Here is a 53,416-nt window from a genome sequence, read left to right on the forward strand (position 1 = left end):
CGTGGACGTCGGCCGTCGGCAGCGGCGCGAGGAACTCGGCGACCGACCCCGGCGGTACGACGACGAGGCCGTCGGGCTTGTCGGCGTCGCTGGCGACCTTCGCGGCCGACATGTTCGGCGCGACGCCGACGCTCGCCGGCACGCCCGCCTCGCGCTCGATCCGGTCTTTCACGTGGCGGGCGTACCCCTCGGCGAGCGTCCGCGCCTCGCTCGGCCCCGCGGCGCCGCTCGGCGGCGGGTCGTCCGGGTCGTCGCCCGCGACCGCCCACGAGGTCCGGTCGGTGACGTCGAGGTACGCCTCGTCGATGCTCACCTCGCGGCGGGTGTCGGCGCAGTCGCGGAGCACCGCCTTCACCTCGCTCGCGACCTCCTCGTAGAAGTCGAGGTCGACGGGGAGGTACCGGCCGGTCTCGGCCGGGTCCGGCGCGTCCGGGTCGTCGGGGTCGGCGTCGGCGCGACGGGGAAGCAGCTCCAGGGCCTCCGAGATCGGCATCGCGCTGTCGACGCCGAACGCGCGGGCCTCGTAGCTCGCGGTCGCGACCGCGCCGATCGACTCGCCCGGCTCGTACCCCATCCCGACCACGACGGGCTCGCCCGCGAGGTCGGGGTGCCGCAGCCGCTCGCAGGAGGCGTAAAAGCAGTCCATGTCGACGTGACAGACGACGCGGTCCGCGCCGTCGTCCCCGTCGTCGCCGGCGCCCGGGAGCGTCTCCCCGGCGACGGGCGTCCCGCCGGTCATCGCGTTCGGCTCCGCGCTCCGCGGACTTAAGAATCAGCCACGCGCGCCGGAAGTGGACGCCGCCCCCGCCTGAGCGGGCCCGGATCCAGATCCGATAGCCGGGGCGGTAGTCGTTTATTACGCACGTCCCTAACGTCGCGTATGCCCGGAGCGATCGACGTGCTACACGTCGACGACGACCCCTCGGTCCTCGACCTCACGGAGGCGTACTTCGAGCGCGAGCTCGACGCGGTCTCGGTGACGAGCGTGACCGACCCGGAGGAGGCGTTAGACCGACTCGGCGAGGGCGCCTTCGACTGCGTCGTCAGCGACTACGACATGCCCGCGATGGACGGGCTGGAGTTCTTCGACGCCCTCCGCGATCGCCACCAGAAGGTCCCCTTCGTGTTGTACACCGGCAAGGGGAGCGAAGAGATCGCGAGCCAGGCGCTCAACGCCGGCGTCACCGGCTACTTCCAGAAGGGCGGTCCCGAGCAGCTCCGCCGGCTCGCGAACCGCGTCGACCAGGCGGTCGAGGAGCACCGGACGAAGGAGATCGCCGACCGCTACTCGACGGTCATCGAGGCGCTCGGCTACCCGGTCTACGTCGTCGACGAGACCGGCGAGTTCCGGTTCGTCAACGAGCCGTTCGCCGAGCTCACCGGGTACGACCGCGAGGAGATCATCGGCGAGACGCCCGGGTTCATCAAGGACGACGCCGCGGTTCAGGAGGCGGAAGACCGGCTCGGAACGATCCTCTCGTCCGACGGGCCCGACGTCCAGCACTTCGGCGTCGACATCGTCCCCAAGGAGGGCGAGCCGATCCCCTGCCGGGACCACATGGCGGCGCTCCCGTACGCGGGCGAGTCGTTCGACGGCAGCGTCGGCATCCTCCGCGACGTGTCCGACGAGCGCGAGCGCCGCGAGGAGCTGGAGACGAAGACCCGCGCGCTCGACGAGGCGCCCGTCGGGATCACCATCACGGACCCCGAACAGGAGGACAACCCGATGGTGTACGTCAACGACCGCTTCGTCGAGATGACGGGGTACGACCGCGAGGAGTCGATCGGGGTCAACTGCCGGTTCCTCCAGGGGCCGGACACCGAGGAAGCGTCGGTTCAGGAGCTCCGCGAGGCGATCGACGCCGAGGAGTCGACGAGCGTCGAGCTGTTGAACTACCGGAAGGACGGGACGGAGTTCTGGAACCGCGTGAGCATCGCCCCGATCAGCGACGCGGACGGTACCGTGACTCACTGGGTCGGCTTCCAGGAGGACATCACGGAGTTCAAGGAGCGCGAGGCGGCGCTCGAACGGCAGAACGACCGGCTCGACTCCTTCGCGAGCATCGTCTCGCACGACCTTCGGAACCCCCTCAACGTCGCGCAGGGGCGCGTCGAGCTGGCCCGCGAGGTGTCGGACGACGCCGCGAACCTCGACGCCGCGCTCGACGCGCTCGAACGGATGGAGTCGATCGTCGAGCGCACGCTCACCCTCGCGCGGGATGGGGAGACGGTCGGCGACCCGGAACACGTCGACCTCGCGGACGTCGTCGCCGACAGCTGGTCGACCGTCGACACCGCCGACGCGACGCTCTCCGTCGAGACGGAGCGCGAGGTGCTCGCCGACCCCGACCGGCTCCGGAACCTCTTCGAGAACCTGATTCGCAACGCGGTCGACCACGTCGGCGGGGACGTCTCGATCCGCGTCGGCGACCTCTCCGACGGCTTCTACGTCGAGGACGACGGGCCGGGGATCGACTCCGCCGTCGCCGACTCCCTCTTCGAGCCCGGCGAGAGCGACTCCGGGGGAAACACCGGGTTCGGACTCGCGATCGTCCAGGAGATCGCCACCGCGCACGGCTGGACCGTCGACGCGACGACCGGCGCGGACGGCGGCGCGCGGTTCGAGGTCCGCGGGGTCGACAAGCGGACGCCCGCGACGGCCTGAGCGCTGTCCGGCCCTCTGCCCCGCCACTCCGCCCCGGGCGGCCGCCGACCCGCCCGAAAGCGGATCGACTCCCCCCGTTCACAAGCGCCTTTATCCTCCGTTCCGAACTCGGAGTGAATGGGGTCGCTCACCGACATCGCCGAGACCGACCGGCGCGTGATCGTGCTGGCGCTCGCGCGGATGGTCGGCGCGGCCGGGAACTCCTTCCTCATCGTCGTCCTCCCGCTGTACATCACGAGCGACGTGGTCGACATCGAGGGGCTCCTCGGCGCGGAGATCGGGGTCGGCGCCGCCGCGGTCACGCTGACCGAGCCGCTGCTCATCGGCATCGTCCTCTCGCTTTTCGGCTTCCTCAACAGCCTCTCGCAGCCGTTCACCGGGCGGCTGTCGGACCGGGTCGGCAGGAGACGCCCCTTCGTCCTCGCCGGTATCCTCCTCCTCGGGACCGCGAGCGGGCTGTACACGGTCGCGACGAGCTATCCCGTGCTGGTCGCGCTGCGCGCGGTCCAGGGGCTCGGCGCGGCGCTCATCATCCCCGCGACGGTCGCCCTCGTGAACGAGTACGCCGCGAGCGACACCGACCGCGGCGGGAACTTCGGCGTGTACAACACCTTCCGCCTCATCGGCTTCGGCTTCGGGCCCGTCCTCGCGGGCGCCGTCGTCGAGGCCGGGCCGTACGACCTCTCGGCGGTCGGGCTCCCGGTCCTCGACGGCTTCGACGCGGCGTTCGTCGCGGCCTGCGCCGGGGCGTACCTCAGCTTCACGCTCGTGTTCTTCCTCGTCCGCGACGCCGACGTCGAGGCCGAGGCGGGCGACGACGTGTCGATCCGGGTCCGCGGCGAGGACCGCCTGCTCGACCCCGTGTTCACGCTGGGGCTCGCGACCGTCGCCATGGGCGCGTGTATCGCGCTGTTCGCGACGCTCCAGAACCAGGTGAACGTCCGCTTGGACCAGGCGCCGATCTGGTTCGGCGCCCAGTTCGCGGCCGTGACGATCGCCAACGTGATCTTCCAGGTCCCGGTGGGACGCGCCAGCGACCGGATCGGCCGCCGGCCGTTCCTGCTCGCCGGGTTCGTCCTCCTCGTCCCGACCACCCTCCTCCAGGGGATCGTGACGGAGCCGGCGCTGATGATGCTCGTCCGCCTCGGGCAGGGGATCGCGGTCGCGTGCGTGTTCGCGCCGTCGCTCGCGCTCGCCGGTGACCTCGCCCGCGAGGGCGAGTCGGGGACGACCCTCTCCGTGCTCACCATGGGCTTCGGCTTCGGCGTCGCCCTGGGGCCCCTCGCCTCCGGCTGGCTCTACGGCTTCGGCTTCGTCGTCCCGTTCGCGGTCGGGGCCGCGGCCGCCGCGCTCGGCCTCGTCGCGGTGTTCACGCAGGTCGAGGAGACGCTCGACGTCGGCGACGAGCCGAGCGCCGCGCCGGGCGCGGACTGAGCGGGGAGAGGGTGGACTGAGCGAGCGCCGGGGCGACCCCCAGCGGTTTTAGTCGGTCCCGGCCGAACCGCCCCGCGTGTCGAGCGATCGCCTCCGCTGCGTCGACTGCCGCGAGCCGATCCCGGCCGACGCGCGGATCTGCCCCCACTGCCGGACCATCCAGCCCTCCCCGCTGCTCGACGTCGGCGTCGTCGTCGCCGGCGTGTTCGCGCTGCTGTTCGGCGTCGTCCTGACGGTGATGACCGTCGGGACGAGCCGCCTCCTCGGGTTCGTCCTGCTCGTCGTCGGCTTCGGCCTGGCGGTCGGCGGCTACACGCGCTACCTCGATCGACAGACCGCGAGCCGCTCGCGGTGACGGCGGGTCGCGGCTCGGGTCGCGCGCTTCCCGTCGCCGCGGCTACGACAATTTAAGTACCAGCGCGCGCCACTTCACGGACATGCTCACCCCACTCACCGGCGGTCTGGTCCTCGCGGGGCTGGCGCTCGCGTTCGTCGGCGCGGCGGTCTCCGTCTACGCGGTGACGCTGACGGGGCTGCTCGTCGGCGCCGGCGCCGGCTACCTGTTCGCGCCGAACGTGGTCGGGCTCGTCGCGGTCGACGGCGCGGTCCTGACCGCCGGCGCGGTCGGGATCGGCGGCCTCCTCGGCGGCTTCCTCGCGTACGCCGGGCTCTCGTTCGCGGTGCTGGGAATCGGCGCCGTGGTCGGCGGGTTCGCCGGGCGGTTCGCGGTGGGTCCGTTCTACGCGGCCGACGCCGCGGGGCTCGAGGGGACGGTGCTGCTCGGCGGCGCGACGCTGGCCGGCGTCGCGGTCGGCGCGCTGTTCGGGTTCGTCCTCACGCGGACGACGCTCGTGGTCTCGACGGCGCTCATCGGCGCGGCGTTCGCCTCGCGGTCGCTGACGCCGGCGAGCTTCGAGACCGCCGCCGCGGAGACGACCGTCGAGCCCCTCCTCTTCGACCTCTCCGCGCCCGCGTTCCTCGCGGTGTTCGCCCTCGGGACGCTCTCGCAGCTCGGACTCTTCCGGTTCGGCTACGTGACGAAGCTCGTCGGGCTGCTGCCCGGCGCGCGCCGGTGGACGGCCGACGACGACCGCGACGGCGGCGCGAAGGGCGCGTAGCGCCCTCCGGGAACCGATATCCGACTACTCGTACTCGTAGAAGCCGCGGCCGGTCTTCTTGCCGAGGTCGCCCGCCTCGACCTTGCGCTTGAGGAGATACGCCGGCTTGTAGCGGTCGCCGAGCTCGTCGTGGAGCGTCTCGCTGGCGTCGAGCGCCACGTCGAGGCCGATGTGGTCGGCGAGTTCGAGCGGGCCCATCGGGACGTTCGTGCCGAGCTTCATCCCGCGGTCGATGTCGGCCTTGTCGGCGACCCCCTCGTCGTACGCGCGGATCCCCTCGTTGATCCACGGCATCAGGATCCGGTTGGTGACGAAGCCGGGCTTGTCGTCGGCCTCCCACGTCTCCTTGCCGAGGTCCTCGGCGAAGGCGTGCGCGAAGTCGACGACCGCGGGGTCGGTGTGTTCGCCGACGACGACCTCGACGCCGTCCATGATCGGGACGGGGTTCATGAAGTGGAGGCCGACCACGTCGCTCGCGCGGTCGGTCGCGCTCGCGATGGTGGTGATAGACAGCGTGGAGGTGTTCGTCGCGAGGACGACGCCGTCGTCGGTGACGCGGTCGAGGTCGCCGAACACGTCGCGTTTCACGTCGAGGTCCTCGATCACGGCCTCGATAACGAGGTCGGCGGCCGCGAGGTCGTCGAGGTCGGTCGTGCCGGTGATTCGGTCGCGGATCGCGTCCGGCTCCTCGTCGAGCGCGTCCTTCGCGGCCAGCCGGTCGAGGCTGTCCTCCACGCTGTCGAGGCCGCGCTCGACGTACTCCGCCTCCACGTCGCGCATCACCACGTCGTAGCCCGCGGTCGCCGCGACCTGCGCGATCCCGTTGCCCATCGTCCCGGCCCCCACGACACCGATCGCTTCGACCTCAGAGAGTGACGGCATGCCATGTCCAACCCCCGCGCGGATCGTAAGTATTGCGGAGGCGACGCGGCTCCGCGTCCCGGCCGCGGCGACACGTCACGGACGCGTTACGGTCCCGCTAATTATCATTCAGCGTCGTCGTCGGGGGAAGATTCTTAAGAACGTCCGCTAAGTTTAAATCGAGATGGACGACGAGGCCGCGGACCGCGGGCGCGAAGAACTCGTCGACCTCAAGTGGATCGGGCCGGCGACAGAGAGGGTTCTCTCGGATGCCGACCTGACCGCCGCCACACTCCGAGAGAAAGGCGTCTCGTACCGCGGCCTCGTCGACGCCGGCGTGAACCCCGGCGTCGCGGCGAAGATCCGTCGCGAGCACTCCCTGTCGTGGTCGTTCGAGGCCGGCGACGGACTCGACCGCCGCTCATCGCAGGTCCGCGGACTCGGCAGCGAGGAAGCGGCTTGGGTGGCCGCCAGCGCCGGCGACTGGGCGTCCGACGGCTCCGAACCGGTCGACCCCGAACCGGACGACGCGGGCGACGGTGCGGACTCGACTACGGGCGACTGGGAGGCAACCGGCGACTGGCCGTCGGTCGGTGGCGCTGCCGACGCTCCCCCGAACGACGACGACGCGCTCGACGACGCCGCGGCGGCCGACGGAAGCGGTGACCCCGCCGCGGCCGAGGCGGCGTGGCGCAAGCGGTCAGCGCCGACGCCGCTGTCGACGCTCTCGGCGGTCGCCGCCGACGGGAACGCGGTCGACTTACTGGCGGACGCCGGGATCAACTCCGTCCGGAGCCTCGCAGCGGCGGATCCCGACCGCGTCGCCGACGTGTTAGCGCTCGACCCTGACCGTGTCAACCGCTGGCACGCAGCGGCGCGCGACGCCCAACACTGACTCACCCCGCCCGCGATCCGCTGCGAAGAGTTTCAGACACCGTTCATGACGGCCAGAAATTTACTATTCCCGTAGTGTTATTGTTATCTAATATCCACGCGAAGGGGCAGTAGCGGCCTCATTTTAGCCACTCTCTCGACGGAACGGTCGCCGTTCACCACCGTCCTTTTTATATATGTGTGCGTATGATTAGCCCGATGCTTCCTCACGCCGCCGACGACATCTCGCGCGACGGCAAGTCGCTCATCCTCGCGTACGACCACGGGCTCGAACACGGGCCGGTCGACTTCGAGCCGAACCCGGACACGGCGGACCCGGAGCGGGTCTTCGAGCTCGCCACCCACGAGGCGGTCACCTCGCTGGCCGTCCAGAAGGGGCTCGCGGAGGCGTACTACCCCCACTACGAGGACGAGGTGAACCTCCTGTTGAAGCTCAACGGGACCTCGAACCTCTGGATGGGCGAGCCGGACAGCGCGGTCAACTGTACGGCGGAGTACGCGGCCGAGCTGGGCGCCGACGCGGTCGGGTTCACCGTCTACGGCGGGTCGAACCACGAGGTCGAGATGGCCGAGGAGTTCCGCGAGGCCCAGGAGGGCGCCCGCGCACACGACATGGCCGTCGTCATGTGGTCGTACCCGCGCGGACAGGGGCTCCGCAACGACGGGAGCCCGGACGTCATCTCGTACGGCGCGCGGCTCGGCCTGGAGCTCGGCGCCGACGTGGTGAAGGTGAAGTACCCCGGCTCCGCCGAGGCGATGGGCGACGCCGTCGAGATGGCCGGGCCGGCCGACGTGGTGATGTCCGGCGGGACGATGCGCGACGACGAGGCGTTCCTCCGGAACGTCTCGAACGCCATCGACGCGGGCGCCACCGGCATCGCCGTCGGCCGCAACGTCTTCCAGCGCGACGAGCCCGAGCGCATCCTCGACGCGCTGGAGGCCGTGATCTTCGACGAGGTCGACCCGGCCGAGGCGCTGGCGATCGCCGAGAGCGACGACTGATGGCCTCCTCCGACCCGACCGTCGCGGCCGTCTTCGACGCGGTCGCGGCGACCGCGCCCGAGATCCGCGCCGCGCTCCCCGGCCGGCGCGTCGAGAGCGGGATGGAGAACGCCTCCGGCGAGTCGGTGCTGGCGGGCGACCTGTACGCCGACGAGCTGCTCGGCGACGCGTTCACCGCGATAGACGGCGTCGGCTCGTTCGTCAGCGAGGAGCGCGAGGAGGCGGTCGACGCGGGCGGCCCGGTCGGGGGCGGGCCGGACGACGCCTACGCCGTGGCGATCGACCCCCTCGACGGCTCGTCGAACCTGCGGTCGAACAACGCGATGGGGACCGTCGTCGGGGTGTACGACGCCCCGCTGCCCGCGCGCGGCCGAGACCTCGTCGCGGCCGGCTACGTCCTCTACGGGCCGATCACGACGATGGTCGTCGCCGACGAGGCGGGCGTCCGCGAGGAGGTCGTCGAGCGCGCGCCCGACGGCGACGGGGTCGAGCGCTCGGTCGTCGAGGGCGACCTGACGCTCCCGGCGACGCCGACCGTCTACGGGTTCGGCGGGCGCGTCCCCGACTGGCCCGCCGACTTCCGCGCGTACGCCCGGGCGGTCGAGGACGACCTGAAGCTCCGCTACGGCGGCGCGATGGTCGGCGACGTGAACCAGGTGCTCACCTACGGCGGGGTGTTCGCGTACCCCGCGCTCCGGAGCGCGCCGGAGGGGAAGCTCCGCCTCCAGTTCGAGGCGAACCCCATCGCCTACGTCATCGAGCGCGCCGGGGGGGCCTCCTCGGACGGGACCGGTTCGATCCTCGACGTCGAGCCCGAGGCGGTCCACCAGCGCACGCCGCTGTACGTCGGCAACGAGGCGCTGATCGACCGGCTAGAGGCGGCGGTCGGCGACTAGGACGGCGACCGAGGCGGCGGCTCCGCGCGGGCGGTCCCGGCGGTCCGGGCCGAATCTCGCATGGAAAACTGTTTAGGATCTACCGCAAATCTTGCGTCCATGAAAGTCCACGTCGGCGCGGCGGCGACCCCCGAGGAGGCCGAAGCGATAGCGAAGTCGCTCGCCGAACACCTCGGCGTCGACGTCGACGTCCACGTCGGTGACGGGGAGACGCCGGTCGCGAGCGCCGAGCCGTCCGAACCGAGCTACCCGCTCGACGACGACCTCGGGCCGACCGACCGCGAGCGCGACCTCCGCGCCGAGATAGCCGACATCCGCGAGGGCGGCCCGGAGAAGTACCGCGACCGGCTCTCGGAGCAGGGGAAGCTGTTCGTCCGCGACCGCCTCGACCTCTGGTTCGGCGGCGAGGGCGGGACCCGCGGCGCCGGCGACGCGGACGCGGCCGACGGCGACCCGACGGGCGTGACGTTCGAGGACGGGAAGTTCGCCGCCTTCGACGACTGGCACCCGGACGCGCCCGCGGGCGACGACGGGGAGCGGAACGAGGCGGGCGGCGACCGCCTCCCCGGCGACGGCCTGCTGACGGGCGCCGCGGAGTTCGAGGGCCGCGACGTGCACTTCATGGCCAACGACTTCACCGTGAAGGCGGGGTCGATGGCGTCGAAGGGCGTCGAGAAGTTCCTCCGGATGCAACAGCGCGCGCTGAAGACGGGGAACCCGGTCCTCTACCTGATGGACTCCTCCGGCGGCCGGATCGACCAGCAGACCGGCTTCTTCGCCAACCGCGAGGGGATCGGGAAGTACTACTACAACCACTCGATGTTGTCCGGCGCGGTGCCGCAGATCTGCGTCCTCTACGGCCCGTGTATCGCCGGTGCCGCCTACACCCCCGTCTTCGCCGACTTCACCGTGATGGTCGAGGGGATGTCCGCGATGGCGATCGCCTCCCCGCGGATGGTCGAGATGGTCACCGGCGAGGAGATCGACTTAGACGACCTCGGCGGCCCGCGCGTCCACGCCGAGGAGTCCGGCTCCGCGGACCTCATCGCGCGCGACGAGGAGCACGCCCGCGAGCTGGTCGCCGAGCTGATCGGGTACCTCCCGGACCGGGCCGGCGAGAAGCCCCCGACGCGCGAGACGAAGCCGCCGAAGTACTCGCCCGACGGGATCGACGAGCTGATCCCCGAGGCGCCGAACCGGCCGTACGACGCCCACGACCTCCTCGACCGGATCGCCGACGCCGAGTCGGTGTTCGAGCTGAAGGAGGGGTACGGCCCGGAGATCGTCACGGCGTTCTGCCGGATCGACGGGCGGCCGGTCGGCGTCGTCGCCAACCAGCCGACGGAGCGGTCGGGCGCCATCTTCCCGGACGCGGCCGAGAAGGCGGCCGAGTTCATCTGGACCTGCGACGCCTACGAGATCCCCATACTGTACCTCTGTGATACGCCCGGCTTCATGGCCGGCTCGCAGGTCGAGAAGGACGCGATCTTAGAGAAGGGCAAGAAGATGATCTACGCCACCTCCTCGGCGACGGTGCCGAAGCAGACCGTCGTGGTCCGGAAGGCGTACGGCGCGGGGATCTACGCGATGGGCGGGCCCGCTTACGACCCGGAGAGCGTCATCGGTCTCCCGTCCGGCGAGATCGGGATCATGGGTCCCGAGGCCGCGATCAACGCCGTCTACGCTCGGAAGCTCGCCGAGATAGACGATCCGGAGGAGCGCGCGGCCGAGGAACGGCGCCTGCGCGAGGAGTACCGCGAGGGGATCGACGTCCACCGGATGGCCAGCGAGGTCGTGATCGACGAGATCGTTCCCCCGTCCGACCTCCGCGCCGAGTTGGCCGCGCGGTTCGACTTCTACGAGGACGTTCGGAAGGACCTGCCCGACAAGAAACACGGGACGGTGCTGTGACGTGATCGACGAGGGGACCACCGCGCCCGACTTCGCCGCGCCGGCGGTCGCGGTCGGACCGGCCGGGCGGGACGCGGTCGGCGACGGCTCCGCGGACCGCGCCGCCGCCGAACTCGCGCTGTTCCGGCTCGTCGAGGCGCACGACGCGGTCGCGCTCCTGTTCGCGCCCGCGACGTTCGTCCCGACGTGTACGGCCGAGCTCGCCGCCGTCCGCGACGCGGGCTGGGACGACCGCGACGACCTCGCCGTCGTCGCGCTCACCGGCGACTCGCTGTACGCCGCGTTCGCGTACGCCGACCGGTTCGACCTCTCATTCCCGGTCGTCGCCGACTTCCACGGCGGCGCGGCCGAGTCGTACGACCTGCTCGCCGACTCGTGGGAGGGCCACTCGGACGTCCCGCGCCGCGCGGCGGTCGTGGTCAACGGCGACTGGATGGTCCGGTTCGCGGCGGCGGCCGACGACGCGCTCGACCGCGTCGACCCCCCGCCCGTCGAGCGCGCGACCGGGGCGCTCCGCGACCTCGGGGTCGACGCCGCGCGGCCGCGGGTGGACTACGACGGGGAGTGGTGAGCGGCGCGGGCCCGGACGCCCGCCGGCGGACGGCGTCGCCGTGGTTATTTGACGCCCCCGCGCCGAGGGGTCGGCATGGAAGCCGCCTTCGCGGAGTACCTCGACGAGTTCACGCGCCGGGACTGGGAGACGCTCGACCCGGCCGCCGTCACCGACCCGGTCCGCGTCGCGGTCGTCGGGCTCGGCTGGTTCGCCCGGGAGTGGGCGCTGCCGGGGATCGCGCGGTCGGCGTACACCGAGGCGACCGTCGTCACCGACGTCGACGCCGCCGCCGTCGAGGCGGTCGCCGCCGAGCGCGAGGCGACCGGCGTGACGCCCGACGAGTTCCGCGCCGGCGCGGTCGCGGACGCATACGACGCGGTGTACGTCGCGACGCCGAACGCGACCCACCTGGAGTACGTCGAGGCCGCCGCCGACCAGGGGAAGGCGGTCCTCTGCGAGAAGCCGCTGGAGGCGACGCCGGAGCGAGCGCGCCGGCTCGTGGCGGCGTGCCACGACGCCGACGTGCCGCTGATGGTCGGCTACCGGATGCAGACGGATCCGGCCGTCCGGCGGCTCCGAGACCTCATCGACGCGGGCGTCGCGGGCGACGTGGTCGGCGTCCACGCGACGATGACGCAGACGATGCTCGGCGAGCTCGGCGGCGACCACGACCAGTGGCGGCTCGACCCGGACCGCTCCGGCGGCTGCGCGGTCATGGACCTGGGGGTGTACCCGATCAACACGACGCGGTTCGCGCTCCGCGAGGACCCGGTTCGCGTGTCGGGCCGCACGCGCTCGGAGCACGCGGCGTTCGCCGACGTCGACGAGCACGCGACCTTCAGGCTGGAGTTCCCCGGCGGCGTCGACGCGCAGTGCTCGGTGAGTCAGAACGCCCAGCACGCGAGCCGGCTGGAGGTCACCGGCACGGACGCCAGACTGATCTTGGACCCGGCGTTCTACGAGCGCGAGGACCGCGGCTTCGCCGTCGTCCGGGACGGCACCCGGGTCGACGTGGAGTTCGACCAGGTCCACCAGATCGAAGCGGAGTTCGCGTACTTCGGCCACCAGCTGCTCGCGGGCGAGCCGTTCCACGCCGACGGCGAGCACGCGCTCACCGACAGCCGCGCGCTCGCCGCCGTCTACGAGTCGGCCGAGACGGGCGAGCCGGTCGCGCTCGGCGACGCGGCGTAACCTCGGGCCCGCTACTGCTCGATCCCGTACACGTCGCTCGTCCAGTCACGGGCCGGGGTGTCGTACACCGGCCGATCCCGGTCGCGCCCGTCGAGCCGCCGCCGATCGGCGTCGTCCAGCTCCCAGTCCATCTCGGCGTTGGCCCGGACGTGTTCGGGAGTCGACGAGCGCGGGAGCGGGACGACGCCGCGGTCGATCGCCCACCGCACGACGACCTGCGCGGGATGCCTGTCGTACTTCTCGGCCAGTTCCGCGACGACCTCGTCGCCGAACACGTCCGTCCGCGCGAGCGGCGCCGCCGCCTCGACCACGGTGTCGGTCTCGCGGCAGTACTCGACTAGGTCCGGGCGCTGGAACCACGGGTGGAACTCGATCTGGTTCACCGCGATGGGGGCGTCCGAGATGTGGTGCGCGCAGCTGAGCTGGTACGCGCTGAAGTTCGAGACGCCGATGTCGCGGACGAGCCCGCGGTCGCGAAGCTCGGCCATCGCGCGGAGCGTCTCGCGCAGCGAGATGGCGGGGTTCGGCCAGTGGATCAGGTACAGGTCGAGGTACTCGACCCCGAGGCGGTCGAGCGACGCCTCGCACGAGGCGATCACCGACTCGTAGTTGAGGTTCTTCGCGAGCACCTTCGAGGTGAGGAACACGTCGTCGCGGTCGACGCCGCTCGCCGCGAGGGCGTCGCCGATGGCCTCCTCGTTTTTGTACCCCTCGGCCGTGTCGATGTGGCCGTAGCCTGCGTCGAGCGCCGCGCGGACGCTGTCGACGGTCTCGCCGTCGTCGAGGTCGTACGTGCCGAGTCCGAGCGCCGGTAGCTCCGCGCCGCTCGGGAGCGTCATCGTTGGAACGGTCACGCGACAGGGGTTCGCCGGATCGCCGATTGAAACTACCGGTCGGGGAACGCTCCCCGATCAAAAGATGCCGTGGCGCGCGCCCGTGAGCGCCCGCCGGGCGCGAGCGGCGCGTGCGAGGGAGTCGGCCGACCGGAGGGAGGCCGACGAGGCTGGGGAGGCGCGAGGTGCGGCTGCCGTGCGAGGCGGGGCGGACTCAAAGGGGCAGCCGCGAGGCGGGCTGAGGCGACGTAAGCACCACAGCGAGTGAACGGAGTGAACGAGCGAGGAGCGCAGCGAGAGTCAGCCCGCCTCGCGGCTGGGGCTTTGGAAGTGTTCGCCACCGCTCAGTCGTCCGGTTACTGGCTACTGATAGCGTTCAAATCTCTCTCGGTGATTTTGCTCACTTCGTTCGCAAAATGCACCGGCCGAGACTCCCGCGAGCGCAGCGAGCGGGAGTCAGGCCGGGGCACGACTGAAAGGAGTGCACCGGCCGAGATTTGAACTCGGGTTGCAACCATGGCAAGGTTGCGTGATACCACTACACTACCGGTGCGTGCTTCGCATCCGATCGTAGCCCGGGTCGGAGATATAAGGGTTCCGAACGAGCGCCGGCGGAAGGGTCATCGGCGTCGCGCCCCCACGTCGATCCGAACTCGAACGATGCCCGACTCTTCCGACCGCATCGACAGACGCACCGCCCTCCGCGCGGCCGGCGGGCTCACCGGCGCCGCCGCCCTCCCGACGCTCTCGGGCTGTCTCGGCGACGGAACCGGAAGCGACCCCAACGACGACGGGAGCGACGCCCCCGACGAGGACCCTCCGCCGGACGACGGCGGCGACGTGGACTACGACGTCGAACATGTCGCCGAGGGGTTCGAGAACCCGTGGGGGATCGCGTTCCTGCCCGGCGACGGTCGCCTGCTCGTCACCGAGCGCCCGGGGCGGCTCTCGCTCGTCGACCCCGCTGACGGGACGATGGAGTCGATCGCGGGCGCGCCCGAGGTGTTCGCGGCGGGACAGGGCGGCCTGCTCGACGTCGCGGTCCACCCCGACTACCCCGCCGACCCGCGCGTGTACCTGACGTACTCGGCGCGCGCCGCGGACAGCCCGGCCGGCGACGGCGCGGAGGGCGCGACCACTCACCTCGGCGCCGGCCGGCTCTCGCTCGACGGCGACGCGCCCGCGCTCGACGGGTTCGAGGCGCTGTTCGTCGCCGAGCCGTTCCGCGGCACGGATCTCCACTTCGGGTCGCGGGTGACGTTCGGCCCCGACGGCGCGCTGTTCGTCACCGTCGGCGACCGCCGCGACACCGACTTCGGACCGGACCACGTCTCGCAGGACCGCTCGAACGACCTGGGCGCGACGCTGCGGCTGACGCCCGACGGCGACCCCCACCCCGAGAACCCCTTCGCCGGCGACGCGGACGCCGCGGACGCGCTGTACAGCTACGGGCACCGGAACCCGCAGGCGATGGCGGTGCGGCCCGAGACGGGCGCGGTCTGGCAGTGCGAGCACGGCGAGCGCGACGGCGACGAGATCAACGTGATCGAGGCCGGCGGCAACTACGGCTGGCCGGTCACCAGCGAGGCGTGCCGGTACGGGACCGACGATCCGGTCGCGCCGGGGCACGGCGAGCGCGACGGCGTGACCGCGCCGGTCCACTACTGGCCGTGCGGTTCCGGGGGCTTCCCGCCGAGCGGCGCGGTCTTCTACGACGGCGACGCGTTCCCAGAGTGGCGCGGGGACCTGTTCGCGGGCACGCTCGCGGCGCAGTACCTCGGGCGGTTCACCGTCGACGGCGACGGACAGGACGCGGTCGTGACCGAGCGCGAACCGCTGCTCGACGACCGGGAGTGGCGCATGCGCGCGGTCGCGGTCGAGCCCGAGACCGGGCACCTCTACGTCGCGGTCGACGCCGGCGACGCGCCGGTCGCCCGGATCGTCCCGGCGTGACCTCGACCGCTCGGGTCGTTCGGGATCGGCCCCGGTCACCGCGGTGACGGTTGGCACGATTCGGAGGCCAGATCCCGCGCCAAACCCCGTGTGAACGCGGCACAGCCCGAAATCGGGACCGCTATCCTTTTACGGTGCCGTCTGAAATCGAGGTGTACAGTCTCGCCACGATGCGTACCGAAGACGGGCTCACGATATGTGTTCCGTCTTCGCTCGTCCGGGAGGCCGAGGACGACCGCGAGGCGACTCGCAAACTCGGCTACGTCGCCCGTGCGGCGGCGGTGTTCCGGGCGGATCGGCTCGCCGTCTTCCCCGACAGGGAAGGCGAGGGTCGACGGGGCGGGGAGTACGTCCGCACCGTACTGGGGTACGCCGCGACGCCGCCGGAGCTCCGAAAGGACCTCTGGGGGCAACGCGACGAGCTCCGGTACGTCGGCGTGCTTCCCCCGCTCCGCGTGCCGTGGCGGACCGGCTCGACCCCTAGCGGGGGAGAGTCGAAAACACAGGGACTCGTGACCGAGGTCGGACCTGAAGGCCGCGTCCGGGTCAATTCCCCGCTGCGGGAACACCCGATCTCCCTGCTCGTCCCCTCCGGAATGGAGGTCGAGCGCGGGGAGCGCGTCACCATCAGGGTCTCTTCGAGAGAACCGGTCCGCGCCCGCATCACCGGGAAGCCGGAGGTCGGCTTCCAGGTCGTGGCCGCGGACCTGTCGGAAGCGCTCGCCGGCGACGGACTGGCCGTCGCGACGTCGCGACACGGGGCGGAACTCTCCGTCTCGCGGCTCGGCGACCTCGTCTCGGACGCGCGGGAGGCCGGCGGCTACACCGTCGCCTTCGGCGCGCCCGAGCGGGGACTTCCGGAGATGCTCGGGCTCTCGCCCGACCGCATTCGGGCGGCCGTCGCCGACGGCCGCTCGGTCGAACCCGATCCGGGGTTCGACCTCTGGCTGAACACGATCCCGGCACAAGCGAGCGAGGTCGTCCGGACGGAGGAGGCTCTGTTCGCGACCCTCGGCTCGCTCACACTCACGGAGTAAACACATGCCACAACCAAGCCGACCACGAAAAGGCTCGCTGGGCTACGGCCCGCGCACCCGCGCAGACAGCGAGGTGCCGCGCATCCGTTCGTGGCCAGACGACGACGGGGCCCCTGCGCTGCAGGGATTCGCCGGCTACAAGGCCGGGATGACCCACGTCATGATGGTCAACGACGAGGCGAACTCGCCGCGTGAAGGGATGGAGGAGGCCGTCCCCGTCACCGTCGTCGAGACGCCGCCGATGTACGCCGTCGCAGTCCGAGCCTACGAGGACACGCCGTACGGACAGAAGCCGGTCGAAGAGGTCTGGGCGACCGAGTTCCACGAGGAGCTCGACCGCGCGCTCGACCTGCCGGCGGAAGACACCTTCGAGGAGGACGCCGACGAGCTGCGCGCGCTGCTCGACGACGGCGTCGTCGACGACGTGCGCGTCATCACGCACACGGCGCCCTCGGAGCTCTCGAACGTCCCCAAGAAGAAGCCCGACGTCATGGAGACGCGCGTCGGCGGCGGCTCCCTCGAGGAGCGCGCCGACTTCGCGCTGGACCTGGTCGCCGAGGGCGGCGCCCACGAGTTCGGCGACGTCTTCCGCGCCGGGCAGTACACCGATGTCTCCGGCATCACGAAGGGGAAGGGGACGCAGGGTCCCGTCAAGCGCTGGGGCGTTCAGAAGCGGAAGGGCAAACACGCCCGCCAGGGATGGCGGCGCCGGATCGGCAACCTCGGTCCGTGGAACCCCTCCCGCGTCCGCTCCACCGTGCCCCAGCAGGGCCAGACCGGCTACCACCAGCGCACCGAGCTCAACAAGCGCCTCATCGACTTCGGCGAGGGGTCGGACGCCTCCGTCGACGGCGGCTTCGTCAACTACGGCGAGGTCGACGGCGAGTACGCGCTCATCAAGGGCTCGCTGCCCGGACCGGACCAGCGTCTGCTGCGGTTCCGCCCGGCCATCCGGCCGAACGACCAGCCGCGCCTCGACCCCGAGGTCCGGTACGTTTCCACCGAATCCAACCAGGGATAACCAATGAACGCAACAGTACACGACCTGGACGGCGACGAGGCGGGCAGCATCGAGCTGCCGGCCGTCTTCGAGACCGCGTTCCGACCGGACCTCATCGGTCGCGCGGTCGGCGCCGCCCAGGCAAACCGGAAGCAGGCCTACGGGGCAGACGAGTTCGCCGGGCTGCGGACGCCCGCCGAGTCGTTCGGCTCCGGGCGCGGGCTCGCGCACGTGCCGCGACAGGAGAACGTCGCCCGCCGCGTCCCGCACGCCGTGTCGGGCCGCGCCGCGCACCCGCCGAAGGCCGAGAAGGACCAGTCGAAGCAACTGAACGACAAGGAGCGACAGCTCGCCATCCGGTCGGCCATCGCGGCCACGACCGACGCCGAGCTCGTCGCCGAGCGCGGTCACGCGTTCGACGAGGACCTCGACCTCCCGCTCGTCGTGAGCGACGAGTTCGAGGACCTGAAGAAGACCCAGGAGGCCCTGGGCGTCCTCGAGGCCGTCGGCGTCGACGCCGACATCGAGCGCGCCGAGGAGGGCCGCTCCGTCCGCGCCGGACAGGGGAAGGCCCGCGGCCGCAAGTACCGCCAGCCGAAGTCCGTCCTCGTCGTCACCAGCGAGGAGCCGTCCCGCGCCGCCCGCAACCTCGCGGGCGTCGACGTCGCGACCGCTCGCGAGGTCAACGCCGAGGACCTCGCGCCGGGCGCGCATCCGGGCCGACTCACGCTGTGGACCGAAAGCGCCGTCGCGGAGGTGGCCGACCGATGAACTCGATCATCGAGCATCCGATCGTCACCGAGCAGGCGATGAACGAGATGGACTTCAACAACAAGCTGCTGTTCCTCGTCGACGTCGACGCGACCAAGCCGGAGATCACCTCCGAGGTCGCCGAGCGCTACGACGTGGGCGTCGCGAACGTCAACACGCAGGTGACGCCGCAGGGCGAGAAGAAGGCGATCGTCACCCTGTCGGAGGACGACGACGCGACCGAAATCGCCTCGCGCATCGGGGTGTTCTGAGATGGGACGACGAATCCAAGGACAACGGCGCGGACGCGGCGGCCCGACGTTCCGGGCCCCCTCGCACCGTTACAAGGCGGAACTGTCGCACAAGAAGCTCGAAGACGTGGACACGATCACCGGCGAGATCGTCGGGATCGAACACGACCCGGCCCGCTCGGCCCCCCTCGCGGAGGTCGAGTTCGAGGACGACGACCGTCGCCTCGTGCTCGCCCCGGAAGGCGTGCGCGTCGGCGAGACGATCCAGGTCGGCGTCTCGGCGGAGATCAAGCCGGGCAACACGCTCCCGCTGGCGGAGATCCCCGAGGGTGTACCCGTGTGTAACGTCGAGAGCAACCGCGGGGACGGCGGGAAGTTCGCGCGCGCCTCCGGCGTGTCCGCGACGCTTCTCACCCACGACCGCGACGTCGCGGTCGTCCAGCTCCCCAGCGGCGAAGTGAAGCGACTCGACCCCCAGTGCCGCGCCACGATCGGCGTGGTCGCGGGCGGCGGCCGGACGGAGAAGCCCTTCGTCAAGGCCGGCAACAAGCACCACAAGATGAAAGCGCGCGGCACCAAGTATCCGCGCGTGCGCGGCGTCGCGATGAACGCCGTCGACCACCCCTTCGGTGGCGGTGGTCGCCAACACCCCGGCCAGCCGAAGTCCGTCTCGCGGGACGCCCCGCCGGGACGCAAGGTCGGTGACATCGCATCCAAGCGCACCGGACGAGGTGGCAACAAATGAGTTCAGACTACCGAACCGGCCGCGAGGGCAAGGAGTTCGCCTACCGCGGTCACTCGCTCGACGAGCTGCAGGAGATGGACGTAGAGGAGGTCGCGGAACTGCTCCCCGCACGCCAGCGGCGAAGCATCGTTCGCGGTCTCAGCACCGAACAGCAGAAGCTGCTGGAGACGGTCCGGAGCCGCGACAAGGAGACGACGGCGGACGACCCGATCCGGACGCACCTGCGCGACATGCCGGTCCTGCCGGAGTTCGTCGGCGTCACCTTCGCCGTGTACAACGGACACAGCTTCGAGCGCGTTCAGGTCGAACCCGAGATGATCGGGCACTACCTCGGTGAGTTCCACCTCACCCGAAGCACCGTCGAACACGGTCAGGCCGGCATCGGCGCGACCCGGTCCTCGAAGTTCGTGCCCCTCAAGTAACCCATGGGAATCAACTACAGCGTCGAGGCCGACCCGGAGACCACCGCCAAGGGGATGCTCCGCGACCGGCCCATCAGCGTGAAGGACAGCAAGGAGATCTCCCGAGAGATCAAAGGCGAGACGGTCGCCGACGCGGAGGAGTTCCTCCAGGAGGTCATCGACGAGGAGTCGTCCGTCCCGATGCGCCAGCACAACGCCGGCGCGGGACACCGCTCCGACGTCGACGGCTGGGACGCGGGACGGTACCCCGAGAAGGCCGCCAAGGACTTCCTCAAGCTCTTGGAGAACGTCAAGAACAACGCCGACGAACAGGGGTTCGACGGCGAGGAGATGGTCATCAAACACGTGGCCCCCCACAAGGTCGGCGAGCGACCCGGCCGGAACCCCCGCGCCGCGGGCGCGACGGAGTGGAACACCACGCTCGCGGACGTCGAACTGATCATCGAGGAGCCGGAGGCTGACAACTAATGGCTGACGAACACCAATTCATCGAGGACGGCCTTCGCCGTTCCCAGATCAACGAGTTCTTCGCGGACGAGCTCGGCCGCGCCGGCTACGGCGGGATGGACGTCGCCCAGACGCCGATGGGCACCCAGATCGTCCTGAAGGCCGAAAAGCCCGGCATGGTGATCGGGAAGGGCGGGAAGAACATCCGCAAGATCACCACCGAGCTCGAGGAGCGCTTCGACATGGACGACCCGCAGATCGACGTTCAGGAGGTCGACGAGCCCGACCTGAACGCCCAGATCGTCGCGGACCGTCTCGCGAACGCCCTCGAACGCGGCTGGTACTTCCGGAAGGCCGGTCACACCACGATCGACCGCATCATGGACGCGGGCGCGCTGGGCGCCGAGATCGTCCTGTCCGGGAAGGTCACCGGTGCGCGCTCGCGCGTCGAGAAATTCAACCGCGGCTACATCAAGCACAACGGCGAGCCCGCAGAGGAGGTCGTCGACCACGGCCAGGGCGTCGCCGTCATGAAGCTCGGGACGATCGGCGTCAACGTCAAGATCATCCCGCCGGGTGCGACGCTCCCGGACGACTTCCAGGTCCGCGAGGACGCCGAGGTCCCGGAGGTCGAGCAGGCGGCGGTCGACGCCGACGCCGACGAGGGCGTCGAGTCGCTCCTCGAAGAGGACCCCGACGAGGTCCCGGACGTGGGCGGCGACGCCGACGTCGACGTCCCCGACGAGGACCCCGCGGAGGTCATCGACGAGGAGGTCGTCGAAGAGGTCGTCGAGGAGACCCAGGAGACGGCCGCCGAGGCGACCGACGTCGCCGCGGAGGAACCGGTCGACGAGGACGTCGACGCCGACGAGCTCGACGACCTCGACGAAGAGATCGAGTCCGAGGCGGCCGACCTCGTCGCGGAGATGGAGGCGGCCGACGAGGAAGACGAGGGGGACGAGTAAATGGCGATCCTCTACACCGACGAGATCCGCGACATGACCGCGGCGGAGCGGCAGGTCGAATTCGAGGAGCTCGAGACCGAGCTGCTCAACTCGAAGGCGCAGCGGGCGGCCGGCGGCATGCCGGAGAGCCCGGGCCGCGTCAACGAGCTGAAGAAGACCATCGCGCGGATCAAGACGATCCAGGCGGAAGAAGGCGACTTCGACGACGAGGAACAGTAAGATGATCTCCCCCGACACGCTCGTTCGACACGAGCTCGTCGGCCTCCCGGTTCGGGTGGTCGACGCCGACAGCGACGCCCACGTGGGCATCGCGGGTCGCGTGCTCGACGAGACGTTCGGCACCCTCGTGGTCCGGACGGGGTCGGGGGACAAGCGCGTGCCCAAGTCGGGCGCGACGTTCGAGTTCGGCGTCGTCGAGACGCCGACCGCTCGCACAGATGAAGCCGCCGGCGACGGAGGGTCGCCGGGGTCCGCGTCCCAACTCGGGTCGGATACTACGGGGGTCCGCCCCCGTCAGTCTGGCCCGTCCGGGTCCGAAAGCGCCGTCGACGGTGACGGCGCGGGCCCGGCGAGCCGACGAGGCGAGTGCAAAGACGCGGTCTACGCGACGGTGGATGGCGATCGGTTGCGACATCGGCCCGCCGAACGCACCGAACGAGGTGCCACACAATGGCGATAGGAATCGACGTACCCACGCCTCCGGAGCCAGACAACCCGGAGGATTACGACTACGAGAAGTGCCCGTTCTACGGGCAGCTCTCCGTCCGCGGCCAGACCCGCGAGGGAACGGTCGTGTCGACGGATATGGAAAAGACCGTCATCGTCGAGCGAGAGTACGACGTGTTCGTACCGAAATACGACCGGTACATGAAGCGTCGCTCGCGCATCCCGGCCCACGTGCCGGGCGTGCTCGACTCGCTCGAAGTCGGTGACGAAGTGAAAATCGCGGAGACGCGACCGCTCTCGAAGACGAAGTCCCACGTCGTCGTCGAGATCCTGTCGGGTGATCAGTGATGGAGGCGCTCAAGGCCGACGTCACGCAGGGGCTCTCGAAGGGCTCGCTGATTACGTGCGCCGACAACACCGGCGCCCGTGAGCTGAAGGTGATCTCCGTGTCGGGCTACTCCGGCACGAAGAACCGCCACCCGAAGGCGGGGATCGGCGACAAGGTGACCGTCTCGGTCACCAAAGGGACGCCGGAGATGCGGCGGCAGGTGCTGGAGGCGGTCGTCGTCCGCCAGCGCAAGCCGATCCGCCGTCCGGACGGCACGCGCGTGAAGTTCGAGGACAACGCGGCCGTCATCATCGACGACCTCGAGGAGCCGCGGGGCACGGAGATCAAAGGCCCCGTCGCCCGCGAGGTCGCCGAACGATTCGGGAGCATCGCCTCGACCGCGACGATGATCGTCTAACTATGACGAACCAGCCACGCAAACAACGAAAACGGTCGGAGACCGCGCCGCTCCACGAGCGGCAGAACCAGGTCCGGGCCACCCTCACCGAGGATCTCCGCGACGAGTACGGACAGCGGAACGTCCGCGTCAACGCCGGCGACACCGTCGAGGTGCTTCGCGGCGACGCGGCCGGCACGGAGGCGGAGGTCGTCTCCGTCGACCTGTCCGCCGAGCGGATCACGGTCGAGGACGTCACCGTCGAGAAGGCGGACGGGGAGGAGGTTCCCCGCCCCATCCCGGCGAGCAACGTCCGGGTGACCGAACTGGACCTCGAAGACGAGCGCCGCGAGGCGCGGCTCCAGGAGGACAACGAATGACGCGACACCAGAAGCGACTGTCAGTACCGAACTCCTGGCCGGTCGAGCGCAAGACGAACACGTTCACGGTGAAGGCGGGCGCGGGCCCGCACGGCGAGGCGGGCGTTCCCCTCGTCGTCCTGCTGCGGGACGTGCTCGGCTACGTCGACTCGACGAAGGAGGCGCGCTACGCGCTGAACAACGACTCGATCCTCGTCAACGGGGACGCCATCTCGGACGAGCAGCGTCCGATCGGGATGTTCGACATCCTGGCGTTCCCCGAGCGCGGGGAGTACTTCCGCGTCTTCCCCGACGAGGGCGGTCGGCTCGCGCTGACCCCCGTCGACGAGGAGGCCGCGGGCAGCCGGCTCGGGAAGATCACGAACAAGACCGTCGTCCCCGGCGGGGTCGTCCAGCTGACGCTCCACGACGGGACGAACGTCCGCGTGGACGACGACGCGGACTACGAGACGAACGACTCGATCGTCGTCGACAACGAGACGAAGGAGATCGTCGCCCACTTCGAGTACGAGGAGGGCGCCCTCGTCACCGCCGTCGCCGGCCAGCACGCCGGTCAGATCGGCGAGATCGACGACATCGACGTGACGCTCGGCTCCGGCGACAACACCGTCACCGTCGCCAGCGACGGCGGCGGCTACGAGACGATCGAGGAGTACGTCGTCGTGATCGACGAGAACTTCACGGACGACGACGAGGCGGGTGATTCGGATGAGTGAAGCCGATAGCGCCGACCACGAGATGCGCGAGCCGTACCTCGAGAAGGTCGTCGTCCACATGGGCGTCGGACAGGGCGGAGAGCCCCTCGCCGACGCCGAGCAGATCATCGAGGAGATCACGGGCCAGCAGTCGGTCCGGACCACCTCGAAGCGCACCATCGCCGAGTTCGGGATCCGCAAGGGCGACCCGATCGGCGTGAAGGTGACGCTGCGGGGCGAGGACGCGCACGCGTTCCTCGAGACCGCGCTGGACCTGGTCGACGTCGGCCGGAGCCAGTTCGACGACACGGGTAACCTCAGCTTCGGGGTCGAGGACCACACCGACTTCCCGAGCCAGGAGTACGATCCCAACACCGGGATCTACGGCCTCGACGTGACGACAACGATCGTCCGTCCCGGCTACCGCGTCTCGAAACGCGACAAGGCGACGGGGACCATCCCCGCCCGCCACCGGATGACAGCCGAGGACGCGGCCGCGTTCCTCGAAACGAACTTCGACGTCGAGGTAAGCGAATGAGCGAAGCGAACAACGACACGGGCGAGCACGCCGCGAAGCGCACCGACTCCCGGCACACGTGCCGGCGGTGCGACCGCGAGCAGGGACTCGTCGGCAAGTACGACATCAACCTCTGCCGCCAGTGCTTCCGCGAGGTCGCCCGAGACATGGGATTCGAGAAGTACAGCTGATCATGACGGGAAACGATCCATTCACCAACGCGCTCGCCGGCATGGACAACGCCGAGAGCGTTGGCCACCTGTCGTACACGGTAGAGCCCGCTTCGAACATCATCGGCTCCGTCCTCGAGGTCCTCTACGACCGCGGGTACGTCGACGGCTTCGAGTACGTCGACGACGGGAAGGCCGGGAAGTTCGAGGTCGAACTGAAAGGCGCGATCAACGAGTGTGGCGCCGTCAAGCCCCGCTACTCGGCGGGCGCTGACGAGTTCGAGAAGTGGGAGAAGCGATACCTCCCCGCCCGTGACTACGGGACGCTCATCGTCACGACGAGCCACGGCGTCATGAGCCACTACGAGGCCCGCGAAGCGGGCATCGGCGGCCAAGTGATCGCATACGTCTACTAACAATGAACAGAGTCGAAATCGAGATTCCGGACGACGTCTCCGCCGAGACCGACCACCTCGAACTCACCGTCGAGGGGCCCAACGGAAGCGTCACGCGACGCCTCTGGTACCCCGACGTCGACGTGTCCGTCGAGGACGGCGCGGTGGTCATCGCGACCGAGAACGAGGACGCCAAGACCAACGCCACGGTCGGCACCTTCGAGAGCCACGTCGCCAACATGATCCACGGCGTCACCGAGGGCTGGGAGTACGCGATGGAAGTGTACTACGCCCACTTCCCGATGCAGGTGAACGTGGAGGGCGACGAGGTCGTCATCGAGAACTTCCTCGGAGAGAGCGCCGCGCGGCGCACCCCGATCCGCGGAGACACGGACGTACAGGTCGACGGCGAGACGGTCACGCTGACGGGCTCCGACAAGGAGGCCGTCGGGCAGACCGCCGCCGACATCGAACAGCTGACGAAGGTGACCGACAAGGACACGCGCGTCTTCCAGGACGGCGTGTACATCGTCGAGAAGCCCACCGGAGGTGCCTAACCAATGGCAGACGAACTGGAAGACATCAGCGGCGTCGGTCCCTCGAAGGCGGACGCGCTTCGCGAGGCCGGCTACGAGACGGTCGAGGACGTGAAGGCCGCCTCCCAGTCGGAGCTCTCCGAGGTCGACGGCGTCGGCAACGCGCTCGCCGCGCGTATCAAGGCCGACGTCGGCGGACTGGAGGTCGACGAGGAGGCGGACGCGGAGATCGAAGACGAGACCGACGAGGAGGAGGCGGCCGACGAGGCCGAGGAGTCCGAGGCGGTCGAGACGGAGCTTCGCCCCCGCGGCCACGCCGACAAGACGCCGGAACTGGACGACGAGACCGCTCGCGCGCTCGCGCAGAAGCACCGCGAGGGGAAACCGCAGTTCAACCGGCAGGACTACCACAAGAAAAAGCGGATCCCGACGTCGTGGCGCAAGCCGCGCGGCGGGCTCTCCAAGCAGCGCCGCCGCATGAAGTCGAAGGGGCCGGTCGTCGAGGCCGGCTTCCGCTCGCCCAAGGCGTCGCGCGACCTGCACCCGAGCGGCTTCGAGGAGGTCCGCGTTCACAACACGGACGACCTCGAGGGCGTCGACGGCGACACGCAGGCGGTGCGGATCGCCTCGAAGGTCGGCGGTCGCAAGCGCGAACTGATCGAGGACGAGGCGGAGGAGCGCGGCATCCGCGTGCTGAACCCGACCTACGTCGAAGTGGAGGTCAACGATGAGTGATCTGAAGGCGCAGAAACGGCTCGCAGCGGACGAGCTCGACGTCGGCAAGGGCCGCGTCTGGCTCGACCCCGACGCACAGGAGGAGATCGCGGACGCGATCACCCGCGAGGACGTCCGCGAGCTCATCGACCAGGGAACGATCCGCGCGAAGGACGCGAAGACGAACTCGCGCGGTCGCGCCCGCGAGCGCGCCGACAAGCGCTCGTACGGACACCAGTCCGGCGCCGGCTCCCGCAAGGGGCGCTCCGGCGCGCGGCAGAACACGAAAGACGACTGGAAGGCGCGCATCCGCGCACAGCGGGCCCGCCTGAAGGAGCTTCGCGACGAGGAAGACGTGCTCGACGCCTCCGAGTACCGCACGCTCTACAACAAGGCAAGCGGGGGAGACTTCGAGGACGTCGCCCGTCTCGAGGCGTTCATCGAGACGCAGTACGGTTACGAGGTGACGGACTAATGGCGACAGGACCACGATACAAGGTGCCGATGCGGCGCCGCCGCGAGGTGCGGACGGATTACCATCAGAGGTTGCGCCTGCTGAAATCGGGCAAGCCTCGCCTGGTCGCCCGGGTGAGCAACGCTCACGTCAGGGCGCAGCTGGTGACCCCCGGACCCGACGGCGACGAGACCCACGCGGCCGCCTCCAGCGAGGAGCTCGGCGAGTACGGCTGGGACGCCCCCACGGGCAACCTCCCCAGCGCGTACCTCACCGGCTTCCTCGCGGGCGCCCGCGCCGTCGACGCCGGCCTCGACGAGGCCGTCCTCGACATCGGGCTCAACACGGCGACGCCCGGCAACAAGACGTTCGCGGTACAGGAAGGAGCGATCGACGCGGGCCTCGATATCCCGCACAACGACGACGTGCTGGCCGACTGGTCGCGCACGCGCGGCGAACACATCGCCGACTACGCAGAGCAGCTCGACGAGCCGCTGTACAGCGGCGAGTTCGACGCCAGCGAGCTACCCGAGCACTTCGACGACGTGCTCGCGACAATCCAGGAGGACCATGAGTAGACACAACGACGGCTGGGAACCGCGGACGCGACTCGGCCGCAAGGTACAGGACGGCGACATCACGTCGATGGAACAGGCGCTCGAGTCCGGCCTCCCGCTGAAGGAGGCGGAGATCGTCGACCAGCTCCTCCCGGGGCTCGAAGACGAGGTGCTGGACATCAACATGGTCCAGCGCATGACCGACTCCGGCCGCCGCGTGAAGTTCCGCTGCGTCGTCGCCGTGGGCAACCGCGACGGCTACCTCGGCTACGCGCAGGCCCGCGACGACCAGGTCGGCGGCGCGATCCAGAAGGCGATCGACGTCGCGAAGCTGAACATCATCTCGGTCGACCGCGGCTCCGGGTCCTGGGAGGACCAGCCCGGCGGCACCAACTCCCTGACCCGCACGGCGAAGGGGAAGGCCGGCTCCGTCACCGTCGAGATCAAGCCCGCCCCGCAGGGGCTAGGCCTCGCGGCCGCGGAGACGGTCCGCAACATCTTAGAGCTCGCCGGCGTCGAGGACGCCTGGACGAACTCCGACGGCAACACGCGCACGACGGTGAACCTCGCGAAGGCGACGTTCAACGCCTTGGAGAACGCGGCGCAGTCCCGCACTCCGCAGCACGCGCGCGAGGTCCACTACGACGAGGTGAGCGAGTGATGCAGGCGATCGTTCAGCTCCGCGGCGACGTCAACCTGGACTACGACGTCGAGGACACGCTCGACATGCTGAACGTCGGGCGCGTCAACCACGCGACGTTCGTCCCCGAGACGGACTCGTACCGCGGCATGATCACGAAGGTCAACGACGTCGTCGCGTTCGGGGAACCGAGCGCCGAGGCCGTCGCGCGGACCGTCGCGCGGCGCGGCGAGCCCCTTGAGGGCTCGGCCGACGTCGACGACGAGTGGATCGGATCGAACACCGACTACGCCGACCTCGAGGCGCTGGCCGAAGCGCTCGTCGACGAGGAGACGACCCTGCGCGAGCAGGGCCTCTCGCCGACGCTCCGGCTCCACGCGCCCCGCGGCGGTCACGAGGGCATCAAACACCCCGTGATCGAGGGCGGCGAGCTCGGGAAACACACCACCGAGGAGATCGACAGTCTCCTGGAGGCGATGCGATGACGAGCAAGAAACGACGACAGCGCGGCTCTCGCACGCACGGCGGCGGCACGCACAAGAATCGGCGCGGCGCCGGTCACCGCGGCGGCCGCGGCGCGGCCGGTCGCGCGAAACACGAGTACCACAACTACGGCCCGCTCGGCAAGCACGGGTTCAAGCGGCCCGAGGACGCCCAGACGGAGGTCCTCGAAGTGAAGGTCCAGAAGCTCGACGAGGACGCGGCGCTGTACGCCGCGGACGGCCTCGCCGAGGAGGACGGCGACGCGTACGTCTTCGACGCGCGCGACGTCGTCGAGGACGGCCACGAGGCGGACGTCGTGAAGGTGCTCGGCGGCGGGCAGGTCCGGCGCGAGCTCCGCGTCACGGCCGACGCGTTCACGGCCGGTGCGGTCGAGCTCATCGAGGAGGTCGGCGGCGAGGCGACGCTCTCGGAGCGCGCCGAAGAGCCCGCTGACGAACCGGAAAACACTTCCGACGACGAGAACGACGAGGCGTAACATGAGCTGGAAGGAGGCCGCCGAACCGGTGCTCTCGCGGATGCCCGTCGTGGAGCGGCCCGCGGGGCACGTCCCGTTCAAGCGGAAGCTCACGTGGACGGCCGGAATCCTGATCGTCTACTTCTTCCTGACCAACATCAACCCGTTCGGGTTGGCGGTCGGGCAGGGGTCGGACTTCTTCGGGCAGTTCCGGTCGGTGCTGGCCGGATCGTCCGGGTCGCTGTTGCAGGTCGGTATCGGACCGATCGTCACGGCGTCCATCGTCCTCCAGCTGCTGGGCGGTGCGAACCTCCTCGGGCTCGACACGGAGAACGACCCGCGTGACCAGGTCCTCTATCAGGGCCTCCAGAAGCTGCTCGTGATCATCGTCTCGGCGCTGACGGCGGCGCCGATGGTGTTCACCGGGAGCTTCCTCCCGGCCGACGACGCGGTCGCGAGCGCGCTTGGCATCGGCACGTTCGGCGTGCAGCTGCTGATCTTCGCGCAGATCTTCGTCGGCGGCATCCTCATCCTGTTCATGGACGAGATCGTGAGCAAGTGGGGCGTCGGCTCCGGCGTCGGGCTGTTCATCATCGCGTCGGTGAGCCAGCAGATCGTCGGCGGCTTCTTCAGCTTCTCGGCGCTCGGTGCGTCCGGCTTCTTCGCGAGCTGGTACGGCGTCATCTTCGGCAACGTGCCGGTGTCGATGTCGCCGTTCACCGCCGAGGGGCTCCAGAACCTCCTCTTCGACCCCGGGAACATTCTGGCACTCTTCACCACGGTGTTCATCTTCGGGATCGTCGTGTACGCGGAGTCCGTCCGCGTCGAGATCCCGCTGTCGCACGCCCGCGTGAAGGGCGCTCGCGGACGCTTCCCGGTGAAGCTCATCTACGCGTCCGTCCTGCCGATGATCCTCGTTCGCGCGCTGCAGGCGAACATCCAGTTCCTCGGCCAGATCCTCTCCTCGCAGTGGGCGGGGATGCCGGCGTTCCTCGGCGAGTACAGCGACGCCGGACAGCCCATCTCCGGGCTGTTCTACTACCTGAACCCCATCCAGAGCCGCGGACAGTGGATGTGGTTCCTCGGCGAGATCCCGGCCTCCGTGGAGCCGTGGATGATCGCGGTCCGGCTCGCCGTCGACCTGACGTTCATGATCGTCGGCGGCGCCATCTTCGCGATCTTCTGGGTCGAGACCACCGGTATGGGGCCGGAGGCGACCGCGAAGCAGATCCAGAACTCCGGGATGCAGATCCCCGGGTTCCGTCGGAACCCGCAGGTCGTCGAGAAGGTCATGGAGCGGTACATCCCGCAGGTGACGGTCATCGGCGGCGCCCTCGTCGGGCTGCTCGCCGTGATGGCGAACCTGCTCGGCACCATCGGTCAGGTCTCCGGAACCGGGCTGCTGCTGGCGGTCTCTATCACGTACAAGCTGTACGAGGAGATCGCGGAAGAGCAGCTGATGGAGATGCACCCGATGATGCGCCAGATGTTCGGAAACGAGTAGCGCTCCGCGACACATCCTTTTCGCGTCGAGTACCGCCCCTCCCAGCCGCCGGTTCGTCCGTTCGACCCGGGATCTCCGCGTTTATTGTCCCCGCCGACCAATCGTGCCGCATGGCAGACACGATCCTCGTGCCGCTCGAACTCCCGGACCCCGAGCCGCTGTCGCCGCTGCTGATCGAGGACCTCTCGTCGCTTGACGTCGTGGTGCTCGGGCACTACGCCCTCCCGGAGCAGACGCCGGCCAGCTCCGCCCGCGAGCAGTTCGGCGAGGCGGCGCGGGCGACGCTCGACGAGGTCGCCGACGCCTTCGCCAACGCGGGGGCGTCAGTCCGGACGCGGCTGGTGTTCGGGAAGGACCGGGCCGCCGCGATCCAGCAGGTCGCGACCGACGAGGGGTGCGCCGCCGAACTCGACCCCGCGCCGACCGACGGCGTGCGGCGTATCCTCGTGCCGCTCCCGGACGTGGCGGAGTTCGAACGGCTCCCGCGGTTCATCCGCGTGTTGAGCGAGGACTCGACCCAGCGGATCACGCTGTTCCACGTCGTCGAGGGCGAGCAGCCCCGCGAGCGCGGCGAGGAGATCGTCTCCGAGACGCGCGACCGCCTGATCGAAGACGGGTTCGACGCCGCGGCGCTCGACACGCTGGTCGTCGAGGGGGACGAGCACGACGAGGAGATCCTCCGCGTGGCGGCCGACTACGACGCGGTCGTGATGTACGAACCCGAGTCCACCCTCGGCGATCACGTCTTCGGGACGCTCGCCGACCGCATCGCGAACGAGACCGACGACCCGGTGATCGTCGTCGACCGCGACTACTGACGCCCGCCGACGCCGTCGCGTCAGTCGCTCTGATACGCGGCCGACGGGGAACCGGGTCGCGCTACGCCACCGACACGGAAGTCGGACGTCGCCGCCCGAGAGGAGCTACGACTCGCCGCGCCGCTCGGATTCCTCGTCGTCGTTCTCTTCGACCGTTTCGCCGACGGTCTTCTCGACGGTCTCCTCCACCGTCTCTTCGACCGTTTCCTCGACGGTCTCCTCTACCGTCTCTTCGACCTTTTCGCCGACCGTTTCCTCGACGGTCTCCTCTACCGTCTCTTCGACCTTTTCGCCGACCGTTTCCTCGACGGTCTCCTCTACCGTCTCTTCGACCTTTTCGCCGACCGTTTCCTCGACGGTCTCCTCTACCGTCTCTTCGACCTTTTCGCCGACCGTTTCCTCGACGGTCTTCTCCACCGTCTCGCCGACTTTCTCCTCGACAGCCTCGCCGACCTTCTCCTCGACGGTCTTCTCAACCGTCTCGCCGACGGTCTCCTCGACTTTGCCCGTGACCTCCTCGCTGACGGTGTCGCTCACGTCGTCGGCGACCTCGCTGACCTCCTTGTTGACGGTCTCGCCGACGGTCTTCTCGACGGTTTCCCCGACGCTCTTCTCGACCTCCTTGCTCACCGTCTCCTCGACCTTCTCGCCGACGGTCTCCTCGACGGTCTTCTCGACTTCCTTGCTCACCGTTTCGCCGACGGTCTTCTCGACCTCCTTGTTGACCGTTTCGCCGACGGTCTTCTCGACGGACTCACCGACGGTCTTCTCGACCTCCTTGTCGACGGTCTCGCCGACGCTCTCCTCGACCTTCTTGCCGACTTGGTCCGCCACCTCGCGGGTCATCCAGTCTGGGTCGAACCGCGCCATCTTCCAGACCACGTGGATCACGTAGGAGGCGAACACCCCGATCCCGAACGCGATCGCGACGTTGTTCATCTGCGTCGTCGCGATCAACACGATCGACACGACGATCAGGGCGCCGTACGCGATGTCGGTCATCGCGTCCACTCGCGCCGGACTTACCATCCTCGCCCCTCCGTTCCGTCGTCGATTGCGGCGGGCCGTCCCCGTGCGGCGTCTCCGTTCATACGTTTACCTTCCGCGCCGACGGCGTAAAAGCCACTCATTGTCTCCGTCCCCGGGCGCCGTTCGGCGCTTCGGCGGCCCGCCGGTCCCGGAGCGGGGTCCTTTTAGCCCGGGCTGGCCGAATCGACGGTATGGACATCGAAGAGGGCGGACTCACTGTCTCCGTCCCGGAGGCCCGCGACGGCGCCAGCGAGGGCACCGGCGGCGGCGTCTTCTTCAACCCGACCCAGGAGCTGAACCGCGACGTGACGGTCGCGACGCTGCGCGCCTACCGCGACCGCGAGCCGCGCGCGGCCTCGTACCTCGACGCGATGGCCGCCTCGGGGATCCGAGGCGTCCGCGCGGCCGCCGAGGGGTACCGGGTCACCTGCGCCGATGTCGACGAGGAGGCGGTCGAACTCGCCGCCGCGAACCTCGACGCCAACGACCTCGACGGCGAGGCGGTCCACCGCGACGTCAACGCCCTGCTGTACGACGAGGGCCCGTTCGACGTCGTCGACCTCGACCCGTACGGCACGCCGATCCCCTTCGCGGACGCGGCGTTCGCGAACGGGCGCAACTTGGTCTGCGTCACCGCCACCGACACCGCGCCGCTGTGCGGCGCCCACCTCCAGAGCGGCATCCGCAAGTACGGCGCGGTCCCGCGGAACACCGACTACCACCCGGAGATGGGGCTCCGGACGCTGATCTCGGCGCTCGTCCGGACCGCCGCGCGCTACGACAAGGCGGCGACGCCGGTCCTCTCGCACGTCTCCCGCCACTACGCGCGGACCTACCTCGAACTGGAGTCGGGCGCCCGCGCGGCGGACGACTGCCTCGATGGCGTCGGGTACGTCGACCACTGCGAGGACTGCCTCTGGCGCGCGGCGACGCCGGGGCACGTCGCCGACCCGGTCGACGCCTGTCCGGAGTGCGGGGGCGACCGCGTCCTCACGGCCGGCCCGATCTGGCTCGGGCCGGTCGCCGACCCCGACTTCGCGCGCGCCGTCCGCCGCGAGGTGACCGACGACATGGGCGAGGCGAAACGCGCGCGTAAGCTCCTGGGCACCGTCGCGCGCGAGCTCGACACCCCCACCCACTACGACCAGCACCGGCTGTACAAGCAGTGGGGCGAGCCCGCCATCGGGATGGACGAGTTCGTCGAGCGCCTGCGCGGGGCCGGCCACGAGGCGAGCCGCGCGCACTACCGCGGCACGGCGGTCAAGAGCACGGCCTCGATCCCCGAGATGCGCGAGGCGGTCCTCGGCGAGGACGCGGACTGACGACGCCGGCCTCGGCGGGGACCCCGTCGCGCGGCCGGCACCCGCTGGTTTTTGTCGCCCTCGGTCGAACTGCCGGGCGTGTCCCGACACTCGCGCAGCGCGTTCGGCACGGTCCGGCGCGTCGCCGACCTCGCGGTCGACCGCCAGGTGACGTTCCTCGCCGCGGCCATCGCCTACTACGCGTTCGTCTCGCTCGTCCCCGCGCTCCTGCTGCTCGTCGTCGTCGCCACCGCGGTCTTCGGCGAGACCATCGCCGCGCAGCTGGTCGCGGCGACCGGTGACTTCCTCACGCCGGCCGGGGAGGAGGCGGTCGTCCTCGCGGTCTCCTCGGCCGGCGGCCGGACCGGCGCGAGCCTGCTCGGCGTCGGCGTGCTGCTCTGGTCGACGCTGAAGGTGTTCCGCGGGCTCGACACGGCGTTCGTCTCGCTGTACGGCGGCGACCAGACGCCCGGGTTCCTCAAGCAGGTCGCCGACGCCGCCTCGGTCGTCGTCGGCGTCGGCCTCGGCCTCGGCGCGATGGTCGCCGTCGGCGCGTTCGTCGCGGCCGCTGACGCGCTCCCGCTGGTCGAGGTCGCGAGCGTCCTCGCGTTGCCCGTCCTCCTCGCGGTCGTGTTCCTCCCGATGTACTACCTCCTCCCGCAGCCGGCGGTCGGCGTCCGCGAGGCGCTGCCGGGCGCGGCGTTCGCGGCCGTCGGTTGGACGCTGCTTCAGGCCGGGTTCCAGGTGTACGCCGCGGGCGCCGCGCAGTACCAGGCGTACGGCGTCATCGGCGGGATCCTCCTCCTCGTCACCTGGCTGTACCTCGCGGCGGTCGTCGTCGTCCTCGGCGGCGTGGTCAACGTCGTGCTCGCCGAGCGGGGGGGCGCCGGCGACGGCCGCCCGTACGAGCGCGAGGTCGGGCCCGCCGGCCTCCCGAACGACGCCGCGGACCGGCAGTTACAACAGGACCGCGACCGACCCACGGGTATGAACGGCGAGTCGGACCCCGACGGGGACGACGGCGAACGGCCGCGCGGCGCGCCGGACGTTGCCGCCCTCGAAGCGGAGGTCCGCGAGCTGCGGTCGCAGCTCGACGAGTTCGAGGACGACGTGGAACGCCGCACGGTCGACAAACCGGAGGTCGAGTCGGAGCTGAAGCGGTACGTCCGCTCGCGGATGCGGCGCGGTCACGCCCGCGGTTGGGGACCGTACCTCGTGCTGCTGTACGGGACGGTGCTGACGCTCGCGGCGCTGACATCGCTACAGGGGATCTACGCGGTCGGCGCCATCGTCGTCCTCGGGCTGTCGACGCTCGGGCTGTACACGATATTCGTCGTCGTCGGCATCGGCCTCAACCTGATCGAGACGCCCGGCAAGGCGCTCGACTACGCCCGCCGCCGCGGGGATGACTGACGCGGCGACCGCCGCGCCGTCGACGCCTCCCGGAGTGACCGACCCGTGACGGGGATCGTCGCCCCCGACCGCGGGCTCGGCGAGATCGCGGTCGTCGACGCCCTCCCCGAGTTCGTCGTCGTCCTCTTCGCGGCCGTCACCCACCTGGCGGACCCGTGGTTCCTCTTCGCGCTGCTCGCGGTCGGCTACTGGTTCGCGAGCGAGGGGGTCGCGGGGTCGCCGCGCCGCGCCGGCGCGACCGCCATCGCGGCCGTCACCTGCGCGTACGCCGCGACGGCGCTCGGCAAGGCGTGGTTCGCGGTCCCCCGGCCGCCCGGCGCGATGCCGCCCGCCGACGTGCCGACGTGGCTCCCCGCGCTGCTGACCGGGTGGTACGAGGCGCAGGTGCTCTCCGACGGGTTCGGATTCCCGAGCGGCCACGCCACCGGCGGCGCGGCCGCGTACCTCGCGTTGGCGCTGCTGTACGACCGGCTCTGGACGGACCGCGCCCGCTACTTCGCCGCCGGGGCGGTCGCGGTCGCCGTCGCGGCCTCGCGGGTGGTCATCGAGGTACACTTCCTCGTCGACGTGCTCGCCGGGCTCGCCGTCGGCGCGGGGACGGTCGCCGTCGCGCTGTGGCTGGCCGGCGACCCGCGGGTCCGCCGCTCGGCGAGCGCGGAGACGGCCGCCGGCCCCACCGCCGACCTGAACCCCGCGCCGGCGTTCCTCCTAGCGGCGGTCGTCTCGGCCGGCGCGCTGGCCGTCGCCGTCGCCGGCGGGTACACCGGCAAGGTCGTCGAGGCGGGGGTCGGGATCGCCACCGGCGCCGGCGGCGCGGTCGGCTGGCGGCTCGTCGAGGGCGACGAGCCCGCGGTCCCGGTCCGGGTCGCGGTCCCGGCGCTGGCGGTCACGGGCGGGCTCTGGGTCGGCGCCGACGCGCTCGCGGGGACCCTCCCCGTGACGCTGGTCGCGACCACCGCCGCCGTGGTCGCCGTCGTCGCGCTACCGGCGCTGCCCCGATACGCGGGGCGGACGGCCTGAGCGGTCGCGAACGTTCTCTCACGCGTCCCGACGGCCCGACCGGACGTACAGAGACCTGTCGGGGAGCGTGGCGGTGAACCGCAAAAAATCGAGGGCGAGTCGAACGAGTGCCGTGCGCCGAGCGGCCGCGCCGTCGCCTCAGAAGGTCTCCAGGTAGCGGTCCTCCTCCCACTGCGACACCTGTGTGAGGTACTCGCTGAACTCCTGGGACTTCGCCTCGGCGAACTTCTCGGAGGTGTGGGGCCCGAGCGCCTCCTGGAGCACCTCGTCGGCCTCTAACTCCTCGACGGCGGCGCCGAGGTTCGGCGGCAGCGTCTCGATGCCGTACTCCTGGCGCTTCTCGTCGTCGAACTCGTAGATGTCCTCGCGGACCGGGTCGCCGGGGTCGGCGCCGGTCTTGATCCCGTCGAGGCCGGCGGCGATGAGCGACGCCATCCCGAGGTAGGGGTTACAGGACGGGTCGGGGCTGCGGACCTCGAAGCGCGCGGAGACGCCCGCGGCGTCGGGGACGCGGACGAGCGCCGAGCGGTTCGTGTCGGACCAGGCGACGTAGATCGGCGCCTCGTAGCCGGGCACCAGCCGCTTGTAGGAGTTCACGGTCGGGTTCGTCACGGCCGTGAACGCGGGCGCGTGGTTCAGGATGCCGCCCATGAACTGGTACGCGGTCTCGCTCAGGTTGAACTCGTCGTCGTCGTCGGCGAACGCGTTGCCGTCCTCGTCGAACAGCGAGATGTGGCTGTGCATGCCCGAGCCGTTGATGTCGGCGATGGGCTTGGGCATGAACGTCGCGTGGAGGTCGTGCTGCTCGGCGACGGCGCGGACGACGGCGCGGAACGTCGCGATGTTGTCCGCGGTCGAGAGCGCGTCGTCGTACTTGAAGTTGATCTCGTGTTGGCCCTCGGCGACCTCGTGGTGCGAGGCCTCGATCTCGAAGCCCATCTCCTCTAGCGTGAAGATGATCTCCTTGCGCACGTCGGACGCGAGGTCCTTCGGGGCGAGGTCGAAGTAACCGCCGTTGTCGTGCGGGATCGTGGTCGCGTTGCCGTCCTCGTCCTTCTCGAACAGGAAGAACTCCGGCTCCGGACCGATCGAGACGGAGTAGCCCATCTCCTCGGCCTCGGCGAGGACGCTTTTCAGCACCTGCCGCGGACCGCCGGCGAACGGCTCCCCGTCGGTGTCGACGATGTCACAGATGAGCCGCGCGGCGCCGCTGTCGCCGTCGCCGTCGCTGCGCCACGGGAGCACCGCGAACGTGTCGGGGTCGGGGACGAGCCGCATGTCCGACTCCTGGATACGCACGAACCCCTCGATGGAGGAGCCGTCGAAGTAGATGCCTTCGGTGAACGCCTTCTCCGCCTGGTGGGCGGGCACGGAGACGTTCTTCACGACGCCGAGGATGTCGGTGAACTGTAGCCGCAGAAAGTCGACGTTCTTCTCTTCGATCTCGTCGAGTACAGCCTGTTCCTCGGCCGTGAGGCCGCCGTCCGGTTTCGCTTGTTCGTCCGTCATGTTCTGGACGTTTGATTCGTTATCTGCCAGTATAAAGGCCTTATCGCTTGGCGCATGAACCGCCGGACAGGCAAAACTGCTGGACGTTCGTAAAATTCTAAACCCCCGAAAGCGTGGTTGGGTGTGATGACGTACGAAAACCTCGACGCGAAGCTCATCAACTCGCTGCTCAGCAACGGCCGCGCGAGCCTCCGGAGCCTGGGCGACGAGCTCGACGTGTCCGTGACGACCGTCTCGAACCACCTCCGCGACCTCGAAGAGGAAGGCGTGATCCGCGGGTACACGCCCGTCGTCGACTACGACAAGCTCGGCTACGACGTGACCGCGGTGCTCCAGCTCAAAGTCGAGGGGAGCGCGCTGCCGGACGTCACCGAGAAGCTGCGCCAGGAGAAGCAGATGGTGAGCGTCTACGAGGTCACCGGCGACTACGACGTGATCGCCATCGGGAAGTTCACCGACACGGACGGCATGAACGACCAGATCAAGTCGATCCTCACGGACGCGGACATCCGCGAGTCGAACACGAGCGTCGTCCTCAACGCGGTCACGGAAAACGAGCAGTTCGACCTGGACGTCGAGGAGTAATTCGCCCCGTCTCCGGACCGATTCCCGCCTACCGGTCCGCCGCCGCCTCCAGGACCTCCACCGCCGGGAGCGGCTCGCCCGTCAGCGCGCGGATGTACGCGCCGCCCGCGATGGAGACGTGCGAGAAGTCGTCCTCGCTCAGGCCGTACATCTCGATGGCCCGCGAGGTGTCGCCGCCGCCGACGACCGAGAAGCAGTCAGTCTCGGCGATGGCCTCGAGGACGCCGACGGTGCCGTCGGCGAACCGCTCGTCCTCGAAGACGCCGAGCGCGCCCTTCACGAAGACGGCGTCGGACTCGCGGATCGCCGGCTCGTAGTCGGCGACCGTCGCGGCGCCCACGTCGAGGAACGCCTCCCGCTTCTCCTCGATGTCGTCGACGGCGACCTCGGCGCGGTCGCCGTCGGCCCCCTCGTACGCGAGGTCGCTCGCCAGCCGAACCGCGTCGCCGCGCTCGTCGAGGACCGACTCGATCAGCTCGCGGTTCCCCTCCCACTGCTCGTCGAACAGGTCCATCTCTCCCACGTCGCGCCCGACGGGGTGCCCCGCGGCGCGTAAGAAGAGCTCGCCGGCGACGCCGCCGAGGAGGAAGCGGTCGACGCGGTCGTCCAAGGCGTCCATCACGCCGATCACGTCCGTCGCCTTCGTCCCCCCGACGACCATCGTGACCGGGCCGTCGAACTCACGGGTCGCGATGGCGGTGTTAGCCTCGTACTCGGTCTCCATCACGCGGCCCGCGTACGCGGGGAGGGCGAGCGGGAAGCCGACCAGCGAGGCGTGTTTCCGATGCGCCGCCGAGTAGGCGTCGTTGACGTACGCGTCGAAGCGCGGAGCAAGGGTCTCAACGAACTCCGTCTCGGCCTTCTCCTCGGGCGACGCCTCCGGGAGCTCGTCGTCGCACATCCGGGTGTTCTCCAGTAAGAGGACCTCGCCCGGGCCGAGCGCGTCGATGGCGTCCAGCGCCGCCTCGCCGTACGTGTCGGCCACGAACGCCACGTCGCGGCCGACGTGGTCGGCGAGGATGTCGGCGTGACCGGCGAGCGACGTGAAGTCGTCGCGGCCGGGCCGCCCCTGGTGGGCCATGAGGACGACGCGGTGGCCGGCGTCGGCCAGCTCGCGGACGGTCTCGGCGTGGCGCTCGAACCGGCGGTTGTCCTGCGGGTCGCCGTCCTCGATGGGGGAGTTGAGGTCCAGTCGGACGAGGACGCGACTGTCTGCCGGGAGGTCGTCGATGGTGTCGAAGGCTGGCATGGGTGAACGGTCGTCGATGAGTCACTTAAGCGGTGGCGCTCCTGGGCTGCGGTGCCGTCGGGAAGCGGTTCGGGGTCGGACGGGAGGCCGCGCTTACGCCTCGTCGCGCACGTACGCGGCCATGTCGAGCATCCGGTTCGAGAAGCCGTACTCGTTGTCGTACCAGGTGAGGATCTTCAGCAGCTTCCCGCCGGCGACGACGTTCGTCGACTGGAGGTCGACGTAGCTGGAGAAGGGGAGGCCGACGATGTCGGAGGAGACGACCTCCTCGTCGGTGTAGCCGAGGACGCCCGCGAGCGGGCCGGAGTCCGCGGCGTCGCGGAAGGCGGCGTTGACCTCCTCCTCGGTGACCGTCTCGTCGAGGCTGACGACGAACTCGGTGATCGAGCCGGTCGGGACCGGGACGCGCATCGCCATCCCGTCGATCTTCCCCTCGAGCTGCGGGAGGACCTTCTGGGCGGCGCCCGCGGCGCCCGTCGACGTTGGGACGATGTTCTCCGCGGCGGCGCGCCCGCGGCGCCGCTTGCTCATCGGGCCGTCGATGAGGCTCTGGGAGCCGGTGTAGGCGTGGACGGTGGTGAGGGTGCCGGCGTCGATGCCGAACTCCGCGTCGAGCACCTTCGCGACCGGCGTGATGGAGTTCGTGGTACAGGAGGCGTTCGAGATCACGTCGTCGCCGTCGTACTCGTCGTGGTTGACGCCGTAGACGAGCTGTTTGACCAGCTTCTCGCCCTTCGGGGGCGCCGAGATGATCACGGTGTCCGCGCCGCCGTCGAGGTGCGCGCTCGCGTCGTCGCGGGTACGGAAGACCCCCGTACACTCTAAGGCGACATCGACGTCGAGCTCGTCCCAGGGGAGGTCCGCGGGGTCCTGGACGTTGAACAGCGGGACCGACGTGCCGCCGACGGTCAGCTCGTCGCCGTCGCGCTCGACGCCGTCGAGCCGGCCCATGACGGTGTCGTACTTCGCGAGGTACCCCATGTCGTCGAAGTCCATCACGTCGTTGATCCCGACGAGCTCGATCCGCGGGTGTTCCACCACCGCGCGGAACACGTTGCGCCCGATGCGACCGAAGCCGTTGAGCCCCACCCGCACGACCTCGTCGTCGCTCACGTCGTCACCGGCAGACAGATACGATTTACTCATGTTCGAAAAAGCCGAGACGCAACTACTTAAATCCGGCCCAGTCGCGCCGAGACCGTCATAATCGTTAGAATTTGTTACGCCCGGTATCGCCTATCGCCGGCGCGGTCGACCGAGCGCCGTCGCCCGACGTCGGCCGTCGACCCCCGGCGCGAGGCGGATAGGGGCCGATACGGCGACCGACAGAAGGCTTATCGGGGTCACCGACTTCACGGAAGGTATGGACAGAGACGACCGCGACGATCCGTTCGGAGACTTCTTCGAGGAGATCGAGCGGATGATGAACGAGATGGCCAACGCGGACGCTCCGTCGGCCGACGACGCCGGGTTCGGCTCCGACACCCACGTCGACGCGTACACCACCGAGGAGTCGGTGCGTCTCGTCGCCGACCTCCCAGCCGTCTCGAAGGACGACCTCTCGCTGCGCTGCGACGGCGAGGCGCTCACCATCTCCGCGGTCTCCGACCGGCGCGAGTACGACGAGACGGTCGAGCTCCCCGCCCCCGTCGACGAGCACTCCGCGGACGCGACGTTCAACAACGGCGTCCTCGAGGTCTCGTTCGACCGCGACGACGACAGCGCGTCGATCGACCTGGCCTGAGTCGGTCGGGCCCCCGATCGCCCGGCGCCCCCGCTCTTCACCCGTCATCGGCGGTCCGTCGGATCAGCGCCGCGAACCGGTCGTAGAAGCCGTCCTCGTACTTCGTCGCGGCGTCGACGGTCGGCCGCGCGTTCGTCTCGTTGACCACGAGCCGGTCGCCCGTCGCGAGCAGGTCGACGCCGAGGTAGTCGATCCCGAGCGCCGCGGCCGCGCGCTCGGCGAGGTCGCGCGCCTCGGGGTCGAGGTCGACGCCGCGGGCGGTCGCGCCGCGGTGAACGTTGTGCTTCCACCGGCCGGCCGCGAGCGCGTCGTCGTCGAGGACGCGCTCGACCGCCCCGGCGTACGCGCCGTCGACGACCATCGCGCGGTAGTCGCGCGCGTCGGGGAGGTACTCTTGGATCAGGAACGACTTGTCGCCGGTGGCGCGGTAGTCGTGGATCAGGTTCAGGTAGTCGACGACGCCGAGCAGGGAGTCGAGGTCGGTCGCGGTCGCGACGCCGACGCCCCGGGTCGCGGAGTTCGGCTTCACGACGACGGGATAGGAGAACTCCGCGGCGGCGTCGACGACGGCCGACTCGTCGACGGGGTTCGACACGAGCGTCGTCTTCGGCGTGGGCAGCCCCGCGGCCGACAGCGCGGCCAGCACGCCCGCCTTGTTCCGCGAGGTCACCACCGCGTCCCGGCCGTTCACCCACGGGACGCCGAGGCGCTCGTCGACGACCGCGCCCTCCATCAGGCGGGTGGGGTAGACGAGTCCCACGTCGAACCCCTCGAACTCGTCGGGGTCGGCCGGGACTCCCTCGCCGGCCTCGCCCTCCGAGACCCGCAGCGTCCGCTCTTTCGCCTGAACGTGGCCCACGTCGATGCCGCGGTCCGCGAGCGGCCCGCGCACGCGCTCGAACGTCTCCGCGTCGGTGGTCATCGCGAGCCTGAGCATACGCTCGCTGGGGTCCGTTCGGACTTAAGCGCGGTGCGAGCGCGACGACGGCGACAACATTTCGCGGTGGCGCGTGCCTCCGAGCGCCCCTCGGGCGCGAGGAGCACGCGCGAGGGAGTCGCGACCGGAGGGAGCGACGAGGCTGGGGAGGCGTGAGGTGCGGTGCTGTGCGGGGCGGGACTCGAAGGGGCAGCCGGGAGGCGGCCGTAGGCGACGTAAGCACCACAGGGAGCGAACGAAGTGAGCGACCGAGGAGCGCAGCGAGCGTACGGCCGCCTCCCGGCTGGGGCTTCGGCGTTGTTCGCCGCCGATCCGCGGCCAGTTATTTATTTATAAATGGTCCGACACCCGAAGGATTCAATCGCCAACTCACCCTCGACGACTCACTGTAAGTGGCCTTCCTCGCGGAGCTGTTCCGCCTCGCTCTTCTCGTAGCGCCACGAGATGTCGGCCTTCTCGTCCTGCCAGTCCCACGGCTCGACGAGGACGATGTCGTCTTCGCGGATCCACACGCGCTTCTGCATGCGACCGGGGATGCGGGCGGTTCGCTGTTTCCCGTCCGCGCAGCGCACCTTGACCCGGTTCGCGCCGAGCATCTCGACGACCTCCGCGAACACCTCGTCGTCGTCGGGCATCCGGAGGTCGTTCCGACCGCCGCCGTCTCCGTTGCTCATGCGTACGCGGTGATACGCGCTCGTCGAAATAAAAGGGCCGCTCTCCGCCGGAGCGCGCATCCGCCCCTTTTAAGCACGACCGACGACCACCCGACGATATGCGTGACACGCTCGGACTCGAAGGCATCGCCGGCCTCGTCGTCGTCGTCGCCGCCGTCGGGATCATCGCCGTCCGCGACCCGGTCATCGCCGGCGCCGTGATGGTGCTGCTCGCCGGCCTCGCGCTGATCGCGAAGGGGCTCGTCGACACCGCCATGCGGTCGTTCGGACTGAAGTGACGCCGCCGCGGTCGCCCCGAGCCCGGAATCCCGGCGTCTCGAAAGAGTCATAATCACCGACCGTTCCCCTCCGGTATGGTCGAAGTACCCGCCGTCGCGGTCGAACTCGTCGAACTCCTCGCCGTCACCGTCGGCGCCGGCGCGGCCGCCGCGGTCGGCGTCGTGCTCGAACGGTTCGGGCTCTCCGCTGTCTCGGGCGGCGACCTCGTGCTCGGCGCGTGGGCCGTCGGCATGGGACTGATCGCGCTGTACGTCGGACTCGTCGGCCTCGGCTACGAGCAGGCGCTCCCGCGGCTGCGCCGGCTCGCGAGCGGCGAGTAGGACCTACTTCTCCCCTCGGTCCCGCACGCTCCCCGAACGCTCACAGCTCTCCGTCGGCCGCCAGCTCGCGCACCCGGGCCGCGCGCTCGCGGATCGACTCCCACTCGGCGTCGTCCTTGCCGTCGACGTGCGAGTACATCAGCCCCATCCGCCCGGTGCCGCGCAGCGCATCCTCGTTCTCCTTCAGGAAGTCCCAGTAGAGCGCGTTGAACGGGCAGGCGCCCTCGCCGGTGGTCCGCGAGACGGCGTACGGGCAGTCCGCGCAGTGGTCGCTCATGCGGTTGACGTAGCTCCCGGAGGAGGCGTACGGCTTCGAGGAGAGCACGTCCGTGCCGAACGACCCCATCGCGACGACGTTCGGCGTCGTCACCCAGTGGTACGCGTCGACGAACCCGAGGTGGAACCACTCGTTCAGTTCGGCCGGGTCGGCGCCGTACACCAGCGCGAAGTTCGACAGCACCATCAGGCGCTCGATGTGGTGGGCGTAGCCGTACTCGCGGACGTGGCCGACCGCCTCGGAGAGACACCGCATGTCGGTGTCGCCGTCCCAGTAGGCGGGCGGGAGGTCCCGGTCCTGTCCCAACTGATTCGCGTCGGCCAGTTCCGGCATCGCCTCGCGGTAGACGTGACGCACGAACTCTCGCCAGCCGATCACCTGCCTGACGAACCCCTCCGCGGCGTTGAGCGGGACGGGCGCCGGCTCCGTTGACTCCGCCGACTCCGCGCCGTCGCCGAAGTCGTCGAGCGACGCCGTCGCCCCGCCCGACGCGCCGTGCTCCGCCGGGTCGTACCCGCCCGGGTCGACGCCGCGCTCCGCGTAGGCGCGCTCGACCGCCCGGACCGGTTCGCGCGGGTCGAGCAGGCCGAGGTTGATCGCCGGCGAGAGCAGCGAGTGCGAGCAGAACGGCTCGCCGCCGACCATCGCGTCCTGATACCGACCGAACGCGGGGAGCCCGTCGCTGACGAAGCGGTCGAGCGCCTCGCGCGCCCCGTCGCGGGTCACCGGCCACGCGAACTCGTCGAGCGAGTCGTTGCCCCACGTGTCGAACCGCTCGCACACCCACGCGTGGGTCTCGCGGGTCAGCTCGTCCGGCTCGAACGCCGGTCGCGCCGGCGGCTCCCAGCCGTCGGGCGGCGTCTCCTGGTTCAGGTCGTCGTAGTTCCACTCCCCGCCGACCGGGTCGCCGTCGTCCATCAACACCCCCGTCTCGCGGCGGACGTGCCGGTACCAGTTCTCCTGCCGGAAGGTGCGCTCGGCGGCGCCGTCGTCGCCGACGAGCGGTCCGTCGCCGTCGCCCGCCCACTCGCGCCAGTCGGCCGGCGTCGTCCAGAACAGCTCGTTGTCGACGAGGTCGAGGGTCCCGCCGCGCTCGGCGACCAGCCCGCGGAGCCGCTCGCCGGCGCCGTGGCTCGCGGGGCGCATGAGCCGCAGGCGCGGGCCGTCTCCTCCGTTCGCGTCCCGCTCCGCGAAGAACTCGTCGAGCCCCTCGCCGAACGACTCGGTCCGCACGTAGGTCACGTCGTGGCCGCGCTCGCGGAGCTCGTCGCGGAAGTGCCGCATCGCCGAGAACACGAGCGTCAGCTTGTGGGCGTGGTACGGCTTCCGGTCGGCGAAGCCGTGTGCCTCGATCAGCAGCACGTCGTCGGCGGCGTCGAGGACGTCGAGGTCGGGGTTGAGCTGGTCGCCGAGCAGCCAGCAGGTCGTCCGGTCGCTCACGGTACCCGATCCACGGGCGCCACCGACATAGCTCCGGCGGCGCCGCGGATTTCCCCGATCGCCGAGCGTCCCGCACCGTCGCGGCATCCGCGGCTTTTTGTCGCCCCCGCGTGTCGGGCGGTTCATGGACGAGATCCTCACGAACTGGCTGCTCGGTCTGATCGCCGCCCTCCTCGCCGTCCTGGTACTCGACTCGACCGGCCAGTCGTTCCTCGACCCTCTCTCGCCGATCGCGAACGTGCTCGCGCTCGTGACGTTCCTCGCCTTCGTCATCCTCACCGGCGCGTTCCTCGTGTACACCGCGTCGTTCCGTAACTGACGCGCCGACGCCCGCCGGCGATCCGATCGGTTCCCGGCCCCCTCCGCCGCCGCGCGTAGCTTTTTGCCGCGCCTCGCACTGATCGAGGCATGGAATACACGACGCTCGGGAACACGGGGACGACCGTCTCGAAGATCTGTCTCGGCTGTATGAGCTTCGGCGACCCCGACTGGCGCGAGTGGGTCCTCGACGAGGAAGACGGGAAAGAGCTGGTCGAACGCGCGATCGAGCTCGGCGTGAACTTCTTCGACACCGCCAACATGTACTCGAACGGCGCGAGCGAGCGCGTCCTCGGCGAGGCGCTCGACGGCCACGACCGCGACGAGTTCGTCGTGGCGACGAAGGGGTACTTCCAGATGGACGAGTCGAACCCGAACTCGGGCGGGCTCTCGCGGAAGGCGATCGAACAGGAGCTGTCGAACTCCCTCGACCGGCTCGACACCGACACGATCGACCTCTATCAGATCCATCGCTGGGACGACGACACCCCGATCGAGGATACGCTGGCCGCGCTCGACGACGCGGTGCGGCGCGGCGACGTGCGGTACGTCGGGGCCTCCTCGATGTGGGCCCACCAGTTCGCGGAGTCGCTCCGCGTCAGCGAGCGCGAGGGGTACGAGCGGTTCGCCACGATGCAGAACCACTACAACCTCGCGTACCGGGAGGAGGAACGCGAGATGCTCCCGCTCTGCGAGAAGGAGAGCGTCGGCGTGATGCCGTGGAGCCCGCTCGCGCGCGGCTACCTGGCGCGCCCCCACGAGGAGGTGGACGCCACCCTCCGCGGCGAGACCGAAGAGCACCTCTACGCGCACCCGTACCGCGAGGGCGGCGGCCGCGAGGTCAACGAGCGCGTCGAGGAGCTCGCGGCCGAGAAGGGCGTGAAGATGGCGCAGATCGCCCTGGCGTGGCTGTTCCACAAGGAGTGGGTCGACACGCCCATCGTCGGAACGACCAGCGTCGAACACCTCGAAGACGCGGTCGAGGCGCTCGACGTCGACCTCTCCGACTCCGACCTCGACTGGCTCGAAGCGCCGTACGAGCCGGTCCGCGTCTCCGGCCACGAGTGAGGGGCCGACCGGCCGCCCCGGGTTATAAACGCACCGTCGCGGACGCCACGGCAACCCTTTTCGGCGGCGCCGCCGAACCGTGGCGCATGGCAGACGACGACGCCACCGACCCCGAGAACGGCGAGGCCGGCGAACAGGGCGACGCCGCCGACGGCGACGACGGCGAGGAGAAGTCCTTCCGCGAGCGCGTCGAGGAGATCCGCGAGCGACGCGAGCAGGAGCGGGAGGAGGGCGACCGCCCCGACCCCGAGGAGATGATGGGCGGCGGCGGCCCGCCGGGGATGGGCGGTGGCGGCGGCGGGAACCCCTTCGCGCAGATGATGTCCGGCATGATGGGCGGCGGCGGTCCCGGCGGCGCGGGCGGCCCGCCCGGCATGGGCGGCGGCCCCGGCGCGCAGGGCGAGCAGGGCCCCCGCGGCGACGACGGCGGCAACGAGGAGCTCGTCCGCGAGGTGCGCCAGCTCCGCGACGAGGTCCGCGACGCGACCCGCCAGCTCCAGCGCATCGCGCAGGCGCTCGAAGACGACTAAACGCGAGCCGTCGCCTCTTTTATTCCACTCAGTACGATACAGTGTTTAGATCGAGCTCCACGAAAATCAGTAACAAGCTATTTGTCTAAGGGAAACAATTCCAGCGTACGAAAACATGCCTACACACGAAACAAAATCCGCGGAGGCAGTTTTATCCGAAAAAACGGATGAACCAGTGGATACGTTCTCCGCGGACGACAAACCGATTCCAGAACTCGACGACTTGGAATCGGTCCCAGAAGAAGAGCGGTAGGTATTAGCCGTTTTGCGGACCGTATCTTTCGAGAAGGTCGTCAGCACGTTCTGTGAGGAATCGCTCACAGTACGCTGGCGCGTTCTCCGCCGTTACTGCCGGGAACCCGCGCTGAACGTCAACTTTCTTGCCGCCTCGATATAGGTCAAGGTGGAGACGTTCCGACTCGACGTCGTGCCCCCACGCTGAATCAGGGTGGTGGTCGAACCGAGCGACCTGTCGCCAGTCACGCTCTCCGTACTGTTCCCCGATGTTCTCTTCCAGTTGAACGAGAAACCAGTCGACGCTCCCGTCAGTAATACCTATCTCCACGTTGACTCGGGAGCGTCCGTACTTTACCGGAACCGAGTAATCGGCGTCTGGATGAGCGTGCCGGTGTTCGGGCGTCGAACTATTCGTCATAAAACACGAGAGAAGAGGTGTGTTAGCTTAACACTCCGACCAGCCGCACGACTCGCACGTCTTGCAGCCCTCGGAGTAGTAGAGGTTCATGCCGCCGCACTCGGGGCACTCGGGCGACTCGCCCGCCGCGATGAGCTCCTGCGTCGAGTCGTCCGCGTCCGCGGCGTCGTCGTCCGCCGCCGGCCCGGGCCCGCTCGGAGCGTCGGTCGCCGTGCCGGCGTCGACCGCGCCGCCGTCGGTCTGGCTCGGGCGACCCGCGCCGGAGGCGGCCTCCTCGACGTCGTCGAGGCTCTGTTGCTGGGGGATCCCCTTGTCGACGTCGTCGTCGAGGTAGCGCCGCAGTGCGGTGCCGATGGCGTCCGGGATCGACTGGATCTGCTCGCCTTTGTCCCAGGCGACCTTCGGGCTCCGGGTGCCCTGAAGCTCGTCGACGATCTCTTCGGGGTCGACGCCGGAGCGCAGCGCCGTCGAGATGACCTTCGCCAGCGCCTCCGTGAAGGAGTTGGTGTAGCCGCCGGAGTGGCCGATGTTCGCGAACAGCTCGAACGGCAGCCCGTTCTCGTCCTCGTTGATGGTGACGTACAGCTTGCCGTAGCCCGTCTCGACGCGCTGCGTGACGCCGTTCAGGGAGTCGGGGCGCGGGCTGCGCTCGCTGTAGTCGATCCGGGTCTGCTCCGTCGCTTCGAGGAGGTCCGCGACCTCGGCGTCGATCGCCGCGCGGACGTCCTCGTTGTCGAGGAACGCCTCGACGCCGCCGAACACGTCGTTGATCTGCTCGACGATGGTCTCGGCGGCCTCGGTCTCGTCGGCGAACTCGGTGTTCTGCGCGCGGGTCGTGAGCACCTGCTTCGAGCGGGTGCCGTCGCGGTAGTAGGTGACGCCCTTCCCGCCGTTCTCGTAGATGTACTCGAAGACCTCCTTGGCGTCGTCGAGCGTGGAGTCGTTCGGCGCGTTCACCGTCTTCGAGATGGCGGAGTCGACGCCCTTCTGACAGGCGACCTGGACGCCGGCGTGGTCCTTCGCGGAGAGGTCGCCGGTGACGACGAACAGCTCGCCGATCGCGTCCGGCACCGTCTCTAACCCCTCGACGCCGTCGAACGCGTTCTCGGCCATCTGCTCTTGGGCCTCCTGTTTGACCGCGTCGACGTCGACGTCGTTGGCCTCCAGGGTGCGCAGGAAGTAGTCGTCGAACTCGACGAGCATCTCGTCGCCCTGGACGTCGTCGGAGACGTTCTTGTAGTAGGCGACGTTGTAGATGGGCTCGCAGCCGCCGGTCGTGTTGCCGATCATCGACGTCGTGCCCGTCGGGGCGATCGTCGTCGTGTTGTGGTTGCGGATCGGGAAGCCGTCCGCCCACTCGTCGGCGTCGAGCCCGGTGTAGTGCTCGAACCAGTCGCGGTGTTCGGTCGGGTTCGCGTACTTCGAGTCCTCCCAGTCGTTGAACGTCCCGCGCTCCTCGGCGAGCTCGTGGGAGGCGAGCTTCGACTCGTGGTTGATGTGGGTCATCAGCTGGCGGGCGATCTCGTTGCCCGACTCGGAGCCGTAGCGGACGCCGAGCTGGACGTACAGCTGCGCGAGCCCCATGATCCCCAGCCCGATCTTCCGCATGTCCCGGACCTTCTGTTCGATCTCCGGGACGGGGAAGTCGGACATCGTGACGACGTTCTCGAGGAAGCGGGTGCCGTACGCGATCCGCTCGTCGAACGCCTCGAAGTCGATCGCCTCGTCTAGGAACGCCTCGACGGCGGCCGCCTCGGAGTCGTACTCGTCGGCGTGCTCGTCGGACCAGACGCGCCAGTCCGGCGCGTCGAGGTCGGCGAGCGTCGAGAGGTTGATGTGGCCGAGGTTACAGGCCTCGTACTCCTCGAGGGGCTGCTCGCCGCAGGGGTTCGTCGCGAGGATCCGGTGTTCCGGATGCTCCTCGACGTCGAAGGAGTGCTCCTTGTTGATCCGCTCGAGGTAGACGACGCCCGGCTCCCCGTTCTCGTGGGCGCCCTCGATCATGTGGTCCCAGATCTCGGCCGCCGGGACGGAGAGCTCCTCGCCGACCTCGACGTGCTCGCCGAGGCCGAACATGTCGTACAGCTCCTTCGTCTCCGGCGTCGCGACGTGGGGCTCCTCCGTGCGCGGGTTGGTGAAGGTGAACTCCTCGTCGTTCTCCAGCGCCTCCATGAAGTCGTCCGTGACGCCGACGCTGATGTTGAAGTTCGAGAGGTGTCCCTCGACGGCGTTCCGGAGGTGCTCGGGCACCTTCTCGTCCTCGTCGATGAGGTCGCGGGCCTCCTCTAAGGCGTCCGCGAAGGAGTTGTGCGTGAAGTCGTCGGGGTCGTTCAGGCGCAGCGAGTGGGCCAGGGAGACGTCCTTGTTCTTCGCGTGGATGAACTGGATGACGTCGGGGTGCGAGACCCGCATGACGCCCATCTGGGCGCCGCGGCGCGCGCCGCCCTGCGCGATGGTCTCGCACATCTGGTCGAACGTCCGCATGAACGTGATCGGACCGGACGCGATGCCGCCGGTGGAGCCGACGGAGTCGCCGTACGGGCGGAGCTGCCAGAACGCGTACCCCATGCCGCCGCCGGACTGGAACACCTCGGCCGCCTCCTTGGCGGTCTGGTGGATGTCGGTGATGTCGTCGCCGGGCGAGTCGACGAAGCAGGCGGAGAGCTGCTGGAGCTCGTCGCCCGCGTTCATCAGGGTGGGGGAGTTCGGCATGAACGAGAGCGACTCCATCCCCTGCCGGAACGTCTCCGCCGTCGCCTCGACGTGGTCGCGCACGCTCTCGGGCAGCTCGGGGACGACCGTCTCGTACGCGAACTTGTTGACGTTGTGGGCGGTGAGCGTCGTCTCCGCGTCGTCCGCCGCGGTCGTGCCCGCGCCGAAGACCTCCTCGGCGAGCTCGTCGCGTCGCGGGTGGTCGGGCTTCAGCTGGTCGGGCGTGACGGTGACCTCGACGCCCTGCTTCTCGGCCTCGAAGACGGCCTCCGCGAGCGCGACGTTGCGCGCGACGCGGTCGAACAGCTCCTCCTGGTCCTCCGCCGGCTCGCCGTCCGCGTTCTTCCGGAGGTAGCGCGCGGGTAGGATGTTGTGGTAGGCGTTGCCCGTGAGCCGCTCCTCCATGGTTTCGCCCGTGGTGCGTTTGATCGGTAGCTCGACTCCGTCCGCGGTGACGCCGTCGCTGCTCATTCGGCGGCCACCCCGCTGGCTTGGCGTGGGATATGGGTCATCTGTAGTGTTGGTGTACTGGCGAGGCGGGCCCTTGTAGGTTCGGATGTTCGGACCTGCCCGGCATCTACATGTCTGATTCGGTATGTAACGTCGGTCCGGCGCGTCTGACGCTGACTACGGTACGTCGGTAAGAGACGGACTCCGTACACATAAGCATGGGTAGACCGGAGTGAAACTGGTCGTCGAACGACCAAACCGTGCGACGGAAGCGGCCTCCCACCGGAACAAAAGGGGGGTTGTCGGCCGGAGATTTCCCCGGTAACGACGGCCGCTCGTCTCTCTGTGTCCGTCCTCGGGCGGAGCGCGCGGCGGGCTCAACGCAGTTCTTGCCGCCGATATATCAACGATCGACAACTGGGTCCGCCCTCGTCCCACAAGCTTATGCCCGGCCTCGCCGTGACCCCGGACATGACCGCACCGTCGCTCGCGTTCGCGGGACTCGTCGCGCCGGCACAGGCCGCGCTGCTCGGCAGTCAGATCGGCCAGCTGCTGGTCGCCCTGGTCGCCGTCGCGCTGATCATCGTCGTCGGCAAGTTCGTGCTGAAGCTCGCGTGGCGGCTCGTCACGATCGGTATCGTCGTCGTGGCCGCGTTCTACCTGCTGTCGACGCTGGGCGTCGTATAACGAACCGACGGGGGAGCCGCCCCGCCAACGGGACGGGCGCTCGGCTTACTGGAACGCGGCGCCCGGCTCGGCCTCGTCGCGGTCGACCTCCGACCGCTTGAACCGCTGTTCTATCTCCTCGTAGCGCTCGCGCGTCTCGGGGGTGACGCTCGGGTTCACCTCGCGCAGCGCGTCCTCGAAGTGGGCCATCGTCACGCGGACGTTACCGACGGACTCGCCGACCTCCTCCGGGGTGACGCTGCCGATGAACTCTCGTGAGGCGTTCATCGACGCCTCGCGGGCGACCGCCTCGATGTCAGCGCCCACGTACCCCTCGGTCTTGCGCGCCAGCGCGTCGAGGTCGACGTCGTCCGCCAGCGGCTTGTCCCGCGCGTGGACCTCGAAGATCCGGCGGCGCGCCGCCTCGTCGGGGACGGGCACGTGGACGTGCCGGTCCAGCCGTCCGGGGCGCAGCAGCGCCGAGTCGATGAGGTCCGGGCGGTTCGTCGTCGCGATGACGACCACGTCCTCCAGCGATTCGAGCCCGTCGAGCTCCGTCAGCAGCTGGGAGACGACGCGCTCGCCCACGCCGGAGTCGCCGGAGTTCTGCCCGCGCTCGGTGGCGATCGAGTCGATCTCGTCGAAGAACACGATCGTCGGCGCGTTCTCGCGGGCCTTGCTGAACACCTCGCGGACGCCCTTCTCGGACTCGCCCACGTACTTGTTCAGCAGCTCTGGCCCCTTGATCGAGATGAAGTTCGACTCGCTCTCGTTGGCGACCGCCTTCGCGAGCAGGGTCTTCCCCGTGCCCGGCGGGCCGTACATCAGGACGCCCTTGGCGGCCTCCATGTCCAGCTCCTCGAACACTTCGGGGTACTCGAGCGGCCACTGGATCGTCTCGCGGAGCCGCTCTTTGGTGTCTTCGAGGCCGCCGACCTGGTCCCAGCTGACGTCCGGGACCTCGACGAACACCTCGCGGAGCGCGGAGGGCTCGATGCCCTTCATCGCCTCCTTGAAGTCCGCCTCGGTCACCTGGATGCTGTTCAGCACGTCGGCGTCGATCTCGTCGCTTTCGAGGTCGATCTCCGGCCGGATGCGCCGCAGCGCGTGCATCGCGGACTCCTTCGCGAGCGACTCCAGGTCGGCCCCGACGAACCCGTGGGTGTTCTCGGCGTACTCGTCTAGGTCGACCCCGTCGGTCAGCGGCATGTTCCGCGTGTGGACCTGGAGGATCTCCTTGCGGCCGTCGCGGTCGGGGACGCCGACCTCGATCTCGCGGTCGAAGCGGCCGCCCCGGCGGAGCGCCTGGTCGATGGCGTCGACGCGGTTCGTCGCCCCGATGACGACGACCTCGCCGCGCTCCTCGAGCCCGTCCATCAGCGAGAGGAGCTGGGCCACGACGCGGCGCTCCACGTCGCCGCCGGCCTCCTCGCGCTTGGGCGCGATGGAGTCGAGCTCGTCCATGAAGATGATCGCCGGCGACTCCTCGGACGCCTCCTCGAACACCTCGCGGAGCTGCTCTTCGCTCTCGCCGTAGTACTTCGACATGATCTCCGGGCCGGAGATCGTGTGGAAGTCCGCGTCGATCTCGTTGGCGACCGCCTTCGCGATCAGCGTCTTCCCCGTGCCCGGCGGGCCGTGGAGCAGGACGCCCTTCGGCGGGTCGATGCCGAGGCGCTTGAACAGCTCCGGGTGCCGCATGGGCAGCTCGATCATCTCGCGGACCTGTTCGAGCTCGTCGTCGAGCCCGCCGATGTCCTCGTAGGTGACGTCGGGGCCCTCGCCGGTGCCGCCGGCGGTGTCGCCGCGGTCGGCGATCTCCTCGGCGGATATCTCCGAGATCGAGATGTCGGTCTCGTCGGTGATGACGACCGTGCCGCCGGGGCTCGTCTCGGCGATCTTCATCGGGACCGCCTGCGACTGGCCGCCCATCAGCCCGAAGCCGAGGGAGGTCCGGATCGTCTGTCCCTCGGTGACGGGCTGTCCGGAGAGCTTGTCGCGGATGAACGGGGCGATCTGTCCCCGCACCCGCAGCTGGCTCGGGAAGGCGATCGTCACCGCGTCCGCCCGCGAGACGTCGACGTCCTCGACGGTGACGCGGTCGTCGATCCCCACGTCGGCCTCCTGGCGGAGGCGGCCGTCGATGCGGATCACGCCGGTGCCGTCGTCCTCGGGGTAGCCGGGCCAGACGCGGGCGATCGCGGCCCCGTCGCCGCCCTCGACGCGGACGATGTCCCCGCCGGAGAGCCCGAGCTCCTCGGCCGCGACGCGGTCGATCGCCGCGAGGCGGCGACCGGCGTCCTTCTGTTTCAGCGGCTTGACGGTCAGCTTCATCGCTCGCCCTCCACGGTGAGCACGCCGTTGTTCACGGCCGCGTCGACGGCCGTCCCCGGCAGCTCGAACTCCGATTCGACCGGACCGTCCGGTCCCTCCACGACGACGATCGCCGTCTCGCCGACGGTGTCGACGGTGACCGAATCGTCGTCGGCCCCGAGGTCGGCGGCGACGATCCACCGGTCGTCGTACTCGTACCGGCGCAGCAGCGCGCCCTCGCCGGTCGATCGGGTCTGTATGTGATTCATC

The 53,416-nt window shown here is 69.7% G+C and carries 62 protein-coding genes and 1 tRNA gene (1 of these 63 running past the window's edge); 48 read left to right on the plus strand and 15 right to left on the minus strand.

Translation table 11 applies throughout. From position 1 onward, the window contains the following. Window positions 1-739, minus strand: the 5' portion of a protein-coding gene (locus AMR74_RS02590; RefSeq protein ID WP_053770499.1) for a Y-family DNA polymerase. 728 nt of this gene lie to the left of the window's left edge; only the first 739 of its 1,467 coding nucleotides appear in the window; its start codon is at window positions 737-739; the stop codon falls past the left edge of the window. 141 nt (window positions 740-880) lie between these two features. Between AMR74_RS02590 and AMR74_RS02595 the strand changes: the two genes are divergently transcribed. The 4 genes from AMR74_RS02595 (at window position 881) to AMR74_RS02610 (ending at window position 5,217) form a co-directional block, all read left to right on the plus strand. Beyond that, entirely contained in the window at window positions 881-2,665 is a 1,785-nt protein-coding gene (locus AMR74_RS02595) for a PAS domain S-box protein (protein WP_053770500.1), read from the plus strand. A gap of 117 nt (window positions 2,666-2,782) precedes the next feature. After that, a complete protein-coding gene (locus tag AMR74_RS02600; protein ID WP_053770501.1) occupies window positions 2,783-4,099 on the plus strand; it encodes an MFS transporter in 1,317 nt (438 codons plus the stop codon). A gap of 76 nt (window positions 4,100-4,175) precedes the next feature. Continuing rightward, a complete protein-coding gene (locus tag AMR74_RS02605; protein ID WP_053770502.1) occupies window positions 4,176-4,454 on the plus strand; it encodes a zinc ribbon domain-containing protein in 279 nt (92 codons plus the stop codon). Between the two features lie 82 nt (window positions 4,455-4,536). After that, the gene (locus AMR74_RS02610; RefSeq protein WP_053770503.1) at window positions 4,537-5,217 is read left to right on the plus strand and encodes a hypothetical protein; all 681 of its coding nucleotides are present in this window, start codon (window positions 4,537-4,539) and stop codon (window positions 5,215-5,217) included. A gap of 24 nt (window positions 5,218-5,241) precedes the next feature. On the opposite strand, the gene AMR74_RS02615 is transcribed toward AMR74_RS02610, so the two are convergent. Then, window positions 5,242-6,099, minus strand: a complete 858-nt coding sequence (locus AMR74_RS02615) for a 3-hydroxyacyl-CoA dehydrogenase family protein (protein WP_053770504.1) — start codon at window positions 6,097-6,099, stop codon at window positions 5,242-5,244. A 163-nt stretch (window positions 6,100-6,262) separates the two neighbouring features. On the opposite strand from AMR74_RS02615, the gene AMR74_RS02620 reads away from it, so the two are divergent. The 6 genes from AMR74_RS02620 (at window position 6,263) to gfo6 (ending at window position 12,525) form a co-directional block, all read left to right on the plus strand. After that, window positions 6,263-6,973: a helix-hairpin-helix domain-containing protein gene (locus AMR74_RS02620; RefSeq protein WP_053770505.1), complete on the plus strand. Its 711-nt coding sequence runs from the start codon at window positions 6,263-6,265 to the stop codon at window positions 6,971-6,973. 197 nt (window positions 6,974-7,170) lie between these two features. Beyond that, window positions 7,171-7,974 carry a class I fructose-bisphosphate aldolase gene (locus AMR74_RS02625; protein ID WP_053770506.1) on the plus strand — a complete coding sequence of 268 codons (804 nt, stop codon included), beginning with the start codon at window positions 7,171-7,173 and terminating at the stop codon, window positions 7,972-7,974. Continuing rightward, window positions 7,974-8,870 carry a class 1 fructose-bisphosphatase gene (locus tag AMR74_RS02630; protein ID WP_053770507.1) on the plus strand — a complete coding sequence of 299 codons (897 nt, stop codon included), beginning with the start codon at window positions 7,974-7,976 and terminating at the stop codon, window positions 8,868-8,870. Before AMR74_RS02625 ends, AMR74_RS02630 begins: the two co-directional genes overlap by 1 nt. A 99-nt stretch (window positions 8,871-8,969) precedes the next feature. Next, complete coding sequence (locus AMR74_RS02635; protein WP_053770508.1) at window positions 8,970-10,781, plus strand: acyl-CoA carboxylase subunit beta; 1,812 nt, start codon at window positions 8,970-8,972, stop codon at window positions 10,779-10,781. 1 nt (window position 10,782) lies between these two features. Continuing rightward, window positions 10,783-11,352, plus strand: coding sequence for a redoxin domain-containing protein (locus AMR74_RS02640; RefSeq protein ID WP_053770509.1), 570 nt, complete (start codon window positions 10,783-10,785; stop codon window positions 11,350-11,352). A 75-nt stretch (window positions 11,353-11,427) separates the two neighbouring features. Continuing rightward, on the plus strand, window positions 11,428-12,525 hold the full coding sequence (gene gfo6, locus AMR74_RS02645) for a D-xylose 1-dehydrogenase Gfo6 (RefSeq protein WP_053770510.1): 1,098 nt from the start codon (window positions 11,428-11,430) through the stop codon (window positions 12,523-12,525). A gap of 11 nt (window positions 12,526-12,536) precedes the next feature. Here the strand turns inward: gfo6 and AMR74_RS02650 are convergent, their stop codons facing one another. Together AMR74_RS02650 and AMR74_RS02655 are read right to left on the minus strand one after the other, a co-directional pair. Next, window positions 12,537-13,379 (minus strand): aldo/keto reductase, encoded by an 843-nt coding sequence (locus AMR74_RS02650; RefSeq protein ID WP_053770511.1) that lies wholly within the window; start codon window positions 13,377-13,379, stop codon window positions 12,537-12,539. Between the two features lie 461 nt (window positions 13,380-13,840). Continuing rightward, window positions 13,841-13,911, minus strand: a tRNA-Gly gene (locus AMR74_RS02655). A gap of 107 nt (window positions 13,912-14,018) precedes the next feature. Here AMR74_RS02655 and AMR74_RS02660 point away from each other — a divergent pair. From AMR74_RS02660 to AMR74_RS02790, 27 genes are all read left to right on the plus strand, one after another. Further along, entirely contained in the window at window positions 14,019-15,311 is a 1,293-nt protein-coding gene (locus tag AMR74_RS02660; protein WP_053770512.1) for a PQQ-dependent sugar dehydrogenase, read from the plus strand. A 170-nt stretch (window positions 15,312-15,481) separates the two neighbouring features. Beyond that, window positions 15,482-16,348: a putative RNA uridine N3 methyltransferase gene (locus AMR74_RS02665; RefSeq protein ID WP_053770982.1), complete on the plus strand. Its 867-nt coding sequence runs from the start codon at window positions 15,482-15,484 to the stop codon at window positions 16,346-16,348. A gap of 4 nt (window positions 16,349-16,352) precedes the next feature. After that, complete coding sequence (locus tag AMR74_RS02670) at window positions 16,353-17,369, plus strand: 50S ribosomal protein L3 (RefSeq protein ID WP_053770513.1); 1,017 nt, start codon at window positions 16,353-16,355, stop codon at window positions 17,367-17,369. Window positions 17,370-17,372: 3 nt separating this feature from the next. Then, complete coding sequence (gene rpl4p, locus AMR74_RS02675; protein WP_053770514.1) at window positions 17,373-18,119, plus strand: 50S ribosomal protein L4; 747 nt, start codon at window positions 17,373-17,375, stop codon at window positions 18,117-18,119. Next, window positions 18,116-18,370 carry a 50S ribosomal protein L23 gene (locus AMR74_RS02680; RefSeq protein ID WP_053770515.1) on the plus strand — a complete coding sequence of 85 codons (255 nt, stop codon included), beginning with the start codon at window positions 18,116-18,118 and terminating at the stop codon, window positions 18,368-18,370. Before rpl4p ends, AMR74_RS02680 begins: the two co-directional genes overlap by 4 nt. Window position 18,371: 1 nt before the next feature. Further along, window positions 18,372-19,094: a 50S ribosomal protein L2 gene (locus tag AMR74_RS02685; RefSeq protein ID WP_049897897.1), complete on the plus strand. Its 723-nt coding sequence runs from the start codon at window positions 18,372-18,374 to the stop codon at window positions 19,092-19,094. Then, the gene (locus tag AMR74_RS02690; protein WP_053770516.1) at window positions 19,091-19,516 is read left to right on the plus strand and encodes a 30S ribosomal protein S19; all 426 of its coding nucleotides are present in this window, start codon (window positions 19,091-19,093) and stop codon (window positions 19,514-19,516) included. The genes AMR74_RS02685 and AMR74_RS02690 overlap by 4 nt, the downstream gene beginning before the upstream one ends. Window positions 19,517-19,519: 3 nt before the next feature. Then, window positions 19,520-19,984, plus strand: a complete 465-nt coding sequence (locus AMR74_RS02695) for a 50S ribosomal protein L22 (protein WP_053770517.1) — start codon at window positions 19,520-19,522, stop codon at window positions 19,982-19,984. Continuing rightward, window positions 19,984-20,928: a 30S ribosomal protein S3 gene (locus tag AMR74_RS02700; protein ID WP_053770518.1), complete on the plus strand. Its 945-nt coding sequence runs from the start codon at window positions 19,984-19,986 to the stop codon at window positions 20,926-20,928. Before AMR74_RS02695 ends, AMR74_RS02700 begins: the two co-directional genes overlap by 1 nt. Beyond that, window positions 20,929-21,147 (plus strand): 50S ribosomal protein L29, encoded by a 219-nt coding sequence (rpmC, locus tag AMR74_RS02705; RefSeq protein WP_053770519.1) that lies wholly within the window; start codon window positions 20,929-20,931, stop codon window positions 21,145-21,147. A 1-nt stretch (window position 21,148) separates the two neighbouring features. After that, window positions 21,149-21,607 (plus strand): ribonuclease P protein component 1, encoded by a 459-nt coding sequence (locus AMR74_RS02710; RefSeq protein ID WP_053770520.1) that lies wholly within the window; start codon window positions 21,149-21,151, stop codon window positions 21,605-21,607. After that, a complete protein-coding gene (locus AMR74_RS02715) occupies window positions 21,598-21,942 on the plus strand; it encodes a 30S ribosomal protein S17 (RefSeq protein ID WP_053770521.1) in 345 nt (114 codons plus the stop codon). The genes AMR74_RS02710 and AMR74_RS02715 overlap by 10 nt, the downstream gene beginning before the upstream one ends. Beyond that, window positions 21,942-22,340 carry a 50S ribosomal protein L14 gene (locus AMR74_RS02720; RefSeq protein WP_004597429.1) on the plus strand — a complete coding sequence of 133 codons (399 nt, stop codon included), beginning with the start codon at window positions 21,942-21,944 and terminating at the stop codon, window positions 22,338-22,340. Before AMR74_RS02715 ends, AMR74_RS02720 begins: the two co-directional genes overlap by 1 nt. A 2-nt stretch (window positions 22,341-22,342) precedes the next feature. Further along, complete coding sequence (rplX, locus tag AMR74_RS02725; RefSeq protein WP_053770522.1) at window positions 22,343-22,699, plus strand: 50S ribosomal protein L24; 357 nt, start codon at window positions 22,343-22,345, stop codon at window positions 22,697-22,699. Then, the gene (locus AMR74_RS02730) at window positions 22,696-23,415 is read left to right on the plus strand and encodes a 30S ribosomal protein S4e (RefSeq protein ID WP_053770523.1); all 720 of its coding nucleotides are present in this window, start codon (window positions 22,696-22,698) and stop codon (window positions 23,413-23,415) included. The genes rplX and AMR74_RS02730 overlap by 4 nt, the downstream gene beginning before the upstream one ends. After that, window positions 23,408-23,932, plus strand: coding sequence for a 50S ribosomal protein L5 (locus tag AMR74_RS02735; protein ID WP_053770524.1), 525 nt, complete (start codon window positions 23,408-23,410; stop codon window positions 23,930-23,932). Before AMR74_RS02730 ends, AMR74_RS02735 begins: the two co-directional genes overlap by 8 nt. Next, complete coding sequence (locus AMR74_RS02740) at window positions 23,929-24,102, plus strand: 30S ribosomal protein S14 (RefSeq protein ID WP_004597423.1); 174 nt, start codon at window positions 23,929-23,931, stop codon at window positions 24,100-24,102. The genes AMR74_RS02735 and AMR74_RS02740 overlap by 4 nt, the downstream gene beginning before the upstream one ends. Before the next feature lie 2 nt (window positions 24,103-24,104). Further along, complete coding sequence (locus tag AMR74_RS02745; protein WP_004597419.1) at window positions 24,105-24,497, plus strand: 30S ribosomal protein S8; 393 nt, start codon at window positions 24,105-24,107, stop codon at window positions 24,495-24,497. A 2-nt stretch (window positions 24,498-24,499) separates the two neighbouring features. After that, window positions 24,500-25,033: a 50S ribosomal protein L6 gene (locus AMR74_RS02750; protein ID WP_053770525.1), complete on the plus strand. Its 534-nt coding sequence runs from the start codon at window positions 24,500-24,502 to the stop codon at window positions 25,031-25,033. 3 nt (window positions 25,034-25,036) lie between these two features. Beyond that, window positions 25,037-25,747: a 50S ribosomal protein L32e gene (locus AMR74_RS02755; RefSeq protein WP_053770526.1), complete on the plus strand. Its 711-nt coding sequence runs from the start codon at window positions 25,037-25,039 to the stop codon at window positions 25,745-25,747. Beyond that, on the plus strand, window positions 25,740-26,201 hold the full coding sequence (locus tag AMR74_RS02760; protein WP_053770527.1) for a 50S ribosomal protein L19e: 462 nt from the start codon (window positions 25,740-25,742) through the stop codon (window positions 26,199-26,201). The genes AMR74_RS02755 and AMR74_RS02760 overlap by 8 nt, the downstream gene beginning before the upstream one ends. Further along, window positions 26,201-26,758 carry a 50S ribosomal protein L18 gene (locus tag AMR74_RS02765; RefSeq protein WP_053770528.1) on the plus strand — a complete coding sequence of 186 codons (558 nt, stop codon included), beginning with the start codon at window positions 26,201-26,203 and terminating at the stop codon, window positions 26,756-26,758. The genes AMR74_RS02760 and AMR74_RS02765 overlap by 1 nt, the downstream gene beginning before the upstream one ends. Continuing rightward, complete coding sequence (locus tag AMR74_RS02770) at window positions 26,751-27,398, plus strand: 30S ribosomal protein S5 (RefSeq protein WP_006114456.1); 648 nt, start codon at window positions 26,751-26,753, stop codon at window positions 27,396-27,398. Before AMR74_RS02765 ends, AMR74_RS02770 begins: the two co-directional genes overlap by 8 nt. Then, on the plus strand, window positions 27,398-27,862 hold the full coding sequence (locus AMR74_RS02775; protein ID WP_053770529.1) for a 50S ribosomal protein L30: 465 nt from the start codon (window positions 27,398-27,400) through the stop codon (window positions 27,860-27,862). The genes AMR74_RS02770 and AMR74_RS02775 overlap by 1 nt, the downstream gene beginning before the upstream one ends. After that, window positions 27,859-28,356 (plus strand): uL15m family ribosomal protein, encoded by a 498-nt coding sequence (locus tag AMR74_RS02780; RefSeq protein ID WP_053770530.1) that lies wholly within the window; start codon window positions 27,859-27,861, stop codon window positions 28,354-28,356. The genes AMR74_RS02775 and AMR74_RS02780 overlap by 4 nt, the downstream gene beginning before the upstream one ends. Before the next feature lies 1 nt (window position 28,357). Then, window positions 28,358-29,839, plus strand: a complete 1,482-nt coding sequence (gene secY, locus AMR74_RS02785; protein WP_053770531.1) for a preprotein translocase subunit SecY — start codon at window positions 28,358-28,360, stop codon at window positions 29,837-29,839. Between the two features lie 110 nt (window positions 29,840-29,949). Continuing rightward, the gene (locus tag AMR74_RS02790) at window positions 29,950-30,657 is read left to right on the plus strand and encodes a universal stress protein (protein ID WP_053770532.1); all 708 of its coding nucleotides are present in this window, start codon (window positions 29,950-29,952) and stop codon (window positions 30,655-30,657) included. Between the two features lie 105 nt (window positions 30,658-30,762). On the opposite strand, the gene AMR74_RS02795 is transcribed toward AMR74_RS02790, so the two are convergent. Beyond that, window positions 30,763-31,686, minus strand: a complete 924-nt coding sequence (locus AMR74_RS02795; protein WP_053770533.1) for a DUF445 family protein — start codon at window positions 31,684-31,686, stop codon at window positions 30,763-30,765. Between the two features lie 191 nt (window positions 31,687-31,877). Here AMR74_RS02795 and AMR74_RS02800 point away from each other — a divergent pair, with 191 nt between their 5' ends. From AMR74_RS02800 to AMR74_RS02810, 3 genes are all read left to right on the plus strand, one after another. Then, window positions 31,878-33,008: a tRNA (guanine(26)-N(2))-dimethyltransferase gene (locus AMR74_RS02800; protein WP_053770534.1), complete on the plus strand. Its 1,131-nt coding sequence runs from the start codon at window positions 31,878-31,880 to the stop codon at window positions 33,006-33,008. Window positions 33,009-33,086: 78 nt separating this feature from the next. Beyond that, a complete protein-coding gene (locus AMR74_RS02805; protein ID WP_053770535.1) occupies window positions 33,087-34,400 on the plus strand; it encodes a YihY/virulence factor BrkB family protein in 1,314 nt (437 codons plus the stop codon). A gap of 45 nt (window positions 34,401-34,445) precedes the next feature. Beyond that, window positions 34,446-35,420, plus strand: a complete 975-nt coding sequence (locus tag AMR74_RS02810) for a phosphatase PAP2 family protein (RefSeq protein ID WP_053770536.1) — start codon at window positions 34,446-34,448, stop codon at window positions 35,418-35,420. Window positions 35,421-35,558: 138 nt separating this feature from the next. Here AMR74_RS02810 and glnA read toward each other — a convergent pair whose 3' ends face one another. After that, window positions 35,559-36,929, minus strand: coding sequence for a type I glutamate--ammonia ligase (gene glnA / locus AMR74_RS02815; protein ID WP_053770537.1), 1,371 nt, complete (start codon window positions 36,927-36,929; stop codon window positions 35,559-35,561). Between the two features lie 126 nt (window positions 36,930-37,055). On the opposite strand from glnA, the gene lrp reads away from it, so the two are divergent. Next, the gene (lrp, locus tag AMR74_RS02820; RefSeq protein ID WP_004597351.1) at window positions 37,056-37,514 is read left to right on the plus strand and encodes an HTH-type transcriptional regulator Lrp; all 459 of its coding nucleotides are present in this window, start codon (window positions 37,056-37,058) and stop codon (window positions 37,512-37,514) included. 28 nt (window positions 37,515-37,542) lie between these two features. Here lrp and AMR74_RS02825 read toward each other — a convergent pair whose 3' ends face one another. After that, entirely contained in the window at window positions 37,543-38,763 is a 1,221-nt protein-coding gene (locus tag AMR74_RS02825) for a phosphoglycerate kinase (protein ID WP_053770538.1), read from the minus strand. A gap of 93 nt (window positions 38,764-38,856) precedes the next feature. Then, window positions 38,857-39,909 (minus strand): type I glyceraldehyde-3-phosphate dehydrogenase, encoded by a 1,053-nt coding sequence (gene gap, locus AMR74_RS02830; protein WP_053770539.1) that lies wholly within the window; start codon window positions 39,907-39,909, stop codon window positions 38,857-38,859. 217 nt (window positions 39,910-40,126) lie between these two features. Between gap and AMR74_RS02835 the strand changes: the two genes are divergently transcribed. Then, a complete protein-coding gene (locus AMR74_RS02835; protein ID WP_053770540.1) occupies window positions 40,127-40,507 on the plus strand; it encodes an Hsp20/alpha crystallin family protein in 381 nt (126 codons plus the stop codon). A gap of 37 nt (window positions 40,508-40,544) precedes the next feature. Here AMR74_RS02835 and AMR74_RS02840 read toward each other — a convergent pair whose 3' ends face one another. Both AMR74_RS02840 and eif1A read right to left on the minus strand, forming a co-directional pair. Then, on the minus strand, window positions 40,545-41,444 hold the full coding sequence (locus tag AMR74_RS02840) for an ATP-grasp domain-containing protein (RefSeq protein WP_053770541.1): 900 nt from the start codon (window positions 41,442-41,444) through the stop codon (window positions 40,545-40,547). Window positions 41,445-41,827: 383 nt separating this feature from the next. Then, complete coding sequence (gene eif1A / locus AMR74_RS02845; RefSeq protein ID WP_004597376.1) at window positions 41,828-42,118, minus strand: translation initiation factor eIF-1A; 291 nt, start codon at window positions 42,116-42,118, stop codon at window positions 41,828-41,830. A gap of 98 nt (window positions 42,119-42,216) precedes the next feature. Here eif1A and AMR74_RS02850 point away from each other — a divergent pair, with 98 nt between their 5' ends. Together AMR74_RS02850 and AMR74_RS02855 are read left to right on the plus strand one after the other, a co-directional pair. Then, window positions 42,217-42,396 carry a DUF7470 family protein gene (locus AMR74_RS02850; protein WP_053770542.1) on the plus strand — a complete coding sequence of 60 codons (180 nt, stop codon included), beginning with the start codon at window positions 42,217-42,219 and terminating at the stop codon, window positions 42,394-42,396. 75 nt (window positions 42,397-42,471) lie between these two features. Beyond that, the gene (locus AMR74_RS02855; RefSeq protein WP_053770543.1) at window positions 42,472-42,717 is read left to right on the plus strand and encodes a hypothetical protein; all 246 of its coding nucleotides are present in this window, start codon (window positions 42,472-42,474) and stop codon (window positions 42,715-42,717) included. A 40-nt stretch (window positions 42,718-42,757) separates the two neighbouring features. Here the strand turns inward: AMR74_RS02855 and AMR74_RS02860 are convergent, their stop codons facing one another. Then, window positions 42,758-44,434, minus strand: coding sequence for a cryptochrome/photolyase family protein (locus AMR74_RS02860; RefSeq protein WP_053770544.1), 1,677 nt, complete (start codon window positions 44,432-44,434; stop codon window positions 42,758-42,760). Between the two features lie 124 nt (window positions 44,435-44,558). On the opposite strand from AMR74_RS02860, the gene AMR74_RS02865 reads away from it, so the two are divergent. The 3 genes from AMR74_RS02865 to AMR74_RS02875 all read left to right on the plus strand — a co-directional run bounded on the left by AMR74_RS02865 (window position 44,559) and on the right by AMR74_RS02875 (window position 46,350). Next, window positions 44,559-44,753, plus strand: a complete 195-nt coding sequence (locus tag AMR74_RS02865) for a hypothetical protein (protein WP_053770545.1) — start codon at window positions 44,559-44,561, stop codon at window positions 44,751-44,753. A gap of 89 nt (window positions 44,754-44,842) precedes the next feature. Continuing rightward, complete coding sequence (locus tag AMR74_RS02870; RefSeq protein ID WP_053770546.1) at window positions 44,843-45,820, plus strand: aldo/keto reductase; 978 nt, start codon at window positions 44,843-44,845, stop codon at window positions 45,818-45,820. Between the two features lie 86 nt (window positions 45,821-45,906). Next, window positions 45,907-46,350, plus strand: a complete 444-nt coding sequence (locus AMR74_RS02875) for a hypothetical protein (RefSeq protein WP_053770547.1) — start codon at window positions 45,907-45,909, stop codon at window positions 46,348-46,350. A gap of 256 nt (window positions 46,351-46,606) precedes the next feature. Here AMR74_RS02875 and AMR74_RS18360 read toward each other — a convergent pair whose 3' ends face one another. Then, window positions 46,607-47,005 carry a DUF7718 family protein gene (locus tag AMR74_RS18360; protein ID WP_137705189.1) on the minus strand — a complete coding sequence of 133 codons (399 nt, stop codon included), beginning with the start codon at window positions 47,003-47,005 and terminating at the stop codon, window positions 46,607-46,609. Between the two features lie 27 nt (window positions 47,006-47,032). Further along, window positions 47,033-50,188, minus strand: a complete 3,156-nt coding sequence (locus tag AMR74_RS02880) for an adenosylcobalamin-dependent ribonucleoside-diphosphate reductase (protein WP_053770548.1) — start codon at window positions 50,186-50,188, stop codon at window positions 47,033-47,035. A gap of 423 nt (window positions 50,189-50,611) precedes the next feature. On the opposite strand from AMR74_RS02880, the gene AMR74_RS02885 reads away from it, so the two are divergent. After that, window positions 50,612-50,854 carry a hypothetical protein gene (locus AMR74_RS02885; RefSeq protein WP_053770549.1) on the plus strand — a complete coding sequence of 81 codons (243 nt, stop codon included), beginning with the start codon at window positions 50,612-50,614 and terminating at the stop codon, window positions 50,852-50,854. A gap of 45 nt (window positions 50,855-50,899) precedes the next feature. On the opposite strand, the gene AMR74_RS02890 is transcribed toward AMR74_RS02885, so the two are convergent. Beyond that, window positions 50,900-53,167: a CDC48 family AAA ATPase gene (locus AMR74_RS02890; RefSeq protein WP_053770550.1), complete on the minus strand. Its 2,268-nt coding sequence runs from the start codon at window positions 53,165-53,167 to the stop codon at window positions 50,900-50,902. Further along, a complete protein-coding gene (locus tag AMR74_RS02895; protein ID WP_053770551.1) occupies window positions 53,164-53,415 on the minus strand; it encodes an Hsp20/alpha crystallin family protein in 252 nt (83 codons plus the stop codon). The genes AMR74_RS02890 and AMR74_RS02895 overlap by 4 nt, the downstream gene beginning before the upstream one ends. Window position 53,416: the final 1 nt, after the last annotated feature.

Origin of the sequence: Halorubrum tropicale (assembly GCF_001280455.1) — an archaeon.
Taxonomy (GTDB): domain Archaea; phylum Halobacteriota; class Halobacteria; order Halobacteriales; family Haloferacaceae; genus Halorubrum; species Halorubrum tropicale.

Excerpts from the sequence above, each read along its gene's own strand:
- AMR74_RS02595 (WP_053770500.1), top strand. The coding sequence starts at position 881 with ATGCCCGGAGCGATCGACGTGCTACACGTCGACGACGACCCCTCGGTC.
- AMR74_RS02600 (WP_053770501.1), top strand. The coding sequence starts at position 2,783 with ATGGGGTCGCTCACCGACATCGCCGAGACCGACCGGCGCGTGATCGTG.
- AMR74_RS02610 (WP_053770503.1), top strand. The coding sequence starts at position 4,537 with ATGCTCACCCCACTCACCGGCGGTCTGGTCCTCGCGGGGCTGGCGCTC.
- AMR74_RS02615 (WP_053770504.1), bottom strand. The coding sequence starts at position 6,099 with ATGCCGTCACTCTCTGAGGTCGAAGCGATCGGTGTCGTGGGGGCCGGG.
- AMR74_RS02620 (WP_053770505.1), top strand. The coding sequence starts at position 6,263 with ATGGACGACGAGGCCGCGGACCGCGGGCGCGAAGAACTCGTCGACCTC.
- AMR74_RS02625 (WP_053770506.1), top strand. The coding sequence starts at position 7,171 with ATGCTTCCTCACGCCGCCGACGACATCTCGCGCGACGGCAAGTCGCTC.
- AMR74_RS02630 (WP_053770507.1), top strand. The coding sequence starts at position 7,974 with ATGGCCTCCTCCGACCCGACCGTCGCGGCCGTCTTCGACGCGGTCGCG.
- AMR74_RS02635 (WP_053770508.1), top strand. The coding sequence starts at position 8,970 with ATGAAAGTCCACGTCGGCGCGGCGGCGACCCCCGAGGAGGCCGAAGCG.
- gfo6 (WP_053770510.1), top strand. The coding sequence starts at position 11,428 with ATGGAAGCCGCCTTCGCGGAGTACCTCGACGAGTTCACGCGCCGGGAC.
- AMR74_RS02660 (WP_053770512.1), top strand. The coding sequence starts at position 14,019 with ATGCCCGACTCTTCCGACCGCATCGACAGACGCACCGCCCTCCGCGCG.
- AMR74_RS02665 (WP_053770982.1), top strand. The coding sequence starts at position 15,482 with ATGCGTACCGAAGACGGGCTCACGATATGTGTTCCGTCTTCGCTCGTC.
- AMR74_RS02670 (WP_053770513.1), top strand. The coding sequence starts at position 16,353 with ATGCCACAACCAAGCCGACCACGAAAAGGCTCGCTGGGCTACGGCCCG.
- rpl4p (WP_053770514.1), top strand. The coding sequence starts at position 17,373 with ATGAACGCAACAGTACACGACCTGGACGGCGACGAGGCGGGCAGCATC.
- AMR74_RS02680 (WP_053770515.1), top strand. The coding sequence starts at position 18,116 with ATGAACTCGATCATCGAGCATCCGATCGTCACCGAGCAGGCGATGAAC.
- AMR74_RS02685 (WP_049897897.1), top strand. The coding sequence starts at position 18,372 with ATGGGACGACGAATCCAAGGACAACGGCGCGGACGCGGCGGCCCGACG.
- AMR74_RS02690 (WP_053770516.1), top strand. The coding sequence starts at position 19,091 with ATGAGTTCAGACTACCGAACCGGCCGCGAGGGCAAGGAGTTCGCCTAC.
- AMR74_RS02695 (WP_053770517.1), top strand. The coding sequence starts at position 19,520 with ATGGGAATCAACTACAGCGTCGAGGCCGACCCGGAGACCACCGCCAAG.
- AMR74_RS02700 (WP_053770518.1), top strand. The coding sequence starts at position 19,984 with ATGGCTGACGAACACCAATTCATCGAGGACGGCCTTCGCCGTTCCCAG.
- rpmC (WP_053770519.1), top strand. The coding sequence starts at position 20,929 with ATGGCGATCCTCTACACCGACGAGATCCGCGACATGACCGCGGCGGAG.
- AMR74_RS02710 (WP_053770520.1), top strand. The coding sequence starts at position 21,149 with ATGATCTCCCCCGACACGCTCGTTCGACACGAGCTCGTCGGCCTCCCG.
- AMR74_RS02715 (WP_053770521.1), top strand. The coding sequence starts at position 21,598 with ATGGCGATAGGAATCGACGTACCCACGCCTCCGGAGCCAGACAACCCG.
- AMR74_RS02720 (WP_004597429.1), top strand. The coding sequence starts at position 21,942 with ATGGAGGCGCTCAAGGCCGACGTCACGCAGGGGCTCTCGAAGGGCTCG.
- rplX (WP_053770522.1), top strand. The coding sequence starts at position 22,343 with ATGACGAACCAGCCACGCAAACAACGAAAACGGTCGGAGACCGCGCCG.
- AMR74_RS02730 (WP_053770523.1), top strand. The coding sequence starts at position 22,696 with ATGACGCGACACCAGAAGCGACTGTCAGTACCGAACTCCTGGCCGGTC.
- AMR74_RS02735 (WP_053770524.1), top strand. The coding sequence starts at position 23,408 with ATGAGTGAAGCCGATAGCGCCGACCACGAGATGCGCGAGCCGTACCTC.
- AMR74_RS02740 (WP_004597423.1), top strand. The coding sequence starts at position 23,929 with ATGAGCGAAGCGAACAACGACACGGGCGAGCACGCCGCGAAGCGCACC.
- AMR74_RS02745 (WP_004597419.1), top strand. The coding sequence starts at position 24,105 with ATGACGGGAAACGATCCATTCACCAACGCGCTCGCCGGCATGGACAAC.
- AMR74_RS02750 (WP_053770525.1), top strand. The coding sequence starts at position 24,500 with ATGAACAGAGTCGAAATCGAGATTCCGGACGACGTCTCCGCCGAGACC.
- AMR74_RS02755 (WP_053770526.1), top strand. The coding sequence starts at position 25,037 with ATGGCAGACGAACTGGAAGACATCAGCGGCGTCGGTCCCTCGAAGGCG.
- AMR74_RS02760 (WP_053770527.1), top strand. The coding sequence starts at position 25,740 with ATGAGTGATCTGAAGGCGCAGAAACGGCTCGCAGCGGACGAGCTCGAC.
- AMR74_RS02765 (WP_053770528.1), top strand. The coding sequence starts at position 26,201 with ATGGCGACAGGACCACGATACAAGGTGCCGATGCGGCGCCGCCGCGAG.
- AMR74_RS02770 (WP_006114456.1), top strand. The coding sequence starts at position 26,751 with ATGAGTAGACACAACGACGGCTGGGAACCGCGGACGCGACTCGGCCGC.
- AMR74_RS02775 (WP_053770529.1), top strand. The coding sequence starts at position 27,398 with ATGCAGGCGATCGTTCAGCTCCGCGGCGACGTCAACCTGGACTACGAC.
- AMR74_RS02780 (WP_053770530.1), top strand. The coding sequence starts at position 27,859 with ATGACGAGCAAGAAACGACGACAGCGCGGCTCTCGCACGCACGGCGGC.
- secY (WP_053770531.1), top strand. The coding sequence starts at position 28,358 with ATGAGCTGGAAGGAGGCCGCCGAACCGGTGCTCTCGCGGATGCCCGTC.
- AMR74_RS02790 (WP_053770532.1), top strand. The coding sequence starts at position 29,950 with ATGGCAGACACGATCCTCGTGCCGCTCGAACTCCCGGACCCCGAGCCG.
- AMR74_RS02795 (WP_053770533.1), bottom strand. The coding sequence starts at position 31,686 with ATGGTAAGTCCGGCGCGAGTGGACGCGATGACCGACATCGCGTACGGC.
- AMR74_RS02800 (WP_053770534.1), top strand. The coding sequence starts at position 31,878 with ATGGACATCGAAGAGGGCGGACTCACTGTCTCCGTCCCGGAGGCCCGC.
- glnA (WP_053770537.1), bottom strand. The coding sequence starts at position 36,929 with ATGACGGACGAACAAGCGAAACCGGACGGCGGCCTCACGGCCGAGGAA.
- lrp (WP_004597351.1), top strand. The coding sequence starts at position 37,056 with ATGACGTACGAAAACCTCGACGCGAAGCTCATCAACTCGCTGCTCAGC.
- AMR74_RS02825 (WP_053770538.1), bottom strand. The coding sequence starts at position 38,763 with ATGCCAGCCTTCGACACCATCGACGACCTCCCGGCAGACAGTCGCGTC.
- gap (WP_053770539.1), bottom strand. The coding sequence starts at position 39,909 with ATGAGTAAATCGTATCTGTCTGCCGGTGACGACGTGAGCGACGACGAG.
- AMR74_RS02835 (WP_053770540.1), top strand. The coding sequence starts at position 40,127 with ATGGACAGAGACGACCGCGACGATCCGTTCGGAGACTTCTTCGAGGAG.
- AMR74_RS02840 (WP_053770541.1), bottom strand. The coding sequence starts at position 41,444 with ATGCTCAGGCTCGCGATGACCACCGACGCGGAGACGTTCGAGCGCGTG.
- eif1A (WP_004597376.1), bottom strand. The coding sequence starts at position 42,118 with ATGAGCAACGGAGACGGCGGCGGTCGGAACGACCTCCGGATGCCCGAC.
- AMR74_RS02850 (WP_053770542.1), top strand. The coding sequence starts at position 42,217 with ATGCGTGACACGCTCGGACTCGAAGGCATCGCCGGCCTCGTCGTCGTC.
- AMR74_RS02855 (WP_053770543.1), top strand. The coding sequence starts at position 42,472 with ATGGTCGAAGTACCCGCCGTCGCGGTCGAACTCGTCGAACTCCTCGCC.
- AMR74_RS02865 (WP_053770545.1), top strand. The coding sequence starts at position 44,559 with ATGGACGAGATCCTCACGAACTGGCTGCTCGGTCTGATCGCCGCCCTC.
- AMR74_RS02870 (WP_053770546.1), top strand. The coding sequence starts at position 44,843 with ATGGAATACACGACGCTCGGGAACACGGGGACGACCGTCTCGAAGATC.
- AMR74_RS02875 (WP_053770547.1), top strand. The coding sequence starts at position 45,907 with ATGGCAGACGACGACGCCACCGACCCCGAGAACGGCGAGGCCGGCGAA.
- AMR74_RS18360 (WP_137705189.1), bottom strand. The coding sequence starts at position 47,005 with ATGACGAATAGTTCGACGCCCGAACACCGGCACGCTCATCCAGACGCC.
- AMR74_RS02880 (WP_053770548.1), bottom strand. The coding sequence starts at position 50,188 with ATGAGCAGCGACGGCGTCACCGCGGACGGAGTCGAGCTACCGATCAAA.
- AMR74_RS02885 (WP_053770549.1), top strand. The coding sequence starts at position 50,612 with ATGCCCGGCCTCGCCGTGACCCCGGACATGACCGCACCGTCGCTCGCG.
- AMR74_RS02890 (WP_053770550.1), bottom strand. The coding sequence starts at position 53,167 with ATGAAGCTGACCGTCAAGCCGCTGAAACAGAAGGACGCCGGTCGCCGC.
- AMR74_RS02895 (WP_053770551.1), bottom strand. The coding sequence starts at position 53,415 with ATGAATCACATACAGACCCGATCGACCGGCGAGGGCGCGCTGCTGCGC.